This is a genomic window from Nocardioides sp. NPDC000445 (assembly GCF_040300245.1).
Classification (GTDB): Bacteria; Actinomycetota; Actinomycetes; order Propionibacteriales; family Nocardioidaceae; genus Nocardioides.
The window spans coordinates 56,982-109,405 of record NZ_JBEPDH010000022.1 but is presented as its reverse complement, the minus strand read 5'-3'; the positions used below and the strand labels follow the sequence as shown (position 1 = coordinate 109,405).

Here is a 52,424-nt window from a genome sequence, read left to right as displayed (position 1 = left end):
AGGGAGTCGAAGGCGCCCGGGATGGTCTCACCCTTCTCATAGCCCCCATCCAGACGGACACCCGGCCCGGCCGGCGGAGCCCACTCGGTCAGGGTCCCCGGCGCCGGCATGAAGTTGTTGCCGCCGTCCTCAGCGTTGATGCGGTACTCGATGGAGTGGCCGCGGACCTCGGGGTCGTCATAGCCGAGCTCTTCACCGGCCGCGATGCGGAACATCTCCCGGACCAGGTCGAGGCCGGTGACTTCTTCGGAGACGCAGTGTTCGACCTGGAGGCGGGTGTTGACCTCGAGGAAGGAGATGGTGCCGTCGGCGGCGACCAGGAACTCACAGGTCCCGGCGCCGACGTAGCCGGCCTCGCGAAGGATGGCCTTGGAGGACTCATAGAGGCGTTTGTTCTGTTCCTCGGTCAGGAACGGGGCGGGGGCTTCCTCGACCAGTTTCTGGTGGCGGCGCTGCAGGGAGCAGTCCCGGGTGGAGACCACGACCACGTTGCCGTGGGTGTCGGCCAGGCACTGGGTCTCGACGTGGCGGGGTTTGTCGAGGAACTTCTCCACCAGACACTCACCGCGCCCGAACGCGCCGACGGCTTCGCGGACCGCGGACTCGTACAGGTCGGGGATCTCCTCCAGGGTCCGGGCGACCTTGAGGCCGCGGCCACCGCCACCGAAGACGGCCTTGATCGCGACCGGCAGGCCATACTCTTGCGCGAAGGCGACGATCTCGGAGGCGTCCTTGACCGGGTCCTTGAGACCCGGCGCCAACGGCGCCCCGGCCTTCAAAGCGATCTGCTTGGCCTTGGCCTTGTCGCCCAGCGCATCGATGGCCTCGGGGGAGGGCCCGATCCAGGTCAGACCCGCCTCGATCACGGCCTTGGCGAAGTCGGCGTTCTCGGCGAGGAACCCGTAGCCGGGGTGGACCGAGTCCGCACCCGAACGGGCCGCGACGTCGAGGATCTTCTCGATCGAGAGGTACGACTCCGCGGGGGTCGCCCCGCCGAGGGCGTAGGACTCATCGGCCAGCCGCACGAACAGCGCGTCACGGTCCGGGTCGGCATAGATCGCGACCGACCCGATCCCGGCGTCCTTGCATGCACGGATCACTCGAACCGCGATCTCACCGCGGTTGGCGACCAGGACCTTGGTCAATGGCTTGCTCAACGAGAACTCCTCGATCGTGACTGCTTGGACTTCGTCGTAACGATTGTCACACCTCGCTGAGCTGAGCGAGCGAGGAGGTTACTCGACGGTACACGGCATCGTCGACGAGCACGCCCGCATGCCGCAGGGCCAGCACGGCCGCTCCGGCCAGGCCGTCGGTCGCCACGACCGCCCCGGGAGCGACCCGCGCGGCGAAGTCGGGCTGCCGGGCCAGGACGCTCCCGGCTGCGACCAACGGCCCCTCGACATCAGGCGTACGCACCGCCGCCAGCGTCTCCGCCAGCCCCGCGGCCGCCCGATCGAGGATGCCCGCGGCGACCTCGTCACCGGCATCCGCCGCGGTGAAGACGAGCGCGGCGAAGTCCGCCAGCCGCAGCGGCGGCATCGCGTAGAGCGCCGCCGTCGCGGCGACGAGGGTCCCGGTCCGTCCGCCTTGTGGCCGTTCGTCCCGGACGGTGCCGAGCCGGTCGAGCATCAGGCCGGTCAGCGCCGTGGTGGCGCCGCGCCCGTCGAGCGGCGCCAGCCCGGCACGTACGACCTCTCGGCCCAGCCAGAAGCCCGAGCCGACGTCCCCGAGCAGCCAGCCCAGTCCGTCCGAGATCCCCGCGAGCCGGCCGTCCTCGACCCGCACCGCCGACGCCCCCGTGCCAGAGAGCAGCACATAGCCGTCCGGCGCCGCCGTCCCCGAGAAGTACGCAGCCAGCACATCGAAGTCGAAGACCGGCTCCGCCGCGACCAGGTCGGCGAGGACGGCCACGATCGCGGCCCGGTGGCCGGCGTTGCCCGCGCCCGCCACCGCCAGGGCCGCGCCGGCGAGCTGACCGGCATTCGCGGAGGTCACAGCCTGTGTCACCGCCGCCCGGATCGCCGTCGTGGCAGCGTCGACACCGGCCGAGGTCGGGTTGCCGCTGCCGGCCTTGCCGATGCCTGTGCACCGGCCGTCTGAGGTGACCACGACGGCGCGAGTGCTGGTGCCTCCCGCGTCGAGTCCCAAGTAGTTGTCATTCATTGACACCGTTTCGTAACAGAAAACCATTGCCAGGCGTACTCTCTCCAAATAGTTTTCGAGCGCAGGCCTCGACATACGGTCGCGGCCGGAGTTTGCTAGGTGGGTGGACTAATTGACCAGAGACGTGTTCGGAGCCTTCGATGAGCAGGTTCGCACACGCCTGTCCGAGCTGCAGTCGATGGCGCAATCCGGTGGCCTCGACGAGGCGGTCGAGGCGATGGTCGGCAGCATCCGCAACGGCGGTGTGCTGCAGGCGTTCGGCACCGGCCACTCGCAGGCGTTCGCGATGGAGATCGCCGGACGGGCCGGTGGTCTGATCCCCACCCACGCCATCGCTCTGCGTGACACGGTCCTCAAGGGCGACCGGCCGGCGAGCGATCTCAAGGGCGGCCTCCTCGAGCGTGACACCAACATCGCCAACGAGCTCTGGGAGCTCCACGAGTTCCACCCGGAGGACGTCTTCCTGATCGCGTCCAACTCCGGTGTCAACGGCTCGATCGTCGGCATCGCGCTGCGGGCGAAGGAGGAGGGCCACACGGTGATCGCGGTGACCAGCCTCGAGCACACCAACGCGGTCACCCCCAAGCACCCCAGCGGCAAGCGCCTGGCCGAGATCGCCGACGTGGTGATCGACAACCTGGCTCCGTTCGGCGATGCCACCGTCCCGGTCGGCGACGGCGGCGTGCTCGCCGGTGCCGTCTCCTCCATCACGGCGGCCTACATCGCCCAGCTCCTGACCCTCGCCACCGCCGCGAGGATCGAGGAGACCGGCGAGACCCCGCCCCTCTATCTCTCCGCCAATATCCCGGGTGGCGATGAGCACAACGATGCGTTGAAGGCTCGCTACGGCGAACGCATCGGAAGCATGGCCTGAACACCCGTAATGAAGAAGTAACGAGGAAACCACCCGAAAGAAGGCAGCACGATGTCCCAGCAGCTTCACCGGCTCGACCGCCGGACCCTTCTGCGCGGCACCCTCGCCGGCGCGGCGCTCGTGTCGTTCTCTGGAGCGCTCGCCGCGTGTGGCGCGCCCGGTAGCGACACCGACAACTCCGGCGGTGGCACCAAGTCCGCGTCGAACCCGTTCGGCATGCCCAAGGACGGCACCGTCGACGCAGTGATCTTCGACGGTGGCTACGGCTACGACTACGTCGAGTTCGCCGCCGGCATCGTCGGCAAGGAGTTCGCTGACGCCGACCTCAAGGTCAGCGCCACCACCAAGATCGCCACGGAGCTGCAGCCGCGCTTCGTCGGCGGCACGCCCCCGGACCTGATCGACAACTCGGGTGCGGACCTGATCGGCTTCAGCTCGATCGCCGCCCAGCTCGAGGAGCTCGACGACGTCTTCGAGGCGGACAGCTACGAGGGCGTCAAGATCGAGGACACCCTCTACCCGAACGTCAAGGTCCCCGGCACCTACAGCGACCGGTTCGTGGCGATCAACTACGTCATGACCCTCTACGGCGTGTGGTACTCCGCCTCGCTCTTCGAGGAGAACGGCTGGACCGCGCCGAAGACCTGGGACGAGGCGCTCGACCTGGGTGCCAAGGCCAAGGCCAAGAAGAAGTACCTCTGGACCTGGGGCAAGGAGGCGGCGACCTACTACCGCACCCTGGTGATCGACTCGGCGGCCAAGGAGGGCGGCGACGAGGTGCGCCTCGGGCTCGAGAACCTCGAGAAGGGCATCTGGTCCCACCAGGTCATCCAGGACATCCTGGGCAAGCTCGGCGAGATGGTCAGCCAGGACATGTTCATCCCGGGCGGCGCCGGCACCCAGTTCACCGCCGCGCAGGCCAAGTGGTCCAACGACCAGCAGGCGCTCCTCTACCCGAGCGGCGGCTGGATCGAGAACGAGATGAAGGACGCCACCAAGGAGGGCTTCGAGATGACCGGCATCCCGGAGTTCGTCCTCAGCGACAGCCCGGCGCTGCCGTACGAGGCCGTCCGTGCCGCGGCCGGCGAGGCGTTCATCGTCCCGAGCAAGGCGAAGAACCCGGCCGGTGGCAAGGAGATCCTGCGCGCCATGCTGTCGAAGGAGGCCGCGACCAACTTCGCCAAGACGAAGCTCGCGCCGACCATCGTCAAGGACACCATCCCTGCTGACGGGTTCGGCTCCGCGGCCCTGAAGTCGCAGAGCGCGATGCTCGACGCCGCTGGTGAGAACACCTTCAACTTCCAGTTCTACGACTACTACGGCACCAACGCCGACGAGCTCGTCGTGTGGAACTCGTTCCTCTCCGGCGACCTCGACGTCAAGGGCCTGACCAAGGCAGTCCAGGGCATCTTCGACAAGGTCGCCGACGACTCATCGATCGAGAAGCTCAAGGTTTCCTGACACCATGCCGGACCCATCAACCACGATGGCCCAGACGGCCGGCGGCCCCTCCGAGGAGAATCCTTGGGGGGCCGCCCCCGGCCGGCGCCGCCGCAAGCTCACCCTCGACCGGGCACTGTTCATGACGGTCTTCCTCGGCCTTCCGGTCGCGGTCTTCGTCATCTTCGTCGTGGTCCCGATCGGGCAGGCCCTCTTCTACTCGCTCACCGACTGGACCGGTTTCTCTCCGGTCATGAACTTCGTCGGCCTGGACAACTACGCCAAGCTGCTCGACGACGACACCTTCCTCAAGGCGCTGCGCAACAACGTACTGCTGACGATCGTGGTGCCGTTCGTGACTCTGGTCGCGGCGCTGGCGATCGCGGTGGTCGTGACCACCGCGGGGCCCAGCACCGGTCAGGTCCGAGGTCTGAACGGGTCCGGTTTCTACCGGGTCGTCTCGTTCTTCCCCTACGCCGTCCCGGCCGTCGTCATCGGTCTCCTCTGGGCTCAGGTCTACGACCCCGCAGCAGGCCTGCTCAACGGCATGCTCACCGGCGTCGGTCTCGACGGGTTCAAGGACTACGCCTGGCTCGGTGAGGTGCGTGCGGCGATGCCGGCCTCCATGTTCGTGATCATCTGGGCGAGCATCGGCTTCTACACCGTGCTCTTCGTGGCCGCCATCAAGGGCGTACCCGCGGAGATCTACGAGGCTGCGCGCATCGACGGTGCCGGTCGCTTCCGCACCGCCATCTCGATCACGCTGCCCTCGATCCGTGACAACGTGCAGACGGCCTACATCTACCTGGGGATCCTCACCCTCGATGCGTACGTCTTCATGGCGGCGCTCGCCCCTGGCGGCGGCCCTGCCAACAGCACGCTCACGATGAGCCAGCACCTGATGAACACCGCCTTCAAGAAGAGCCAGTTCGGCTACGCCACCTCGATGGGCGTGGTGCTCGCCCTGGTCACGCTGCTCTTCGCCGCCCTGGTCTTCGTCGTCTTCCACTTCGCCGGCGGCCGGGACAAGAAAGCCGAGGTACGACGATGAGCGAGCGTAAGCGAGCGAACATTGGATCTTTCATCGGGCCGCGTCCGTATTTCGGCGCTTGCGCTACGGAGGTGGCCCGATGAGTGCCGTCACTCTGGACAAGCCAGCCGCCACCCGCTCCGAAGGCGGGCGACGTACGCCCGGCGACGCACTGGTCGCCGGCACCTCGCACACGATGCTGATCATCTGGTCGGTCATCGTCATCGTGCCCTTCTGCTGGGTGGTGCTCTCCTCGTTCAAGACGTCGAAGGAGATCCTCTCCTCGCCGTTCTCCCTGCCCGCGGAGTGGAACTTCGACAACTACGTCAGCGCCTGGACCAAGGCCGGCATCGGGACGTACTTCTTCAACACCGTCATCGTCGTCGGCACCGCCTTGGTGCTGGTGATGCTGCTGGGGGCGATGTGCGCCTACGTGCTGGCGCGGTTCGAGTTCTTCGGCCGCAGGGTCATCTACTACACGATGCTGGCTGGGCTGACCTTCCCGGTCTTCCTGGTCATCGTGCCGCTGTTCTTCGTGCTCCAGGGCTTCGGGCTGCTCAACACGCTGCCCGGGCTGATCCTGACGTACGTCGCCTACGCGCTGCCGTTCACCGTCTTCTTCCTCTACGCCTTCTTCAAGACGTTGCCCGACGACGTCTACGAGGCCGCGATGATGGACGGTGCGGGCGAGTGGCGCACGTTCTTCCAGATCATGCTGCCGATGGCCGCACCTGGGATGGCCGGGGTGGCGATCTTCAACTTCCTCGGGCTGTGGAACCAGTTCCTGCTGCCGGTGGCGCTCAACACCGACCGGAACAACTACGTGCTCACCCAGGGCATGGCGTCGTTCTCCTCCCAGGCGGGTTACAACGTCGACTTCGGCGCGCTCTTCGCCGGGGTGGTGCTGACCGTGCTTCCGGTGCTGGTCGTCTACCTGATCTTCCAGCGGCGCATCGCTGGGACGGTCTCGACGGGCACGTTCCGCTGAGCCTGATCTGACCCAGATGTGACGCGGATCTCGCGCCCCAGGTTAATAACCGCTAACCTGGGGCGCGTGACCGCTTTTCTCCAGCCCGAGCACGAAGAGTTGCGTGCTGTCGTCCGTGACTTCGCCCAGAAGGAGATCGCGCCCCATGCCTCGCAGTGGGACCGCGACCATCACTTCCCCGTCGACGTGGTCCACAAGATGGGTGATCTGGGCCTGTTCGGCCTGACCGCCCCCGAGGCGTACGGCGGAGGCGAGGGTGACCTCGTCGCGCTCTGCGTCGCGATCGAGGAGCTCGGCCGCGTCGACCAGTCGATCGGGATCACGCTCGAGGCCGCCGTCGGTCTGGGCATCAACCCGATCCTCACCTACGGCACCGACGAGCAGAAGGAGCGCTGGCTCCCCGACCTCGTCGCGGGCAAGAAGCTGGCCGGGTTCGGGCTGACCGAGCCGGGTGCCGGCTCCGACGCCGGCGCGACCGCCACGAAGGCCGTCCTCGACGGCGAGGAGTGGGTCGTCGACGGTGCCAAGCAGTTCATCACCAACTCCGGCTCCTCGATCACCTCGGTCGTCACCGTCACCGCGCGCACCGGGACCCGTGACAACGGCAAGCCCGAGATCAGCACCATCATGATCCCCTCGGGCACACCCGGGTTCACCGCCGAGAAGGCGTACGACAAGCTCGGCTGGCACGCCTCCGACACCCACCCGCTCTCCTTCGACGGCGCCCGGGTGCCGGCCGACCACCTCCTCGGCGAGCGTGGCCGCGGCTACGCCCAGTTCCTCGCCACCCTCGACGACGGCCGCGTCGCGATCGCCGCGCTCGCGGTCGGCTGCATCCAGGCCTGCCTCGACATGGCGCTCGAGTACGCGGGGGAGCGGCAGACCTTCGGCGGCCCGATCGGCCGCAAGCAGGGCGTCGCCTTCCAGATCGCCGACCTCGAGGTCATGCTGCGGGCGTCGCGCCTGCTGACGTACGAGGCCGCCGCCATGAAGTCCGGGCTGGACTCGGGTGCCGTGACGATGAAGGAGTTCAAGCAGGCGGCTGCCGCCGCCAAGCTGTACGCCACCGAGTCGGCCGTCACCGCGACCCGCATCGCCACCCAGGTCTTCGGTGGCTACGGGTTCATGGAGGAGTACCCGGTGGCCCGCTTCTACCGCGACGCGAAGATCCTGGAGATCGGCGAGGGCACCTCCGAGGTGCAGCGCATGCTGCTCGCCAGAGGTCTCGGCCTCCCCGTCGAATAGGGGCGAATCCTACGGCACGCTGAACGAAACCCGCGAAGTAATCAAGAGCCATCTCACCATTGACCGTTTACTGTGGCCACATGGTGTTCGGGGGACAGCTGCTGGGACGGCTGCGTCGCACCCGCGTCTTCGGTGAAGTGATCCGCTTCATGATGGTCGGCGGAATCGCGACAGCAGCCGCTTTCGTGCTGTTCAACGGGCTGGTCCACGGCTTCTTCATGGGCGCCGGACCGATGAACGGACAGCCGATCCCCGCCTACATCATCGCCAATACGGTCGGCATGCTGATCAGCTACGACCTGAGCCGTCGGTGGACGTTCCGCCACCGCGTCTCCGACCACCCCGACGGCGGGTTCACCGCCTATGTCGTGATCAACGCGGTCACGATGCTGCTGCCGATCTGTTGCCTCTACCTCACCCGTAGCGTGATCGGGTGGGACAGCGCGATCGCCGACAACCTCTCGGCGAACGTGGTCGGCGTGCTGCTGGGCCAGATCGCCCGGTTCTTCCTCTTCCGGAAGTTCGTCTTCGGCCGCCCCATCCGCTACACGCAGGTCTACGGCAGCGTCGAGGAGGAGGCGGCAGCGCTCGGCTTCACCGACGACAAGACGATCCTGATCGGGCCGGAGCGTCGGGCGCCGGTCAGCGGTTCCAGAGAGCGGGCCACGCGTGACCGAGCCGGCTGAGCAGGTCGCGTAGCAGCGGCAGGCTCAGCCCGACCACGTTGTGGTGGTCGCCCTCGATCCCGGTGATGAAGGCCCCGCCGAGCCCGTCGATCGTGAACGCGCCGGCGACGTGCAGCGGCTCGCCGGTCGCAACGTACGCCGTGATCTCCTCGTCGCTCACGTCGGCGAAGTGCACCGTCGTGGCAGCCGTCCGCGACACCTGCCGGCCGGTCGCGGTGTCGACCAGGGCATGCCCGGAGACGAGTACGCCGCTGCGCCCCCGCATCTCCCGCCAGCGCTGGGTCGCCTCCTCGGGGTCGTGCGGCTTCCCCAGGGGTTTCCCGTCCAGCTCGAGGACGCTGTCGCACCCCAGCACGAGCGCCCCTTCGGGCACCTCGGGACGGCCGGCGACGGCGTCCCGCTTGAGCTCGGCGAGGCCGAGCGCCAGCTCCGTCGGCGGCAGTCCATCGAGCTTGCTCTCGTCGACACCGGAGACGATCACCACAGGTTCGACGCCTGCGCTGCGGAGCGTCTGCAGCCGGGCGGGGGACTTGGAGGCAAGGACCAGCGTGGTCATGGCTCAACCCTAGGGGTAGCGGTCCTTTACCCCGGAGTCCGTCCCGACTAGGTTTCGCACATCCAACCCATCTCAATGAGGAGAAATCCGAAGTGACGGATTACCCGCCGCCCCCGCCCCAGCAGCCGTACGGTGCTGGCCCCGTGGGCGAAGTTTCGCTGAGCCAGCCGCTCCGCGGTGCGTCGCCCCGCGACGCCATCGTGCGTTTCTTCAAGAAGTACGCCGCCTTCGAGGGCCGCGCCAGCCGGTCCGAGTTCTGGTGGCCCTGGGGCGCTGCTGTGGTCGTCAACATGGCGATCAACCTGCTCCTCGGCGCCGACTCGACCGCCGGTTCCATCATCGGCGGCATCTTCGCGCTCGCCATCTTGGTCCCGTCCCTCTCGGTCGGTGCCCGACGCCTGCACGACACCGGCCGCTCCGGCTGGTGGCAGCTGCTCTGGCTCCTGCCGTGCATCGGCTGGATCGTGCTGATCGTCTTCTGGGCCCTTCCGGAGAAGGCCGAGGGCGACAAGTACAACGTCGCCTGACCGGCGGCTAACCACGAACGGCGATCAGTCTCTAGACTGATCGCCGCTCGGCCGAAGTGGTGGAATTGGCAGACACGCAGCACTTAGGATGCTGTGCTCTAGGGCGTGCGGGTTCAAGTCCCGCCTTCGGCACACAGAGTCCGGGTCCGACCCGGGGCAGGCCAGGGTCGATCCCCATGGACATTGGTCACCGGACCCTCAAGGATGGAAGAACACCACCCCATCCAGGAGAGGGATGAAGTCATGTCGTTCAAGGACAACGCGTCCAACTGGCGCGATGGCGTCCAGAAGGGCGTCGAGGGCGCCAAGCCCGCTGTTGCGGACGCCAAGGTGAAGTCAGCACCTCACCTTGTCACCGGCGGCGAGAAGACCGTCGAGAAGGCCGGCGAGTTCAAGGCTCAGATCGAGGCCAAGAGGGCTGCGATGGCGTCCGCACCCGACGCGGACACGCCGCGCAACCAGGCCCTTTCGGGTCTGCTCCAGGTCGGCGCGGCCGCCACCGACGTCGCCGCCCAGGCGGGCGAGTGGCTGATGGAGACCGGTGCCAAGTGGAGTGCCGGCGCCGGTCCCGTGGTCGTCGAGCCGAAGGAGATCCCGGGGGAGGACGTACCTCCTCCGCCTGACTTCAAGAAGCCCGACGACCAGCAGTAGAGCTACGAGGCGAGGCCGAGGTCGCGGCGGAGCTTGGCGACGTGACCGGTCGCCTTGACGTTGTACTGCGCGACCTCGATCTTGCCCTCCTCGTCGACCACGAACGTCGAGCGGATCACGCCCTCGACGACCTTGCCGTAGAGCTTCTTCTCGCCGTAGGCGTCGTACGCCTTGTGGACCGAGAGGTCCTCGTCGGAGGCCAGGGTGATGGTGAGCCCGTCACGCTCGCGGAACTTCGCGAGCTTGGCGGGCTTGTCCTTGGATACGCCGACGACCTCGTAGCCGGCGGCCTTCAGCGAGTCGATCGAGTCGGTGAAGTCGCAGGCCTGCTTGGTGCAGCCGGGGGTCATCGCGGCGGGGTAGAAGTAGACGATCACCTTGCGGCCGCGGAGGCTGCTGAGCGAGACCTCCGCGCCGGTGTCGTCGGGAAGAGTGAAGTCGGGGGCCACATCGCCCGGCTCGAGACGCGTCATGGAGCCAACCTAGCGAACATTCCCAGGCGAACCGCAGCGGTGGAGCACGCAGTGGACGTACGCCGGTTGCTAAGGTCTGCGCATGTCCAAGGACCAGACTTCCTCGCTCGAGTCCGAGATCGAAGAGATCCGTGAGCGGCTCGCAGGCACCATCGACGAGCTGATCTACCGGGGCAGCCCGAAGACGATCGTTCAGCGCCAGGTGGCGGCCATCAAGGCGGTCTACGTCGACCCGGTCTCCGGTGAGCCGAAGATGGGCAACATCGCGAAGACCGTCGGCGGGGTGGTGGGCACCGTCGTGCTCATGGCCACGCTGCGTAAGATCACCAAGGCCAACTGACCACTCCCCACCGGCAAGGCAACACGGACGTGACCGACAAGACCCCCATCAAGATGCTCCACGACCGGGTGCTGGTCGAGGTCGCGTCCGACGCCGGCGAGCGTCGCTCCTCGGGCGGCATCGTCATCCCGGCGACGGCCGCCATGGGCGCGGCCCGGCGGCTCACCTGGTCACGGGTGGTCGCGGTCGGTCCGCACGCGCGGGCCGTCGAGATCGGTGACCGGGTGCTCTTCGACGCCGATGACAAGCCGGAGGTCGAGGTCGCCGGAGAGGTGTACGTCCTGATGCGGGAGCGCGACGTGCACGCTGTTGCCGCGGAGCGGATCGCTGACGAATCTACCGGCTTGTACCTCTGATTTTAGTGCCGAGTCGGCGCATCCGACCCCTCTGGCTCGCTTCGCTTCGCCAGACACGGGGTCAGATGCGCCGACTCGGCGTCACGAAGGTAGTGCGTTGAACCGATGCGCCATCACGACGATGTTGCTGTCGTAGCTCGAGCCGTTCCAGTCGGTGCAGGTGATGATCACCAGTCGGCCGTCGCCATGGTCCTGCCCGAAGAGCCGCTGGGCCTGCTCGGCCAGCTCCGCTCGGCTGAGCACCTCGACGGAGTCGACCTGGTGCTGGAAGGTCCCGTCCTTGGTGACGATGTCGACCTCCTGCCCCTCCTCGATGTGGTCGAGCTTGTTGAGGCTGCCGCCACCGGTGTGCACGGTGTGGCCGGTGACGACCGTCTGACCCTGCGCTGAGCCGGGCTTGGCGCTGCCGACCCACCAGCCGATCTCGCGCGGGTTGCGCGGCGGGTCGAGTACCTCGCCCTCGAGGCGGATCGGGACGACCGTCGCCTTCGTGTTCAGCCCGGGCAGCTCGAGGCGCTGCGGGGCGCCGGGCGGCACCTCCACGGCGGCGCTGCCGCTGGGCCACAACAGCCCGGCCAGCACCATCGCGACAGCGAGCACGACCAGCGCTGTCCAGAGGCCACCCGCCGCCGCGGCGAGCCGCGGCGGCGAGTCAACAGAGGTGTCAGCCACGCCGCAACATGCGGACGTACGTCGCCACACCGGCGCCCGCGGCCGCGAGGAGCAGCAGGGTGACCAGAGCGATGCGTCCGGCGCTGCCGTCGTCGTAGCTCTCCACACCGGCGGTCACGACGGTCGGGACCGAGGCCGGCGGGTTGGCTGCCTTCGGCGGGTTGTTGACGACCGTCTTCGTGACCGGGCTGTTCGGGCCACAGTGGCTGGTGCCGATGGTCAGGTGCGCCAGGCTGCTGCCGACGAACGCCTCGGCGGCCGGGAGGATCTTGGCGTCGAGCGCGGTCACCGTGATCGCGCCGGGGGACTTGTCCTGAGCGTTGAGGGTGATGTCGAGGACGTTGTCCTTCAGTGGCGCGAGCTGCTCCTCGAGGGAGGTCAGGAGCGTGGCGAGCACCTGCTTCTGGATCACGTCGGTGACCTGGGTGAGGTCGCCGAGCGCCCCGTCGAGGCCCTGGGTGAGCTGGGTGCGGAGACCGGCCATGATCGCGTCGACCACGCCGGACAGGTCGGTGACGACCTTCTGGTTCACGGCGGGCTCGACCGGCAGGTCGACGAGGGTGACCCGGTCACCGCCGGGCATGACCACGTAGGCCGAGGAGTCGGCGATGGTGCTGTCGCCCGAGGCGGTGTCGTCGTCGGCGGTGCAGCTGCTCTGCACGGCGCCGAGGTCGACGTAGAGGCCGGCGCCGTCCAACCCGCCGACCAGCGGGGCCAGGAGCTGCGCGAGCGCGCTGGTGATCTGGTCCTGGACGGGCTTGCCGAGCTCCTGGAGCTGGCTGTCGGCTCCCTGGAAGAGGTCGGACTGGATCACCTTTAGGTTGCTGAAGTCGAGGCTGGCAGCATCGAGCGAGACGTTGTCGCCGCCGCTGAGGCAGTCGCCGGATCCGGCCGCGACCAGGGTCGCGCCGTCGCCGGCGATGCCGGCGCAGGCGGCCGAGGTGGCGTTGCGCTTGGCGACCGCGTCCTGAGCCAGCGTGCCGACGTGGATGGCGTCCTGGCCACCGAGCGCGGTGACGATCGGCTCGTTGGTGCCCTTGGCGGACTCGGTGGAGCCGTCGTTGGTGACGGCATAGGTGCCTGAGTCGGTCGCTCCGGTGCCGGCCAGCTCGAGGCTCAGCGCGGTTGCGGACGCCTGCGACACCGTGGCGGCGCTCGCAGGTGCGGCTGACAAGGCAACCATGGCGGCTGCAGCCGCCACCGCGGCCCCCCGCGCGATGAGTGTTGTGCGCACGTGAATATCCCTCCCTTTGACGTTCGTCACACTCAACGGCGGAGGAGCCTCGTACGTTACGGGCTGGGGTATCGCTTCTGACCTGCGGAATCCGGGTGTCGCGTCAGCTGTCGCAGACCGTGCCGTCCTTGTCGCCGTCGCGGTACCAGGCGTACTCGGCGTCGCGGCCCTTCCGGTAGGGCCCGTAGCCCTTCGCGGTCGCCTTGGCGCAGGTGTCGAAGCGGGGATCCTCACCCGAGTCCGGGGCGGGGTCGCTCGGGGCAGGGTCGCTTGGTGCAGGATCGCTCTGGGCCGGCCCGGCCAGGCGTACGGTGATCTCGGGGCTGTCGCAGCCGGCGGCGATGTCCTCGATCGCGGCCTTCTCCGCACGGTCGACGAAGAGGCTCCAGCGGATCTTCACGGCGACCCAGTCGGCGACGTACGTGCAGTGGTAGCTCGTGGCGTCGGGCATCCAGTCGGCCGGGTCCTGGTCGCCCTTGCTGCGGTTGGTCGCGGCGGTGACGGCGATGAGGGCGCGCGGGTCACCGAGGTCGTTCGCGTACGCCTCCCGCTGCTCGTCCGTCCACGCGTTGGCGCCGGACTCCCAGCCCTCCTTGAGCGCGACCATGTGGTCGATGTCGAGGCCGCCGGGGCGCTTGACGGTGACCCCGTCGTACGTGGAGAGCCATACGCCCCTGGAGACGTCGCACCTGCCGCGGGCCTTCTTCTTCGACTCCTCGAGGAGCACCTCGGTGCGGGCGTCCTGGCAGTCGCCGTCGGCGTCGACCCAGTGATTGAACTTCTCCCTCTCGTAGCCGGAGGTGACCTCCTTGGCGACGGGGAGCTTCGCGATGGCCTCGGTCAGCGGAAGGCTGACCTCCTCGCCGCTGTCGGCGCCGTATCCGGCTTGGACGGCGGTGTCCGGCTGGGAGACCTCGGCGCAGCCGGAGCAGAGGAGTACGACGGCGAGCAGGGTCGCCAGCGGGCGCAGCATGGGGTGACTCCAGAGAGATGGGGGAAGAGCTCTGGGGAGCATCGGGGGCGGCCCAACCTTGTCGGATCCCACGGCGGGCGGCACGCAGGCGCGCCGCCCAGAACCTGCACCCGTTCCGACAAGACGAGCGCGTCCCGGGCCGAGGCTGGAGCCTTGGCCCGGGACGCGGGTGTCGCAGGTTCTACGACGGTCCTACCGGGGAGTCCTGATCAGCGGATCAGGCGTGCGACCGGCGCAGCAGGAACCACCGTGTGGCGGCAGCAGCGGCGACGAGCAGCACGAGCGCGCCTGCGGCGAACCCGCCCTTGGCGGCCGGGGACGAGAGCAGGTTGAGCTCGGCGTTGGCCGGGGCGTTGTCGGGCTTGGCCTGGACGCTCGTGTCCGGGTCGGACTTGTCGCCGGAGACGACGACGTCGACGTTCTTCTTGTCACCGCTGGCCGCAGCCTTCTCCTCGGAGGCGGTGAGGCCGTTGGTGCCGCAGGTGCTGGTGCCGATGGCGACCTTGGCAGCGGTCGGGGCGCCGACCTTCTTCACGGCGTCGAGGACGTTGATGTCCAGAGCGGACACCTCGAGCGACTTGGCGGTCTTGTCCTGCTTGTTCAGGGTGAGCTTGACCAGGTCGGTCTCGAGGCCCTTGAGCAGCACGGCGAGCTGCTCCTTGATGTGCTCGATCAGGTCGACGCGGATCGAGACGTCCAGGCCGGCGAGCCCGTCCCTGGTCTTCAGGCCCGACTGGAGCAGCGTGTCGACGCGGCCGAGGACAGCGTCGGTCACCGGGGAGAGGTCGGGGACGACCGTCGTGTTCTTCTTCGGGTTCGCCGGCAGGTCGGCGACCTTGATGTCGCCCTTGCCGGGGACGTTGACGGTGACGGCGGCGTTCTTGAGCTGGGTCTTGCCCTTGAACGTGGAGCCCTGCGCCATGCAGGTGCTCTCCGCGGCGTCGAGGTCGACGCCGACCGAGAGGCCGCCGACCTTGGTGAGCACGCCGGAGACGACGGTCTGGACCAGGTCGTTGACCGGGCCGAGCTTGACGTGGACGTCCTTGCTCTCGTCGTTGAGCAGGTAGTCGGTGGTGGCGCCCAGCTTCTGGAGGTCGAGCTCGGCGAGGTTCACCGTGACGGCCTCGCCCGGCTTCACGCAGCTGGAGCCGTCGCCGATGGCGACGAGGGTCGCGCCCTTGCCGGCCAGGGCCGAGCAGGCGCCGGAGTAGACGGTGCCGTTCTGGAGGGCGGCGGCCGCGTCCTGGGCGAAGACGCCGACCGAGAGCAGCTGCTGCTCGCCCGCGAGGAGCGGAAGAGCGGGCTTGTTGGTGCCCGAGTTGACGGTCTTCTTGCCGTTGTAGGTGGCGGTGTAGCGACCGGTGTCGACCTTGACCTTGTCAGACACGTTGACGGTCAGAGCGACCGACGAGGCCTTGGCCTGGGGCTTCTCCGCCGCAGTCGCCGGGGCCGCGGTCACGGAAAGACCGATCATCGCGGTCGCCGCAGCAAGGGCGGCTCCGCGGACCGAGAGTGGGGAGCGCAAGTGACTTCTCCAATGGTGTTGATAACTGTCGATGACAGGGCACGACGAGTAGAAGTCAGCCTCTGCAGCCCCCCGGTTGCTGTGACTCGCCGTGACGAAGCGGGGAGTTTAGCCACGTCGGATCGCGGGTGCATAGGCGTACGAGACGGCCCGGATGGCCGTGAAATCGGCCGTAACTTCCCCGGCAACACGTCGTCTCCGAGCACCTGGTCGGACCCCTTGTTGATCTTCCTCATGATCGCTACCCGAACGTCTGAGACACCTGGGCAAGTTGTGGTCGTCACGTTGCGCTCTCCGGTTCGGGAACAATGCGCTGTAGGCATCTCCACAACCCGATCTGGCGCGAGTTTGTTAGGGTTACCTAACCAAAGCCTTGCCGACTTTCTGACAGTGTGTCAGGATCTTTGCCGGACCGCCGATCGCTGCCGCCCGACCCTGACTGGAGCCATATGTCCGCCCTCCTCGCCGACGAGATGCACGACGCTCCACTCTCCGCGCTGATGCGCGAGGGCTCCCGGATCCAGCACACGGCTGCCGAGAGCTCCTCCTTCATGGAGGAGCTGCTGGCCGGCCGGGTCAACGAGCAGGGGTACGCCGACTATCTGCTGCGCCTGCGCAAGGTCTACGTCGCGCTCGAGACGGTCGGCCGCGACCTGGCCGCCACGGATGCCGTCGCCGAAGCCGTCCATGACGTCGCCCTGGAGCGCCTGGCCTCGATCGATGCCGACCTGGCCGTGTGGGCGCCCGGTGTCGACGGTGACGCCGTGGAGTCGGCGGCCGTCGATGCGTACGTCGCTCGGATCGAGGCCACCCGCGCCTGGGGCGGTCTCTACGCCGCCCACCACTACACGCGCTACCTCGGTGATCTCTCCGGTGGCCAGGCGATCGGCCGGCTGCTCGACCGGTTCTTCGAGCTCGACGGCGAGGGAGTGGCGTTCTACGAGTTCGCCGAGATCCCCAAGCCGAAGCCCTACAAGGACGGCTACCGCGCCCGACTCGACGCGCTGCCCCTCGGCCCCGCGGAGAAGATCCGCATCGTCGAGGAGGTCCAGGTCGCCTTCGGCCTCAACCAGGCCCTCTTCGAGGAGCTCGGCGCTCGCCTCGACCGCTATCGCAGGTGAACTAGGGTTCGTCCTCGTGCCCCGTATCGCCGCCGAGAACGTCCCCGAGCACCGCAGGCTGGTGCGCGAACGGATCTTCGCGGCGTTCGCGGAGCTGATGGCCGAGGGCAGCTACGACGCCATCAGCATGTCGAAGCTGGCGCAGCGGGCGGAGATCGGACGCACCGCGATCTACCACCACTTCAAGGACCGCGACGCGGTGATGGTCGCGTTCGCGACCCACGAGACCTCGGAGTACGTCGCGTCCCTCCAGGCTCAGCTCGCCGCGAGCGAGCAGCCAGCCGAACGGCTGCGGATCTACGTACGCAACCACCTCACCCTCGGCGAGAAGTTCCACATGGGCTTCGGCCCCCAGGTCTACGGCGGGCTCCCCGAGGAGGCCCGCCAGGAGATCCGTGAGCACGTCGTCGCCGTCGAACAGGTCCTCGCCGAGATCCTCGAGCAGGGCGCCGAGGAGGGCGTCTTCGCCGTCTCCGACATCGACGCCACCCTCGCCCTCGTCCACGCCGTGCTGGGCACCCGCAATCTTCCGGCTGAGCGGATCGAGGAGTTCGTCCTCCGCGCCGTCGGTGCCCTGTGAGTCGCGCGCGCAGGTAGGTCGGCTAGCCCTGCGGCAGGCCGACGCTGTTCCTCTGGAAGTCGATCAGCCGTTCGTTCTCGTAGGTGATGCGGTCGGCAGTGCCCTCGAGGTCGCGGAACATCTCCTTCAGGGTGCGGATCCCCTCGGGCGACTGGCGCGCGATGAGCCCTGTCAGCTCGAGAGCGACCGCCTCGGCTTCGTCGGCAGGAGCCGTACGCAGGGCCAGGCCCGTCGCGACCGCCTCGTCCGCCCCGACCGGGCGCCCGGTGTAGATCAGCTCCTTGGCGCGGGAGAGGCCGACGAGCTGAGTCAGTCGGGCCGGGCCGACCGGAACGCCCAGCCGGGCGCCGGCCCAGGCGAGCTTCAGGTTGTCCCCGGCCACACGCAGGTCGCAGCCGGCGATGATCTCGGCGCCGGCGCCCACGCAGTTGCCGACGCATACAGCGATCGTCGGCACGGGCACCTGCTCGACGAGCCGGTAGAGCTCGGCGAACGCCTCCATCCGGGCGACTCCGCCTCCCGCGTCCAGCGATTCGGTGACGTCCGCGCCTGCACAGAAGGCATCGGGAGATGTCGTCGAGAGCACGACCGCGCGAACCTCGCCGTCATCGGACAGTTCTGTCAACGCGTCGTTGAACAGGCGGAGCGTCGGGGTGTCGAGGGCGTTTCGCTTCTCGGGACGGTTGAGCCGGAGGACCTCGACGTCTCCGCGCCGCTCTCGCACGAGGCTGGTCATGGCCGGTCCACGAAGATGTCGTACTCCAGGTCGCCGGTTCCGCCGTACGTGGAGAAGTCCGTGACTCCAGCGTCCCGAAGCACGTCCACGTCCAGGAACGAGTTGCCGGTGCACTCGCGCGAAGGGCGCCCCAGGATCTCCACCGCGGCGTCGGCGACGATCTCGGGCGTACGCGACCTCTCCACCGCTGCGTCGCCGCCGAGGAGGTTCTGCACCGCGGCCGTGGCGATGAGGGTCTCCGGCCACAGGCAGTTGGCGGCGATACCGTGCTCGGCGTACTCCGCCGCCCAGCTCAGCGTCAGCAGACTCATTCCGTACTTGGCCAGGGTGTAGGCCGGGTGTGCGCCGAGCCACTGCGGCGCGAGGTTGATCGGCGGCGAGAGCGACAGGATGTGCGGGTTGGCCGATGCGCGCAGGTGGGGAAGCGACTTGCTGGTGAGCAGGTACGTCCCGCGCAGCTGGATCTGCGTCATCAGGTCGAAGCGCTTCATCGGCAGGTCTTCGGTGCCGTCGAGCGCGATCGCGGAGGCGTTGTTGAGCACGATGTCGATGCCGCCGAACCGCTCGACGGTCTGTGTGACGGCGTTCTCCACCGAGGCCTCGTCACGGACGTCGCCGACCACCGCCAGCGCCTGCCCGCCCGCTTCCTCGATCTCAGCGGCCGCCGTGTGAACGGTGCCGGGGAGGCGTGGGTCGGGTGTGTCCGTCTTCGCCAGCAGCGTGACGTTGGCTCCCAGTTTGGCCGCGGCGATGCCCACGGCCAGGCCGATGCCGCGGCTGCCGCCCGACATGATGATGGTGCGTCCAGTAAGGCTCATGCCCGGGGACGTTACAGATCCTCTGCGGCTGTGACAATGCTGTAAATAACACATCGTCTGCGGGTGCGGGATTCATGTAAGATCCGCAGCGATGTCACCGACCCATGCCGATGCGAGCGTCCTTCGCCCTGTGTCCGCCCGTTCGGCGCTCCTGGGCCTCCTCATGAGCGCCGAGGTGCCGACGTTGTCCGCCCGCGAGCTCGTCGCGGGAGGCCGTCTGGTCGGCTTCTCGGAGACGACGGTCCGGGTCGCGCTCTCCCGCATGGTCGCCGCCGACGACCTGGTCCGAACTGCGGAGGGGCGATACCGGCTCTCCGAGAGGTTGAGCCACCGCCAGCGCCGGCAGGAGGCGGCGATCCACGTGCAGACCGGCGCCTGGGACGGTGACTGGGACATGGTCGTGGTGACCGCCACCGGCCGCTCTGCCGCCGACAGGGCGAGCCTCCGGGCGACGCTCACCGACCTCCGTCTGGCCGAGCTGCGTGAGGGCGTGTGGGTACGCCCGGCGAACCTCGACCTCGAGTGGTCCGATGAGCTCGCCGGTCTGTGCGAACGGCTGACGATGCGGCCCACGACCGACCCCGCGGAGCTTGCCGGCCGGCTGTGGGACCTGGCCGGCTGGGCCGACCGGGCCCGCGAGCTGCTGGCGGCCACCGACACCGACGACCCCGTGCTGCGGTTCACCGCCTGCGCCACCTCCGTATGCCACCTGCTCGCGGATCCCGTCCTGCCCGACGAGCTGCTCCCCGCAGACTGGCCGGGTGCCGCGCTGCGCAAGGCGCACCTCGACTACAAGGACTGGCTGATCGACACTCGCCGGGCGCTGACCGAGCGCATCTCCTGAGCGTACGAGCGTGCCGGATGTCGCGGTGGCGTGGTATCCAGCGGGATACGATCCACAGGTCGAGGTACGCCACGGATGGTCGTCCGCCGGCGAAACGTCAGGGATTGCGGGGGAGACGTGAACACTTCTGAGGCCTTGCTCGCTCATTCGTCAGATGGCCGCACCTTCGTGTACGTCGGGCAGGAGACCTTTGCCGTCGTTCCGGGCGACATCGTGGTTCTGACCACGGAGGACGGCGGGATGGTGCTCGGTCAGGTTCTGGACTGCAACGACCCGGCCGTGCTGGATGACGGTGGGTCCGGCATCCTGCTCGGTCCGCTCGACGAGACCGGCGCACCGCGGCCGGAGCGCCGTCAGCCGTTTCGCAACGCCCGGCTCTCCGAGCCCAGCGCACGGCACCTCGAGCGACTGCAGGAGATCTCCGGTGCCACGCTGGAGCTCGGCACGTGGAGGTCCGCCGGCCACGAGGTCCCCGCTCTGCTGAGGCCTGGGGCCTTCAACCGGCATACCTTTCTGTGCGGCCAGAGCGGCTCCGGCAAGACCTATGCGCTCGGAGCGATGCTGGAGCGGCTGATCTTGAACACCGAGCTCCGGGTCGTCGTGCTCGACCCCAACGCCGACTTCGTCAGCCTCGGCGAACCGCGTGCCGACGCGCCGGCGGCAGTTGCCGATCGTCTGTCCGCGACGGCCGTACGTGTTCTGGGCGCAGACACGACCGGCTATGAGCCGCTCAGGCTGCGCTTCTCCACGATGTCGCGCCGAGCCCAGGCGGCGTTGCTCGAGCTCGATCCGATGCGCGATCGCGAGGAGTACAACCTCTTGATCCACCGCATGGACGAGATGGCCTCGTCCGACTTGCAGCAGGTGATCCGCAAGCTCTTGGTGGGCGCCCCGGACGAGCGCGCGCTCGGTCAGCGGATCGAGAACCTCGGCCTCGACCGCTGGGAGGTCTGGGCCGGCGAACTGCCGTCCGCCGCCGAGATCGTGTCCTCGGGGAGCCGAGCGACGGTGCTCGACCTGAGTGGTTTCGAGGATCCGCACGAGCCGATGGCGGTCAGCCTCGACCTCCTCGAGCGCTTGTGGGCGGAACGCACCAGCCGGGTTCCCACCTTGATCGTGATCGACGAGGCCCACAACCTGTGTCCGGCGGACGCTTCAGGTGCGTTGCAGCAGGCGCTGGTGGACCGCATCGTGCAGATCGCGGCCGAGGGCCGGAAGTACGGGCTGTGGCTGGTGCTCTCGACCCAGCGGCCCGACAAGATTCATCAGCAGGTCGTATCGCAGTGCGACAACCTCGTGCTCATGCGGATGAACTCGCCCGGCGACGTCGCCGCCGTTGCTCACCTCTTCGGCTTCGCGCCCTCGGCCATGCTGCGTACCTCGCCGTTCTTCCAGCAGGGCGAGGCGCTCTTCGCCGGGCGCTTCGTGGCAACTCCGTCGTTCTTCCGGATGGGTGCGCGATTCACGAAGGAGGGAGGCACGGACGTGGCGGTTCCCGTCGCCGCTCCGTGACTCACCTGATCGGTTCGCCGACCAGCTGCCAGCCCGCCGCAGACGTACGCTGCTGCCAGAAGTCCCGGTAGCGACCTCCGGCCGCGAGCAGGTCGGCGTGGCTGCCGCGCTCGGCGATCCGGCCGCCGTCGAGGACGAGGATCTGGTCGGCAGCGGTCACCGTCTGGAGCCGGTGGGCGATGACGATGACGGTGCGGTCGGCGGCCAAGGCGGTCAGCGCCTCCTGCACCGCCGCCTCGTTCTCGGCGTCGAGAGCCGCGGTGGCCTCGTCGAGGAGGACCACGGAGGCGTCCTTGAGGAGCGCACGGCAGATCGCGACCCGCTGGCGTTCGCCGCCGGACAGCGTGGAGCCGGCCTCACCGACGCGGGTGTCCCAGCCGTGCGGAAGGCGGGCGACGATGTCGTCGACGCGGGCCAGCCGCGCGGCCTCGTCCAGTCTGGCCGGGTCGGCGTCGGGAGCGGCGAGCAGGACGTTGTCCCGCAGGGTGCCCTCGAAGAGGTAGACGTCCTGGAAGACGATGGACACCTCGGCCATCAGCGCTTCGGTCCCCAGATCGCGAACGTCGACACCACCGACCCGCACCGACCCGGAGGTGACGTCGTGGAACCGGGCGGCCAGCCGGAGCAGGGTCGACTTCCCGGATCCGGAGGGCCCGACGATCGCGGTGAGCGAGCGGGCCGGGGCGGTGAAGGACACCCCGTCCAGCACCGGGGTGGAGCCGTCGTAGGAGAAGGAGACGTCGTTCATCTCCACCGCGCCGTCACGCGGGGTGCCGGGGACGGACGGCTCGGGGAGGGGGGCGGTCTCGAGCAGGTCCAGGATCCGGCGCAGGGACCCCTGGGCGATCCGCAGGGCGCTGGACAGCTCGCCGAGGTCGACCATCGACTCCACGAACCGCACGCTGAGCACCAGCAGACCTATCGCGGTCGCGGCGGCGAGGGTGCCGCCGAGGACGAGGTGGACCGAGAGCGCGACCACCACGGTGAGCAGCGCCTGGACGGCAAGCAGCTGGAGTCCGCGACCACCGAAGCCGGTCACCAGCATCCGCCGGCTGGCCGCCCGCTGGGCGGCGAAGGCGTCCTCGACCAGCTCGTTGCCGTGGACGGTGCGGCCGAAGACCCGCAGCGCCTGCTGGTTGAGCGCGAACTCCACGACCCGCGCCGAGCCGTTGGCCATCGCGGCGTCGTAGCCGGCCTCGGAGCGCCCGATGATCACGCTCAGCAGGCGGGTCGCGGCGAAGACCAGGACCACGCCGGCCAGCAGCGCCACCCCGAGCCGCCACTCCAGGACCAGCAGTGCGGCGACCACGGTGACCGGGCTGATCACGGCCGAGGTCATCGGCCGGAGCAGGTGGCCGGGGATCGAGGAGATGTCGGCCGCGCCCTTGGACGCCATCCGGCCGACCATCCCGGTGCGGTCGGCGTCGTACCACCCCAGCGGCAGCCGGGCGACGTGCTCCCCGAGCCGGGCCAGGGTGCGGTCGAGGAGGTCGCAGGCCAGGTCGTAGCCGGCCAGGTCGGCGAGGGCGAGCAGGACGTGGTGGGCGACCAGCAGCCCGATCAGCCCCACCGCCCAGGTCGTCACCCCGTTCCAGTCCTGGGCGAAGAGGGCGACCAGCAGCGGCACCAGCGCCGCGAAGGCGAGCCCCTGGAGGATCCCGGTCGCGACGAAGGTGGCGACCACTCGCAGCAGCCGCCGGCGGCCGTCGTGGTCGAGGAGGGTGCTGAGCATGCGTACGACGGAGATCATCGGGCCACCTCGGTGGTCTGGGTGTGGACGGGTTCCAGGTGGGCACGCTGGTCGGCCTGCCACAGCCGCGCGTAGAGGCCGTCGGCGGCGAGCAGCTCGCCATGCGTGCCGGACTCGGCGACCAGGCCGGAGTCGAGGACGACGATCCGGTCGGCGCCGGTGATCGTGGAGAGCCGGTGGGCGATGACGAGCAGGGTACGTCCGGCGACCAGCCGGGAGAGCGCCTGCTGAACCTGCGCCTCCGACTCCGGGTCGGCCGCCGCGGTGGCTTCGTCGAGGACCAGGACCGGGGTGTCGGCCAGGATCGCCCGGGCGATCGCGACCCGCTGCCGCTCGCCTCCGGACAGCAGTGCGTCCTCGCCGACCACCGAGTCCAGTCCGCGCGGCAGGGCGTCGAGACGGTCCAGGATCTGCGCCGCGGCCGCGGCGTGACGTACGTCCTGGTCGGAGGCGTCGGGGCGCGCCAGCCGGATGTTGTCGCGGACGCTGGTACGCAGCAGGGAGGTCTCCTGGAAGACGAACGAGACCCGCTCGTAGAGCTGCTCGCTGGTCAGGGTGCGCAGGTCGCAGCCGCCGAGGGTGATCGACCCGAGAGTGGGATCCGCGAAACGGGGGAGGAGCCTCGCCAGGGTCGACTTGCCCGACCCCGACGGGCCGACGAGCGCGGTCACCGTGCCGGGTTCGAGGGTCAGCGAGATCCCGTCGAGCACGAGCCTGCCGCCCGGCGTGTAGGCGAAGCCGACCCCGCGCAGCTCGACGCGGCCGCCCTCCGGACTCGCGACGGTCGTCGGCGCCGGGAGCTCCGGGGTGTCCAACAGCTCCTGGATCCGCCGCGCGGCACCGGTCGCCTCGCGCAGCTCGCGACCGGCGTACCCGGCCACGGTCACCGGTGCCGTCATCGTCAGTCCCAGCACCAGGAACGGGACCAGGTCGATCGCGGCGAGGTGGCCGCCGCGCACCAGCAGCGAGCCGACGACGGCGACGAGCGCGAGGGCGAGCACCGGGGTCAGGGCGAGCTCCATCACCAGCATCCCGAGCGCGGAGTGCCGCATCCAGTCGCGGTTGAACCCGCCGAAACGACCCGCGACCTCGGTGAACCGGCGGTGCGTACGGCCCTCCCGGCCGAAGGTCTTGACCACCGTGATCCCGTTGACCAGCTCCACCGCGGCCGAGCCGAGCTCGGCCAGCCCGCGGTCGTACGTCTGGTAGAGCTCGGCCGCGCCGCGCATCGAGATCCGCAGGCCGATGATGCCGGCGACGAGCGGGACGCAGGTGACCAGCGCCATCGTGACGTCGACCGAGAGCAGGTACGCCGCCACGGTGAGCGGGAGCGTGATGGCGGCGGTCAGCTCCATCGCCGAGTGCGCGACCAGGTGGTGCAGCGCGGCCACGTCGTCCTGGACCGCCTTCTTCACCTGCCCCGAAGAGCGCTCGGTGAACCAGGCCAACGGCACCCGGCCGAGCCGGGCGACGAGGCTCCGCCGCAGCAGCACCGAGAGGTCCAGGTCTGCGGCGTGGGAGAGCCAGGAGGCGGTCAGGATCGTCGCCAGCCGTACGCCGAGCGCGGCCAGGCTCACCTGGACGACCAGCCAGGCGCGGTCGGCGTCGACGCTGCCGCCGCCGGTGGCCGGTAACAGGATCCGGGCCAGCTCGACGATGCCGATCATCGGCACCAGCCCGGCGACCGTGGAGACCACGGTCAGAGCAATACAGGCGAGAAGGCGGCCGCGTACGGGCCGGAGGATGTCGCTCAGTGGCGAGGCCATCAGGGCATGTCCTTGTCCAGTGGAAAGGTCGAGGTCCGAGAAGCCTGATCAGGCTGGCCGACGGCCACCTCGGCGCTCCACGAACTCATCCGCGCCTAGAATCAGGAATCATTCTCATTTTGACATGATGGGTCGTCGGGAGGAAGTCGCCACGCCCAGGATCCGGAGTGGTCGAGATCGGGCAGAAGGCGGCGCCCGGTCGGACGCATTGGCGGGCATGTAGATGGTTACCGTGCTGGGTGCCGACGGAGCCGTCTGGGTGACTTCGTCCGTGGCTTTCTCAGAGCTGTGAGGTTCAGGGCCGGTCGCAGGCAGTGACACCACGATGCGTGCCGCCGGTGCCGTGGCCTCGGGGCTGCTCCGGGGTCGCGGTCATATTTTCGAGCGGCGAATGATCCTGAACCGCATTCCGTACGCGTCGGGCGTCGAGAGCCTGAAATGCAAGAAACTCCTGACCGAAACCGCTGGTCAGGAGCCTTGTTTGGTACGCCATGTAGGACTTGAACCTACAACCCGCTGATAAATCCGAGCCACCGTGTACGGCGACATGTTGAGCCGTGGGGAGTGGTCCTGCATGGTTCGGTTCATTGTGGTTGGTGCGGGGTGTCGAGCGGCATTCCTTACGCGATTCCTTACGCGTCTGATGCCCTGGTCCCGGGCGGCTCCCGGCCTCATCCTCGGCCTGCTAGCTCTCAAGCGGGCTGGTAGCGAGTTGGCAGGAGTAATCGCTAAGTCTTCCCGAGATTGGGCCCCATCGGCGGGGGTTCGGGGCTTGCCCCTGACGTACGAATGCCTACGCCTTGTCGACTCGGCGACGGCTGGAGAGCGTGCGCCGAGGCTGCCTCCGCCCTCGTCCTCAGCCAAAGAACTCGGTCACGGAGGTGGTGGAAGGGAGATACCGAACTTGTCGAGTGTGTCGAGTCCCAAGTAGAGGATCAGGAAGATGACGCCGGCAACGAGACACACCATCCGAGCGCGGTCCATGGCCTCGACCTCGTGCCAGAGGTGCCAGATGAGCCAGGCGACGAAGACGAGCCCGACGAGGGCGGCGATGGGGAGGGCGATTGGGATGAAGCTGACGATCTGGTCGACGGCGGTTGCCACGGGCGGCAGGGTATCGGCATGAGGGCTGGTCGCGGGGTTTCGACCTGCTGCGCCTCGAGGTGAGTTGAGCGTTGGTCTACGGACTGGGCGCTCTTCTTCATTTGCGCGGCACGTCGCGGGACCGGCCGCCAGGCCGCACACCCCGGAGGCCGCGCACGCGGCCGAAGGCCGCCTTGAGTCAGTAGAGAAGTTCTCACGAATCCTCGGCGACGCTGTTGTCGTCCGGCTCTGCGTCGTTGGCCTCCTGGTCGTCGATTGCGACCACAGCGCGGTCGACCCACCGGGCGAACAGACTCCATGCCGCAAGCGTCTCGAGCGCCTCCTGCTCGGTCAGATCGTCGGCACCGACATGATTCAGCGGGTTCCGGATTCCGGAGAAGAGCCCCTGGCCAAGGTGGATCGCGCCGACGTGCCGATCACGGAACAGATCGGGATTCGCTCGGTCGCAGAGCCGCAGTCTTGAACGGCCGGGGTCGGGGGGGCGGCGTTCCGAATGCGGCCGCGACGAGTCTTGACTCGCCTAGATCGGGTCGTTCGGCCTTCTTCTTCAGTTTCGTGTTCACGTTGATTCCCGCAGCCCACACCGCGGCGTCATGGTTGCCGCTCTCCCAATGCGGCTGGGCCGCCTGCCATACCCACGGATGCAGTCTGTCTGCTGAAAGGGCCGGACCTACGTCGGTGAGCCCGAGTTTCTCGCGGACTTCGAATCCTTCTTCGAGCTCGAAGATGAGCTTGCGGACGCCGGGTTCGTCTGGTTGCCAGCGCCGAAAGCGTCGCTCGTCTGCTTCCCAGATAGCTTCAGATATGAACTGCACGCGGTGCTTGAGCTTGCTCCGCTCCTCCTTGCTCCCGAGGAACTTGGTCTTCGGATCGCGGCGGGACTGTCGGTCCTCCTCGGGAACCGGCACTCGCTCGTGCAATGACAACCACAATTGGCACTGCGCCAGTGCCCACGCTGTATCCACCATGTGGAGTCTTCCGCCAAGCGCCTAGTGGACAGGGCGAGCCTCGCGTGAGGCTCCCCTCAACTGGGGATCATGCAAAGCCGCTGCTGGTGGCCTCGTGTCAGATCCGAGCGGCGTCGTGCTCGGGGTGCGGCACGAGTGAGGGTCGTTTGCCCAACGGTTGGCCGTTGTAGAAAGTTCTGTCGGACGAGCGGGACGTACACCAACCTGGGTACGCTGGCGTCGATGCTGATCGAGTCAGCGTGTGGGGCGGATAGAGGGTCGGCGTGTGCGTGTGAAGAGTGCCAAGCAAGCCAAGCAAGCGGCGGTCGACGAGAAGAAGCGGGCAGCATCTGAAGACCGCGCTCTGGATCTTGGCGTAGGGAATCTGGTCGCGATTGCCGCCTCGGTCCTCGTTGGCGGCTGCGTAGCGGCGGCGACGGTCGTCGGAGTCGTGTCGAGTAGTACCACCGGGACTGGTTTCAACCCTCCGACCGTGTCATACAAGGTTGTCGACCTGACGGTGGATGATCTCGGCTATGTCCCGGTCGAGCTGGAGTCGAACGCGACGCCCCCGAGGAGTTGGGCTTGCTCGCCGCCGACGGCGTCCGGGGAGCGCAAGTGTTTCGTGCCGATCGGCAACCATGAATCGCTCACGACTCAGGACGTCCAGAAGATCGTTGACGATCAACTCAATGACTTTCGCCGGGAGTCCGATGCGGCTGCGAAGACTCGACCGATTGTGGTGAAGGTCCCCTCAGATGAGGGCCTAGATTGGAAGTTCTGGCTACCTTACGGATTGGCGGTGGTGACGTTCATCTGGGCGGTCTTCACCCAGCGCGACCACGTCCGTGCGGGGTACAAGATGGTTCGGGGTCGGCTGGCCTCGCTCTTGTCGCGCCTCCGGTCGCGCCTCCGTCCTTCGCAAAGCACGCCTGAGTCCTGATCTGTTCGGCGAAGGGGAGGGTTCTCGCCATACGAAGGTGGCGGTGATCCGGTACTCGTCGCTCAGAGCCCCGAAAACGGCCAGATCGACCAGGGCGAGGAGACGGGCTCGTGAGCGACATTCCTTACGCACCGGGTATCGACGGACTGAAATGCAAGAAACTCCCGACCGAAACCGCTGGTCAGGAGCCTTGTTTGGTACGCCATGTAGGACTTGAACCTACAACCCGCTGATTAAGAGTCAGCTGCTCTACCAATTGAGCTAATGGCGCATGTCTTGGAGCCCGTCAGGCGCGCTCGGCGACGAGAAGAACATTAGCAGCGGGCTCGGATACGCCCCAAATCGAGGACGTCGTCAGCGGAGCTCCAGGACGGCTTGGGCGGCGTTGTGGCCGCCGAGGCCGGAGACGGCGCCGCCGCGGCGGGCGCCGGAGCCGCAGAGCAGGATGCTGCCGACGTCGGTGGCGACGCCCCAGCGGGCGGCGGGGGTGGTCAGGTCCGCGTCGTCGGGCGCCCAGGGCCAGGCGAGGTCGCCGTGGAAGATGTGGCCGCCGGGCATGGCCAGGTCGGCCTCGATCTCCTGGGGGATCTTGGCCTCGATGCACGGCTCGCCGTCCGCGGTCCGCGCGACGACGGAGGAGATCGGGTCGAGCAGGTGACGGTCGAGGGAGGCGATGGCGCGCTCGACGGCCTGCTTCTTGCGCTCCAAGCGCGTGGCCGGGTCCTCGAAGAGGGTCGCGGGAGCGTGCAGGCCGAAGTAGGTGAGGGTCTGGGTGCCGGGTGGGACGTCGCCGAGGATGGAGGGGTCGGTCAGCGAGTGGCAGTAGACCTCGCCCGGCATCTCGGTCGGCACCGATCCGGAGGCGGCCTCGGCGTAGGCCTTCTCGAGCTCGGAGTAGGACTCGCCGAGGTGGAGGGTGCCGGCGAAGGCGACCTTCGGATCCTCGCCGGAGCGCAGCCGGGGGAGGCGCTCGAGGAGCATGTTGATCTTGAGTTGGGCACCCACCGGCTTGTCCGCGGCGGCGGGGGTGCGGCCGAGGAGGCCGTCGAGGACGTACGGAGCCAGCCCGGAGAGCACGTAGTCGGCCGCCACGGTGTGGAACCCGGAGGCGTCGGTCCAGGTGACCTCGGCCCCCTCGCCGACGGCACCGCCGCGGATCGAGGTGACGGTCGCGCCGGTGAGGACCTGCGCCCCACCTGCGTACGCCGCCTTGGCGATCGCCCCGGTGACCGCGCCCATGCCGCCGATCGGGACCCGCCACTCGCCGGTCCCGTTGCCGATCAGGTGGTAGAGGAAGCAGCGATTCTGGATCAGGCTCGCCTCGCCGAGGCCGGCGAAGGTGCCGATCAGGGCGTCGGTGGCGACCACGCCGCGGACCAGGTCGTTGGCGAAGCGGCGCTCGATCGCTTCTCCGAGCGGCTGCTCGACGATGTCGTGCCAGATCGCTGCATCCACCTCCGAGCGGATCGCGGCACAGGTGGGCAGCGGGGAGGTGAGGGTCGGCGCGACGACCTGCGCGAGCTCGCTGACCTCGGAGTAGAAGGACTGCCACGCGGCGTACTCCTCGTCCGACCCGGTCACCGCGCGGAAGCTCGCCGCGGTGGCCTCGCCCTCGGGCGTCTCCACGAGCAGGCCGGTGGCCCGCGAGCCGTCGAGGTAGGGGGAGTACGACGCGGTCTGCCGCGACGCGAGCTCGATGTCGAGCCCGAGATCGGTGCGGATCTGCTCGGGCAGCAGCGAGACCAGGTAGGAGTAGCGCGAGAGCCGGGTCGGGAAGCCCTCGAACGCCTGGGCCGAGATCGCCGCGCCGCCGACGTGGTCGAGCCGCTCGAGCACCAGGACCGAGAGGCCCTCCCGACTCAGATAGGCCGCGGCGGTGAGGCCGTTGTGACCGCCGCCGGCCACCACTACGTCGTACTTCTCCTGTGCCATGGCCCCGATCCTAGGAGGTGGCCAGAGCGGCGTTGGCCCGTTCGGTGAGGGTGGCCAGGACCCGAGCGGTCACGACCAGGTCCTCGGCCGGGATGTCGGAGAAGAACGTCCTGGTCAGCGGCTGGGTCCGCGCGGTGATCTGCTGCTGGAGACGGTCGCCCTCCTCGGTCAGGGTGAGGCCGTCGGCGATCAGGCCGCGGTCGATCGCGGCGTCGAGATGCGACTCGACCTCGGCCGCGGAGACCTTGATGTTGTCGGCCGTCGACGCGACCAGATCGGCACGGTTGGCATCGCCTTGGCGCAGGTAGTTGAGCAGGAGCGACTGCTCGAAGGTCAGGTCGTAGTCGTCGAGCACGTTGAGGAGGTTCTTGCGCACGGCGAAGTAGGCGACGCCCAGGTTGGCGCCGGTGAGCGGAGGAGTGGCAACGGTCATGATCAGTCTCCAGATGTGGGATCGGTGTCGATGGGGGCGGCGAGCATCGCCTCGAGCGCTGCTTGCGCCTCGGCGGCACGACGGCTGTTGCGGCCGCCGAGCGGTGCGGTGAGCTGGTCGAGCAGCCGACCGGTCAACGCGATCGCCTCGCGGGTCACCTCGGTGCCCTCGGGCGTGATGACGAGGCGTACGGCTCGGGTGTCCTTGGCGTCGCGGACACGCTCGATCCAGCCCCTCGTCTCGAGCTGGCGGGCGAGCTTGGAGACGTACATCGGCTCGAGGCCGGTGAGGTCGGCAAGCTGCTTCTGGGTCGGGGCCTCGGAGGCGCGGAGGCCGTGGAGGGAGGCGATGAGCGAGTACTGCGCATGGGTGAGCCCCAGCGGCGCGAGCGCTCTGTCCATCGACACCCGCAGACGCATGGCCAGGCGCCACACGACGTATCCGATCGTCTGCTTCCTCATGCAAGAAACCGTACATGTTGATCATAAACATGTATAGCAATTAAGAATGTCCGTGGTGCCTGGCAGGATCGGAACCATGGCTGAGCGTCCTGAGGTCCCCGAGGCGATGGTGACGCGGCTGAGGGAGATCCTCGCCGCCTTCCCGAAGTGCCTCGAGGACGACGCCTGGGTGGGGGTGCGCTGGCGGGTCGGCCAGGAGACGGTCGCGCACGTCTTCGGCGGCGAGGACCAGCTCTTCCGGATCGTCTTCCGGGGTGAGCCCGACGAGGTGGTGGCCTTCGAGCACCTCGGCCACCCCTATTTCAAGGCGGGCTGGGGTGGCAACGTGGTCGGGATGATCCTCGACGACGACACCGACTGGGACGAGGTCGCCGAGCTCCTGACCGACTCCTACTGCATCCAGGCGCCGGCCAAGCTGGCCGGTCTCGTCGAGCGTCCGTCGGTGACGACGGAGTAGGTCCGCTCACCTTGGGCGGGCGGCGTACGCCCGATCAACCAGCTTTGGCTGGTCACGCCCTGGTTTCTCGTGGCGCCCGTGATTCCGGTGCTCGTCTGCCACCTTGTGGCGTGGAGGTGACTGCGAAGAGTTGCAGCCCGGATTGGGACTTTAGACCCTAGGCCGACCGGCCAGACTCCGGCATGTTACCTTGGCAAATCCAAGGGAACAGTTTCCCTTCCATGGCAACAAATTTCATAAGGAGTGCGTGTGCGTCGCATGGCCATGCTGATCCTCGGGGGAGCCGTTGCGGCGGCCGGGGTTGGCTGCGGTTCGGACGGTTCCATCGACTACGGGTTCTACAGCAACAACCACGGCGAGAACCCCGCGATGGAGAAGAAGGTGATCACCGTCGACAGCACCGAGAGGATCGAGCAGAACCAGCAGCTCGGGTTGACGGCTGAGGGAACCATCAAGGGCGAAGCACCCGGAATCCTGTTGAGGGTGATCGTGCAGGACGTCTTCGAGACGTCCTGCACGGACGGCACCGAGACCCCGCCGGGGTCGCGCGTGATGGCCGTCGAGATCCAGGTCGTCAACGCCGGGTCGAGGGTCTTCAATGACAGCCCGGCCACCGGCACGACGGTCATCGATGCCTCGGGCAAGAAGTACAAGAGCCTGCCCAGCACGGTGACGGTCGACGGCGGCGAGGTGTTCCCGAACCCGTTCGGTCTGCAGCCGCGTGACCAGCGGACGGCCCTGGTGCCGTTCGTCGTCCCGGTCGGGGTGAACATCAAGCAGGTGGGGTTCCAGATCGACAAGGGCGGCGAGAGCGGCCTGTGGCGGGTTCCGTAAGCCAGAACCCCTAAATCTGGTCCAGCAATCTGGATTCAGCATCAGCCTCCAGGCAACCTTCTGGCGGCATTACGCGTCACCATCTCTGTGGTGATGAGACGATGAGTCTTCTCGGACGTAATGCTGCGTGGTCAAACAGGAGGTGTGGTGCGGGTCCGGGTCCTAGGTGCCGTCGAGCTGGTATGTGACGACGGCACGGTGCAGAAGCTGTCGCGCACGCGGCGGACTCTGCTTGCCCTGCTGGCGGCCGCGCGCGGAGCGCCGGTCTCCTCGGACCTCCTGGTCGACGAGCTGTGGAGAGGTTCACCCCCGGCAACGGGGGTGAACCTGCTTCACCAGCGCGTCCGTGACCTGCGCCGGGCGCTCGGCGAGGATCGCCGCCATCTGCAGAGCCGGGCGAACGGCTACGCGCTGGTCGGCGCGGACATCGACCAGGCCCGCTTCGAGGAGCTGGTCGAGCAGGGCCGTACCTCGGCCGAGGCCGGAGACCACGAGCGGGCCAGCATGCTCTTCGACGCTGCTCTGGAACTGTGGACCGGGGGCGCGTACGGCTCGGTCGGTGAGTCTCCGATGATCGCGACCGAGGCCGCTCGGCTCGAGGAGCTGCGGCTCGTCGCCGTCGAGTCCCGGGCCGCCGCTGACCTGGCGCTCGGCCGGCAGGCCGCGGTCGTGGCCGACCTGGGACCGATCGTCCGGGCCAACCCGCTCCGGGAGGGCCTGTGGCTGCTGCTGATGACGGCGCTGTGGCATTCCGGCCGCACGGCGGAGGCCCTGGACGCCTACCAGCGTCTCTTCCGTGTCCTCCGCGACGAGCTCGGGGTCGAGCCCTCCAAGGACGTACGCGACCTGCAGCTGCGGATCATCGAGGGAGAGGACCCGGAGCCGGCGCCGGCACGGACGTACGAGGAGATCGTGCCGCGCCAGCTGCCGCCGGTCGTCGCCGCCTTCGCCGGACGCGAGGACCAACTGACGACGCTCGACGAGCTGGTGGCGAAGGAGGACGGCGGGGCCGTCGTGATCTCGGCGATCGCGGGCACGGCCGGGATCGGCAAGACGACGCTGGCGCTCTACTGGGCGCACCGGACCGCTCCCCGCTTCCCGGACGGCCAGGTGTTCGTGAACCTGCGCGGCTTCGACCCGTGTGACGCGCTCGACCCGCTGGACGCGCTCGGGGTGCTGCTCGAGGCGTTCGGGGTGGAGCGGTCCCGCCAGCCCCAGGACATCGACGGCCGGGCGGGGCTGCTGCGCAGCAAGCTCTCCGGCAAGCGGGTGCTGCTCGTGCTCGACAACGCCCGCGACAGCGAGCAGGTACGCAGCCTGATCCCCGGTAGCCCGGGCTGTGTGACCCTGGTGACCAGCCGAAACAGGCTCTCCGGCCTGGTCGCGGAGGCCGGTGCGAGTCCGATGGAGCTGGGCCTGCTCGATGACGCCGAGGCCTATGAGCTGCTGGCCGGGCGGCTCGGCGAGGACCGTCTCCTGGCCGAGCCCGAGGCCGTCGAGCGGATCATCGAGCTGTGCGCCTCGTTGCCGCTGACGCTCTCGGTCGTGGCCGCCCGGGCGGCGATCCGGCCGGCGTACTCCCTCGCCGACCTGGCCGACGAGCTCGGCGAGTCCCGCCTGGACGGGTTCGGCGGCGGACGCGGTGACCTCCGGGCGACCTTCTCGTGGTCGGTCCGGCATCTGTCCGATGCCGCGGCCCGTCTGTTCCGGCTGATCGGCCTGCATCCCGGGCCGACGCTCACCTGCGTGGCCGCGGCCAGCCTGGGCGGGATCTCCCGCGTGCGGGCCCGCCGCCTGCTCGACGAGCTCACCGAAGCCAACCTGCTGACCGAGGTCGCGCCCGGCCGGTTCGTGCTGCACGACCTGCTCCGGGAGTACGCCGCCGACCTCGCCACCGGCGAGCCCGCGGAGGTCCGCGAGGCGGCCGAGCTGCGGATGATCGACCACTACGTCTTCAGCGCTCGGGCGGTGCACAGCGCCTACGACCCGCACCAGCGCCACCTCGACGCGCAGGAGCCGATGCGCGACGGGGTCACCCCCGAGGTCGTCGGCGACAGCGTCGAGGCGCTGGCCTGGATCGGCACCCAGCTGCCGGTGATCTCCCGGGTGATCGACGTCGCCGTCGCCCGGGGACTCGCACCCGACCGGATCGTGCTGCTCGTCGGTGCCCTCGAGCGTCTGCTCGACCTCCAGGGACGCTGGATCGAGCTGGCCGCGCTGGCCGAGGCCGCGCTCCCGGGCGTGCGCCGCAGCGTCTCGCAGGGCGGCGACCCCGCCGGGCTCGGCGTCATGCACCGCGCCGCCGGGGCGGCCTGCGGGCGCCTGGGGCGCGTCGAGGATGCCCTCGACCACCTCGGCCGGGCCCTCGATCTGGCGATGGAGTCCGCCGATCTGGTGGGCGAGGGAAAGACTCTGCACCGGCTGGCCACCGTGGCCACGGCCTCCGGCGATCATGCCGGGGCTGCTGCGTACGCGGCTCGGGCGGCGGAGGTGTTCGCTCGCGCGGGCGACCCGATCCGGGCGGCCTGGACGACCGGGCGGCTGGGCCTCTACGAGGCCCTCGACGGTGCGTACGAGTCCGGGCTCCGTCACTGCGAGACGGCGCTCGAGGAGCTGCGCCGGGTGGCGCCCGGCTACCGCAGCGAGGGCAACGTCATCGCCACCATCGGCTGGATCCATCAGCAGCTCGGCTCCGTCGACGAGGCGGCCGGTCACTTCGAAGAGGCCGTGACCAAGCTCCGTGCCGCCGGCGACCTGCCGGGTCTGGCCGACGCGCTCGGCCACCTGGCCGACGCCCGCGCAGCTCTCGGCAAGGACGAGGACGCCCGCTGCGCGAGGGTCGAGTCCGCCTCGATCCTCGCGCAGCTGGGCTGACCGCTCCGGTTACGCCGTGGGCAGCTTGTAGTCGGCGTACTCCTCGCGCAGAGTCTTCTTCGAGAACTTCCCGACCGAGGTCTTGGGCACCTCGTCGATGAAGACCACGTCGTCGGGCACCTGCCACTTGCCCAGGTTCTCGGCCAGGTAGCCGAGCAGCTCCTCCTTGGTCACCGACTCGCCGTCCTTGACCACCGCGAAGGCCAGCGGCCGCTCGCCCCACTTCGGGTGCGGCACCGCCACGACGGCCGCCTCGGCGATGCTCGGGTGGCCCATGATGAGGTTCTCGATCGCGACGGTCGAGATCCACTCGCCACCCGACTTCACCAGGTCCTTGGTGCGGTCGACGATGCGTACGTAGCCCAGCGGGTCGATCGCGGCGATGTCACCGGTGCGCAGCCAGCCGTCGGGCGAGAACGACGTCGGTGCGTCGACCTTGTAGTAGCCCGACGCGATCCACGGGCCGCGGCACTCCAGCTCGCCGGTCGTCTCGCCGTCCCACGGAAGCTCATCGGTGGTCCCGGGCTCCACGATGCGGAGCTCGACGCCGACGGCCGGGATGCCAGGCGACGTACGGTAGTCGGCCTTCTCCTCCTCGGAGAGGTCCGTGATCTCGGCGCGCTCGTTGAACACGCTGCCGAGCGGCGACATCTCGGTCATGCCCCAGGCCTGGGTGATCGGCAGGCCGATCGCCTCGCGCCAGGCCTCGGAGAGCGACTTCGGCACCGCGGAGCCGCCGCAGATGACCACCCGCAGCGAGGAGAGGTCGGCGTCCTTCAGCAGCGGGACCATGCCCATCCAGATCGTCGGTACGCCGGCCGCGATCGTCACCTTCTCGGCCTCGAGGAGCTTGATGATGCCGGGAGGCGAGAGGTCGGGCCCGGGCAGGATCAGGTTGGCACCGGCCAGCAGGGAGGAGTGGGCGAAGCCCCAGCCGTTGGCGTGGAAGAAGGGCACCACCGGAAGCACGCGGTCGCGGTCGTTGGTGCCGAAGAGGGTGCCGGCCAGGGAGGCCAGCGCGTGCAGGTACTGCGAGCGGTGGGTGTAGACGACGCCCTTCGGGTTGCCGGTGGTGCCGGAGGTGTAGCAGATCCCGGCAGCGGTGCGCTCGTCGGTGACCCGGCCCTCGATCGCCGCCTCCTCGGCGTCGGCCATCAGCTCCTCGTAGGAGACGACCCGCGGGTCGTCGGGGAGCGGGGTCGGCGCCCCGTCGTCCATCACCACGACGTGCTTGAGCGTGGTCAGCTGGGGGAGAAGCGGAGCCAGCAGACCGAGCAGCGACCGGTCCACGAAGACGGCCTCGTCCTCGGCGTGGTTGAACGTGTAGACGAGCTGTTCCGGGAAATAGCGGATGTTGCCGGTGTGCAGCACCCGGCCGGTGCAGGGGACGGAGTAGTAGAGCGCGAGGTGGCGCAGGGTGTTCCACGCGAAGCTCGCAACCCGGCCGTCCTCGGAGATGCCGAGCCGGTCGAGGACGGTGGCCTGCTTGCGTACCTCCACGGCCAGGTCCTTGAACGTGTTGCGCTCCAGACCGGTGGCGGTCTTGGTGACGATCTCCCGCGTCGGGAAGACGCGCTCGGCGCGCCGGATGATCGTGTCGATGGTCAACGGTGCGTCCTGGATCAGTCCTTGCATGCTGCACATCGTGACCCAACGTGGCGTGCGTCACAACGTCTTCCGCGAACTTCTTGCCGGGCGATGGCGCCGACCTGTGGCGCGCGGGATGCCCAGCGGTCAGAATCGTCTGCGTGAGCACTCTCTTCGTCGCGGCCGGTGGTGGGGGTGATGCGCTCGGCGTGCTCCTGGCGCGTCGGGTACTCGAGCCCGAGATGGACGACGGCGACGTCCTCGTGTCGACCTGCGCCTGGGAGCGGCTCCGCATCGACCCGGTGCCCGGCCCACGCTCGCGCGGCGACTTCATCGGTCTCCGCCTGGTCGATGGCGTCCGAGCGGAGATATCGACCACGACGGACACCCTCCCGCCGGGCCGGTCCGTGCTGCCGCGGCTTGCCGGCGACGTCGACGCGCGCCTCTTCCTGCACGACCTCGCGGACGGTGCGGTCGGACTCGCCGAGCAGTTCCAGCATCTCGCTCGGGCGCTCGGCGCCGACTCGCTCACCGTCGTCGACGTCGGTGGCGATGTGGTCGCCCGGGGAGACGAGCCCGGCCTGCTGAGTCCGTTGGCCGACTCGCTCACGCTGGCCGCGGCGTTGCGCACGGGCCTGCCGGTGCGGCTCGCCGTCGTCGGCCCCGGTGTGGACGGGGAGCTCCCGGCGGAGCAGGTGATCGCCATCCTCGGTGGGCTCGGTGGGATCCATGCGGGAACGCTGGGGACGGCGGATGTGGACCGGGTCGGCGACTCACTCGGCTGGCATCCCACCGAGGCGACGACGCTGGCCGCGGCAGCCGCGCGCGGCCTTCGGGGCGCCGTGGAGATGAGACGAGGACAGATTCCCGTCCCGGTGAGCGAGGCGAGTGCGACCGTGTGGCGCCTCGATGCCGTCGTGACGTACGACTTCCCGCTCGCCGAGGCGCTGATCAACACCCGCTCGCTGGGGAGCGCCGAGACGATCATCCGGGGCATCACCACCGTCGACGAGCTCGAGTACGAGCGGCGACGGGCCCGGGAGCGTCGCGAGATCCCGTCGCGAACCGTGACTGCTGCCGACATCGCTCATGCGAGCCTGGCTCGAGGCGCCTCGCACATCACCACTCGCCGCCTTCTGGAGGCGACGAGCGGGGACGTACCGAGCTACGAGTCGGCACGCTTCGACGGGCTCGGGCTGTGGGCCCTGGAGGCTCTCGCTCGGGGTTGAGCCCCGGGTCGAATCCCGTCAGACGACCGCCTCGGAGGTGGTGAGGGCCAGAGCCGGGGTGGAGGCGGCGCGCGGCCAGACCTCGGCGAGGATCTCGACCCCGCGCCGGACGAGCTCGGGACGCGGCGTGATCGCCAGCCGCAGATGGCGCTCGTAGGCGCCGTCGACCCCGAACCGCGGCCCGGCGGTGACGAGCAGTCCGTGGGGCCTGGCGGCGAGGGTGAGCTGGGAGCTGACCGGCGCGGGCAGGCCGACCCAGGCGGAGAGGCCGCCGTCGATACGCGGCGGCAGCTCCCAGTCGGGAAGGTGCTCGCGCATCGCGTGGTAGAGCGCGGCGCGGCCGGCGGCGAGCTGCGCGGCGCGCTCCTCGAGGATCTCGGGCAGATGCCGGAACAGGATCGTGGTGACGAGCTGCTCCCAGATCGGGGTGCCGAGGTCGGTGGCCGAGCGTCCGCTGGCGATCTGGGTCAGCAGCACCGGATCGGCGCGGATCCAGCCGACCCGCAGCCCGCCCCACAGCATCTTGCTCGCCGAGCCGATGTGGACGACGCGGGCCTGGTGCTCGCCGGCCATCGCGGCCAGCGGTGGGAACGTGTGCGGGCGGTCGATGTTCAGCTCGGCGGTGGTGTCGTCGGCCACCAGGAGGGTGTCGACCTTCGCAGCGGCGTGCAGCAGCCGGAGCCGGTCCTCGGTCGACATCGAGCGAGACGTCGGGTTGTGGAAGTCGGGCATGACGTACGCCATCACGGGGGTGGTCCGGGCGATCGCCGCCTCCATCGCGGGCATGTCCCAGCCGGCGTCGGTGGTCACCGGGCTCGTGATGATCCGGGCTCCAGCGAGGCTCAGGGCGTCGTACGCGTTGGGGTAGGACGGGCTCTCGGCGTAGGCCCGGTCGCCGCGGTGGATCACGGTGCGGGCGAGCAGGGCGATCGCGCTCTGGCCGCCGGTGGTCACCATGATCTGGTCGGGGTCGGTCGGCAGGCCGCGATCGGTGTAGCGCGCCGCGATCTCCGCGCGAAGCTCCTCGATGCCCCACAGCGTGTAGCCGGGGCCGGTCATGTGGTCGGCCAGCCGCCGGGTCGCCTCGACCGCGGCCTCCGGGAGCCGCCGGGTGGCGGGCAGAGTGGCCCTGACCAGGTCGATCTCGCCGCCCTCGGTGAACGAGTCGGGCGCGGTGGGTGGGAGCTTCGTCGTCGTACCCGACCCCTGGACGCTCAGTGCGTACCCGTGCTCACGCAGGCGCCGGTAGGCCGCCGTGATCGTGGTGCGGCTCAGGATCAGCCGCTCGGAGAGCTCGCGTTCGGAGGGGAGACGTACGTCGGCGGAGAGCCGTCCGTCGATCAGCAGCAGCTGGATCCGTTCGGCGAGGTTCTCGTACGCCGGGCCCTCCCCTTGCCACTGACCGAGCAGGCCAGCGAGCGCAGTGGCACCGATTCTTCCGCGAGGCATGAGGCCACCTTACCGTGATTGGCTTCTTTACCTTCGATTGGACCCGTGATTGGCTTTGCAATCGTGAAGGATCTCTCTGTGAAGTCGCTCTCCTGGTTGATAACTGGACTCTTCCTCTACGGCATCGCACTTGCCATGCTCCTGCGGGCCTCGCTCGGCGTCGGGCCGTGGAACGTGCTGACCTCGGGTCTGGTCGAGGTCACCGGCATCTCGTTCGGCCTGATGACCAATCTGATCGGGCTCGGCGTGCTGCTGATATGGATCCCGCTGCGCCAGCGGCCCGGGATCGGGACGGTGCTCAACGTGCTCCTGGTCGGCACCTCGGCCGACATCGGCCTGTGGCTCATCCCGCCCGTCTCCGGCGTGTTCGTCCAGATCGCGATGTTCGCGGGCGGTCTGTCGCTGCTGGCCGCGGCGACCGGCATCTACATCGCGCCGGGCCTCGGCCCTGGCCCGCGCGACGGCCTGATGACCGGCCTGCACCAGCGGACCGGTGCCCCCGTCTGGCTCTGCCGTGCGGGCGTCGAGATCACCGTGCTGGCGATCGGCTGGCTGCTCGGCGGACTGGTCGGCATCGGCACCGTCGCCGAGGCGCTGCTCATCGGTCCGATGGTGCACCGCACCCTGCCGTTCTTCCGGACCCTGTACGCCGGGCGGGCGGCCGCTGCGGCGCTCAGCGCCGAAACACGCGCGAGTGCATGACTTAACCCATGCGAACAGCCTTCGGGTCGAAGGCAAGGATGTCGTAGCTCATGGCGCGAGAGCGTAGTTGCGACATCGACCGCGCAAAGTGGCTTCGCCCGATGGCTGGCTCAGGCTGCTGGTGCCAGGGCGGCGTTCGGTCTCCTGGTGCGGTGTTCTGTGCCAAAGTTCCGTCATGGCTCAGGATCGGACCGCGTCGCGGCTGCTTGGCTGGAGCACGCTGGTGCTGCTCCTTGCGGCTGCGACTTCTTTCGTCGTTCCGGTCACGCTGTTCGCCTTCGCGTCGGCCGACGAAGGCGTTGCGGTCACCGATGCGCCTGTGACGGTTGATGCACCAGCCCATCGCACGTGGGGCATCTACACCAACGACGCCGACAACTCGGGTTACAGCGCATTCTGCTCGGTCAACGACAGTGCGGGCCGGCCGGTCGAGGTCCGCGATCCTGGGGCCACGGTTTCGGCGTCAGAGACCGAGATGCTCGACCACGAGTTCACCACCCCCGAGGACGGGACGTTCACGGTCGAGTGCCATGCGGACAACGCATCGGTGCGAGTCGGCCCTGTAGGCAACCTGCCATCGGTTCTCATCGGTACCTTGAGCGCGGCGGGCCTGGGCCTTACGGGAATTGCTCTGGGCGTCATGTGGCTGACGAGAAGGGGCTCGGTCGACACGCCAGCGCCCGCAACCTAAAGGTCGACCCGTTTCGCACTCATACCCGATACGCGGCTGCATTCGAGTTACCTGGCAAGACCCATGCAGAAGTGGCTGATACTCGATGTATGACGACGTCGCTGCTTGCCCCGAGGTGCATCCGATCGCGTCGAGACGCGCGGGGCGACGCATCCGGCGGCACGACTGCCACGCCGATCCTGGACTGGGCCTCGCCCGAGATCGTGACCATGTGTCCGGTCGATCCCGACCTCATCAACGCCCGCGAGTTCCTCATAGAGGTCCACGCCCACATCGCGCGGACGATCCGGCCTGTTTATGCGATGGATGATCGCCAGCCGGCATCGGTGACGGTGAGGCGGGGTCGCGGCTCTTGCAGCCAGCGACTCGCCGTTCTCGAGGCTGTTGCGCGTCGAGCTGGGATCGCCACGCGTGTGAGGGGCATCGCCGTGGACGGCTCTTTCTGGTACCCGCGGTTCCCGCGCCTGAAGTGGCTTGCACCGGACCGGGTGATCCTTGCATGGCCAGAGTTCATGATCGATGGGCACTGGACGCAGGTCGGCGAGTTGTACGGATCAATCGAGGAGATGTCCGCCTGTGGCCTCGGGTTCACCAACGCAGACGGCGAGACGCTCTTCGATGCTATCGCCCGCACTGCGATCGATTGGGACGGCCGAAGCGGCATTGAGTCATGTGACCTCTCTGCGGTCGTGAAGGAGGACCTCGGCTACTTCGACTCACGCGACGACCTGTTCGGCGCCCGCGGACAGACCCTTGCCTGGCTCCCGCGATGCCTGGCCGACCAAGCCATGGGCCGCCGGTCTGCGTCCGCGGCCCTTCGGCTTTGAGTCTCGGATCGGAAGGCCGGTCATGCGGCGGATCCCTCGGACATCGCCACCCGGTACCCCAAACTCATAAACGAGACCATCAAGGTCGCCCTGGTCGGCTTCACGCCCCATGACCTTCGACACACCGCCGCATCGTTGGCCGTTGGAGCCGGAGCCAACGTAAAAGCTGTGCAACGAATCTTGGGCCGCGCATCGGCCGCGACGACTCTTGATGTCTACGCCGGCCTCCTCGCCGATGACCTCGACGCCGTGGCCGGCGCGGTGGATGAGCTCTTCGCCGGGCTCGTGGACGGCGTGGTCGAAGTCATGGCTGGGGAACTGGTGGACGAAGTCGCCGACTACGTGACCGATCACGGTGTGCCCGAAGTGCGCCCTCAGGACCCCGAAAAACGGTGCCGAAGGGCGACACGCCGAAGGTCGTGAAGATGTCGGGCCAGGTATTTTTCTGGCGCCCCCGACAGGATTCGAACCTGTGACCGTCGGATTAGAAGGCCGATGCTCTATCCAGCTGAGCTACGGAGGCGTGGCCTGTGTGAGCACCCCGCTGGAAGGGGGTTTGCGCAGGCCGCGCACGATCTTACCGGTGCCCGTATCCCCTGTGTGCATCGGAATCCGAAACGCTGGCCGGAGTGTTACCAAGGTGTGGGGGGTATTTGGGTGCACTGTCCCCGCACTGTCGACGTGAGTGTCCGATTGGCGGACCACGAGGGTTCGAGACTGGGCCCGATCATCGGTAAGGTCCCCGGACATGACTATGGAGTCCATGTGCACCTCGTGCGGTGCAGCCGTCACCGGTATGCGCTTCTGCACAGGTTGTGGGACCCCCGTCAGAAGCGCTCATCAGCCGCCGTCGCAGGGTGCACCGGAGCCGGTCGCACCGCCGCGACTGCCGCAGCGGGGTGCCGATCCTGAGCAGGGTGGTCTGTCGTTGCCGAGGCGTGGGCAGGGAAGTGCTGCGCCCGCGCCCGAGGCCGACACGGAGCCGGCCCCGTTGCCGCTCGAGCAGGTCAGGCGTACGCCGGGGGCCTCGATGGCGCCCCAGCTGAGCATGACCGCGCCCAGCGGTGAGCAGCCGGCCTTCGGTGGTGGCATGGCGCCGCCGCCGGCAGGTTCGGACGGTGGTGGCCTGTTCGGGCTGGCGGCGCGTACGCCGAAGTTCGAGCCGGAGCTCGCCTCCCAGTCGCAGTCGCTCTTCCTGCCCAAGCGCAAGCGCGTCGCGGAAGAGCCTGAGCCCGAGCCGGCCCCGGAGCCGGATCCTGAGCCCGAGGCACCGGTGGCCGCACCGGCGCCGCTGCCGGATCTCCCGACGCGGCCGGCAGCACAGGACCGCGCGGCCGAGCCGCCCGCCCCGGCGCCCGCCCCCACCCCCGCGCCCGAGCCGCAGATGCCGGAACCGCAGGTGCCGCAGACCCCGGAGCCCATGGCCGCTCCTCCGCTGCCCGAGCGTCCGGCCGCTGCGTACCACCAGAGCGGGGAGCACCCGACCTTCGTCGAGCCCGCGCCGCAGTTCGGTGGCCAGGCCCCCGAGTCGGCCTACGAGACGACCCACGAGGCGATGCCGCCGGTCGAGCGACGCCAGCCCGAGCCGGTCCGTCCGGACGAGACCCAGGTCGCGATGAGTCCCCGGTTCGACGCCGTCGACGAGGAGGCCTCCGGAGGCACCCGTCCGCGCGACGAGTTCGAGCAGTTCGCACCGCCGCAGCCGCAGTTCGACGCCCCGGCACCCGAGTCGCGCTACGACGACGGCCAGCCCGATCTCGGTCAGCCCGACCAGGGCGAGCAGGTCCCGACGTACGGTGACCCTGCCTACGCCCCGCTCGCACCGCAGCTGGAGCCGGACCAGGGCCAGTGGTCGCCCGGCTACGACCAGCCCTACGGACAGCCGTACGGACAGGGCGCCGACCAGGGCTTCGACCAGGCGTACGAGCAGTCCTACGGCCAGCCGCAGGACCGGTCCCAGGACGACTTCGGCCAGCCGTACGGTGACCCCTACGGCCAGAGCCCCTACACCGACGCCACCCTCGTCGGGCAGCCGCCGGTCGGCGGCGGGCCCAACACCCCGGCGCCGCCGCCGATGGCGCCACAGGGCTACGACCCGTACGGGAACGGCTACGACGCCCGCTACGAGCCGCAGCGCGGTCAGGGCGGCCAGGGCAAGGGCCCTGGTGGTCTCGATCTGAAGCGCTGGGGCCTGATCGTCCTCGCGCTGGCCGTCGTGGTCGCGATCATCGCCTTCGTCATCGGTCTGACCAGGAACGACGACGCCAACGCGAAGACCGGCTCCACCACGGATGCCACCACGACCGAGGGCGGTGCCGCGGCCGAGGCGAAGAAGATCGACGACCTCATCAAGACCTCGGCCAAGGACAAGGCGGCCATCGGTGCTGCTCAGGCCGATCTCGAGGCCTGCGAGAACATCGACGAGGCGATTCAGACCTTCCAGGACGCCGCCGCCTCCCGTGAGAAGCTGGCGGCGGATGTCGCCAAGATCGACACCGCCGTCCTCCCGGGGTCGCGGAAGCTCGTCAAGAACCTCGAGTCCGCGTGGATGACCTCGCAGAACGCCGACCTCGCCTTCGCGGCCTGGGGCGAGAAGCGCAGGGTCAACGCCGATGGCGAGTGCGTGGGCGGCAAGGGCAAGCTGGAGAAGGCGACGACGCTCAGCCTGGCCAGCCACGACCCGAAGAAGGCGGCCGCCAAGGCGTGGGGGCCGATCGCGGAGGAGTACGGCCTCGAGCCCGTCGAATGGACGAAGCTCTGAGCTCAGCGTGAGCGGAGGTACGCCGCCATCGCCCGTTTGATGGCGGCGGCCGTCCGCGCCTGGAACCGATCCGACTTCAGCAGGCGCGCGTCCTCGGCGTTGCGCATGTTGCCGGTCTCGAGGAGCACCTGCGGCACCGTGGTGAGGTTGAGCCCGGCCAGGTCGTCGCGCTCCACGAACCCGCCCTCACCGAGGTAGGAGGCCAGCGGCATCCCGGTCTTCCGCATCTCGGTGCGGAGCAGCTGGGCGTAGCGTCGCGAGGGCTCGACGACCTCGTCGTTGGTGCCCGACGGCACCGGGATCAGCAGCGAGTAGCCCCGCTCGGAGGCGGCCGCGCCGTCGGCATGGATGTCGATCGCGACGTCGGCCTTCGCGTCGTTGATGATCTTCGCGCGCTCGTCGATGCACGGCCCGACCCCGTCGTTGCTGTCGCGGGTCAGAACCACCTTCGCGCCGGACTGGCGCAGATCGTCCGCGAGCTTCGTGGCCACGGCCCAGGTGAAGTCGGTCTCCGGGTAGCCGTCGTCGGTCGCGGTGCCCGTCGTGTTGCACGGGCTCTGCGAGCGCCCGTTCCACACCGGCTCGTTGATCACTTCGGGCGCGCCCGCGTTGCCGCCGTTGTGCCCCGGGTCGATCCCGACCACGGCTCCGGCGAAGACGTCGTCAGAGCTGCTCGACGCGGGCGCGGACGCCGTCGCTGATGTGGCGGGCTGCTGCCGTGGCGTACTTCCTGGGCTGCAGGCCATCAGGGCCGAGGCAAAGGCGAGGCAGCCGGCCACGGCGATCGCTGACCGAGGTAACTCGGTCAGCACCCGCTTCCCTCGTGGAACTCCACGAGGGAAGCGCGACTCGACTGAGTCACCCTTCGACAGGCTCAGGACATCGCCTCGGTCAGCATTCACCTCACAGATACTGACCCATCCACGCCTCGACGTCGTCGGCCGTACGCGGCAGGCCGGCGGAGAGGTTCACGGAGCCGTCCTTGGTGACGACGATGTCGTCCTCGATGCGGATGCCGATGCCGCGCAGCTCCTCGGGGACGAGCTTGTCCTCCTTCTGGAAGTAGAGGCCCGGCTCGACGGTGAGGACCATGCCCTCTTGCAGCGGTCCCTCGATGTAGGCCTCCTTCGACGCGGAGGCGCAGTCGTGGACGTCGAGGCCGAGCATGTGGGAGACGCCGTGGAGGGTCCAGCGGGAGTAGGTCTTGTTGTCCTCGGAGAGCGCCTCGTCGACCGAGACCGGCAGAAGACCGAGGTCGTCGAGGCCGTGGGCGAGGATCTCCATGGCGGCGAAGTGGCCGGCCCGGAAGGTCACGCCCGGGCGGATCGCCTCGATGCCGGCCTGCTGGGCCTTGTAGACGAGCTCGTAGAGGTTGCGCTGCAACGGCGTGAAGGTCCCGGAGATGGGAAGGGTGCGGGTGATGTCGGCGGTGTAGAGGTTGTGGCCCTCCACGCCCATGTCGAGCAGCACCAGCTCACCGGGGACGATCGGCCCGTCGTTGTCGATCCAGTGCAGCGTGGTGGCGTGGGACCCGCCGCCGACGATCGAGTCGTAGCCGAGGTCGTTGCCCTCCGCGCGGGCGCGGCGGAAGAAGGTGCCCTCGATCCAGCGCTCGCCGTGCTTCAGGACCTGGTCCCACTCGCGCACCGCGTCGGTGAAGCCCCGCACGGTGATGTCGCAGGCCTCCTTGAGCTCGCCGAGCTCCCATTCGTCCTTGATCAGGCGCAGCTCGGAGAGCGCCTTGGCGAACTCCTCGTCGCGGGCGGCCTCGGCCGGGGCGACCAGCTTGTCGACGTCGGCCGAGACACCGCGGAGGACGCGGGTCGGGGTGTTGCCGGCGAGGTCGGACTCGAGCTGGTCGACGTGGCGTACCTCGATGCCCAGCGAGTCGGAGAGCTCACGGGCCGAGGGACGCGCACCGGCCCAGAGCGCGCCGTACTGACGGTCACGGAAGAACTCGTCGGTGTCGCGGCCGCTGCGCGGGCGGGCGTACAGGACCGAGGTGCCATCGGGCTCGATCACGGCGACGGCGTCGGAAGTCTGGTTGCCGGTCAGGTGCACGTGGGCGGTGTCGGCGCGGAAGCGGTAGTCGGTGTCGTTGGCGCGGACCTTGTAGGTGCCGGCCGGGACGACCAGGCGCTCACCCGGGAAGATGCCCGAGAGGCGCTCCCGGCGGGCTGCCGCCCACGGCGTGATCGGATGCTCGGGAACCTCGACCTCGCGGTCGTCCCAGCCCTCCCTCATGAACTTGGACCACGCCTCCGGAACCGTCTGGTCGTGGCTCTCGGTGTGGTCGTCTGCAGGAGTGGGGGCGCCTTTGTCCGTCATACCGGAATCGTACGCCGCGCCGGATCGACAACGCTCGTGAGTTCCCAGGCCACGCGGGTGGCGAGGACGTCTCGATCGGTGTCTGGTCGCACGTGCGGTCCGGCCGCCCGATAGTCTGGCGCGCATGGGGGCGATCCCGAAGGATCCGACGAGAAGCAACCGCACGTTCACCATCGTGGTGGGCGTGCTTGTCGTGCTGACCTCTTTGCCGGTGCTCGGCATCGTTCTGCTCAGCACCAGCGTCGTCAACGACCATCTTGCCCCGACCGGCGCGATCCTGGGAGTGCTCTTCGCGGCCATCCCGGTGGTGCCGCTGGTCTATGCCTTCCTGTGGCTGGACCGCTACGAACCCGAGCCGAAGTCGCTGCTCGCGCTCGGCCTGGGTTGGGGCGCCTTCGTCGCGGTCGCGGCAGCGCTGATCGTGCAGAGCGTCGGGGCGCTGCTCGCCGGGTGGAGCCAGCCGACCCAGCTCGCGATCGTGGCTCCGGTCACCGAGGAGGCGGCCAAGGGGCTGTTCCTCTTCGTGCTGCTGGTCTGGCGCCGCCACCTCCTCGACGGGGTGCTCGACGGGATCGTCTACGCCGGCATGGTCGGCATCGGCTTCGCCTTCACCGAGAACATCCTCTACCTGGGCGGCACCTACAACGGCACGCCCGGCATGGGCGACAGCTCCACGGGACACATCGGTGAGTTCACCGCCGTCTTCGTGATGCGCTGCCTGTTCAGCCCCTTCGCGCACCCGCTCTTCACCGCCTTCACCGGCATCGGTATCGGCATCGCGGTGGTGACGCGCAAGCGCTGGCTGAAGGTCGTGGCGCCGCTGCTGGGCTACGCCATCGCGGTGCTCGCCCACGGCACCTGGAACGGCTCGACACTGCTCTATGACGGGGCCGGGTTCCTGCTGGCGTACGTCGTGGTGATGGTGCCCGCGTTCGTCTCGATGGTGGTCTTCGCGGTGTGGCGGCGAAAGTCCGAGCGCATCGTGCTGACCCGGTCGCTGACCGATGCCGCCCAACGGGGGCTGATTCCCTACACCGACATCGGCTGGGTGGTCGATCTGCGGCGCCGGGAGCAGGCGCGGAAGTTCGCGTCGACCCATGGAGGGGCTCAGGGGGTTGCGGCCATGCGTGAATACCAGCAGGCTGCCATCGAGCTCGGATACTTGCACTGGCGATTCCTGCGCGGCAACCCGCCGCCAGACTTCGCCGCCCGGGGGAGGGCATACGTTGACCGCATCAGTGAGGTACGTCCACACATCGCGTTCCCGAGCGGGCAGGTGATGACCGGATGAACGAAGAACACAGAGACGACGACGCTCCGGAGGCGGCTCCGGAGACCCCGCCTGCTGCCTACGAGGCGCTGACCGCGGGGATGCTCGCGGAGAAGCCGACCACCGAGTTCGAGGCCGCCCGGGCCGAGATCGAGGCGTCCGGCGGCGAGGGCAACCGGATGGTGACCTCGCTCATCCAGCTCCACCGCGCGCTGACCGAGGTGACGCTGCCGCTGGACCTGCCCGGCGCCGACGAGCAGCGGGCTGCCAGGCAGAACATGGTCGAGCAGCTCGAGGACTATGTCATCCCGCGGATGATGACCATCGACGCGCCGCTCCTCGCGGTCGTCGGCGGCTCCACGGGCGCCGGCAAGTCGACGCTGGTCAACTCGCTGGTCGGCACCAAGGTGACCACGCCGGGCCTGCTGCGGCCGACGACCCGCTCGCCGGTGCTCGTGCACCACCCCGAGGACGGCCGCTGGTTCGGCCAGGACCGCCTGCTTCCCGAGCTGGAGCGGGTGAACCACCCGACCAACGACCCCGGCGCGCTGCAGCTGGTGGCCAGCGACCGGCTCCACCCCGGCCTGGCGATCCTGGACGCGCCCGACGTCGACTCGGTCGAGGAGGCCAACCGGGTGCTCGCGGCCGAGCTGCTCGCCGCGGCCGACCTGTGGATCTTCGTCACCTCGGCCGCACGCTACGCCGACCAGGTGCCCTGGGAGTTCCTCCAGCTCGCCGCCAACCGCTCCACCGCGGTGGCCGTGGTGCTCGACCGCACTCCGACCGAGGCCGTCCAGACCGTCGCCGGCCACCTGGCGCGGATGCTCGCCTCGCGCGGGCTCAAGGACTCACCGCTCTTCATCGTCCACGAGGGCGAGGTCTCCGAGCAGGGGCTGCTGCCCGCCGAGCACGTCGCCGAGGTACGCGCCTGGCTCGACATGCTCGCCGACGACGCCACCGCGCGACACCAGGTCGTCACCCAGACCCTCGACGGTGCGGTGCGGGCGCTGACCCTGGAGGTCCACCCGATCGCCGACACAGCGGACGGTCAGGGAGAGGCCGCGCAGCGGCTGCGTACCGATGCGGACATGGCCTACGACGAGGCGCTCAGGTCCATCATGGCGGCGACCGCCGACGGGACGCTGCTGCGCGGCGAGGTGCTCGCGCGCTGGCAGGAGTTCGTCGGCAGCGGCGAGATCCTCAAGGCGCTCGAGACGAAGGTGGGGATGCTTCGCGACAAGATCCTCGGTTCGATCAAGGGCAAGCCGCAGCAGGCCGAACGGGTGACCGCTGCCGTGCAGGGCGGTCTGGAGATGCTGATCCTGGAGCAGTGCGAGGCGGCTGCCGAGAGGGCCGAGGCGGCCTGGCAGATGAGTCCCGCGGGCCGTGGGCTGCTCGCCATCGGCCCTGCCGACCTCGGCCGAGCCTCCCGTGCGCTGCGGCCCAAGGCCGAGCGTGCGGTGCGCGACTGGCAGCAGGACGTGCTCGACATGGTGCGCAGCGAGGGTCAGGACAAGCGTACGACCGCGAAGTTCCTCTCCTACGGGGTCAACGGCCTCGGCGTCGCGCTGATGGTGGTCGTCTTCGCCTCCACCGGCGGGGCGCTCGTCGGTGCCGAGGTGGGCATCGCCGGTGGCACCCTCCTGCTCGGCCAGAAGCTCCTGGAGGCTGTCTTCGGCGACCAGGCCGTGCGCGGGCTCGCGTCCCGGGCGCGCAAGGCGCTGGAGGTACGCATCGTGGGGCTCGTCGACGAGGAGCGTGCGCGCTACACGGGTCAGGTCGACGCGCTGCAGATCGACCATGGTGCACCGGAGCGACTGCGGCACGCTGCGCGGAAGGTCGGCGACGCTCGTTTCGCCAGCCAGCGCGGCGATGACTGAGACTTGTCAGACTGAGCTTTTTCAGGAAGGGAAGGGGGATCCTTGAGCGGTCTGCTCGAAGGTGCAAAGAACCTGGTCAGCCGAGGCGGAGACCTCGGTGATCGGCTGGACGGACTGACGGCTGCGACCGTGGCGGCGACGGGGCGTCTCGACGACGGACTCGTCGAGGACGCGCGCGCCGTGGTCAACAAGGCTCAGGGACGCCTCAAGCTCTCCGCCGACCACACGGTCGTCGGGGTCGCGGGGGCGACCGGGTCGGGCAAGTCGTCCACGTTCAACGCCCTGACCGGGCTGGAGCTCTCCGCCGTCGGTGTCCGGCGGCCGACCACCTCGTGGGCCACCGCCTGCGTGTGGGGTTCGGAGGGCGCTCAGGAGCTCCTCGAGTGGCTGGGTATCCCCGAGCGCCACCAGACCACCCGCGACTCGATGCTCGACACCCGCCGTGAGGGGCACGAGCTCGACGGCGTGGTGCTGCTCGACCTACCCGACCACGACTCCACCGAGGTCTCGCACCATCTCGAGGTCGACCGGCTGGTCGAGCTCGCCGACATGCTGGTGTGGGTGCTCGACCCGCAGAAGTACGCCGACGCGGCCATCCACGACCGCTATCTGCAGCCGCTCCGGACCCACTCCGAGATCATGGTCGTGGTGCTCAACCACATCGACCGCGTTCCCGAGGACCGTCGTGAGGCGATGCTGGGTGACGTACGCCGCCTGCTCGACCAGGACGGGCTGCGCAACGTGCCGGTGATCCCGGTCTCGGCCAAGCTCGGCTGGGGGATCCCCCAGCTCAAGACCGAGATCGCCCAGCGAGCCGCGGCGAAGCGGGCCAACAAGTCCAGGCTCTCCGCCGACATCAAGACCGCCGCCGTGAAGCTCGCCAAGGCGTCCGGTGACGCCAAGCCGCGTTCCCTGGCCAAGCCCCGGGTGGAGGCCCTCGAGGACGCCATCTCCGAGGCCGCCGGGGTGCCGACCGTGGTGGACGCGGTCGAGCGATCCGTACGCACCCGGGCGAGCGCGGCCACGGGCTGGCCGCTGGTCTCCTGGGTCTCCCGGCTGAAGCCCGACCCGTTGAAGCGGCTTCACCTGGCGCTGGGGGAGGAGGCGACCCAGCTGGCCGGGCGCGCCCGGACCTCGCTGCCGCAGACCACCGCCGTCGAGCGCGCGCGAGTCGACACCGAGGTGCGCCAGCTGGCCGACGAGGCCGGCGCCGGGCTCGCCTCGCCGTGGCGCGACGCGATCCGGCGGGCATCGGTATCCCGGATGGACGACCTCGCCGACAGGCTCGACGCCTCGGTCGGCGGAGTCGACCTGAACGCCGAGCGGCTGCCGCTGTGGACCGGGCTGGTCAAGGCGCTCCAATGGCTCCTCATCATCCTCGCCACCGTCGGGCTGGTGTGGTCGGTGGCGCTGCTTCTCTCCGGAGCCGCTCAGATCGGCGACGTGACGCCGTCCGTCGCCGGGGTCGAGCTGCCGTACGTCCTCGTCATCGGGGGTGTCGGGCTCGGGCTGGTGCTGTGGGCCGTGTGCCATCTGCTGGTGATCAGCACCGCTCGACGTCGGGCGCGGGCGGCCGATGCGCGGCTGCGTACGGCGGTCGCCGACGTGTCCCGTGAGCTCGTCGTCGATCCGATCGAGACCGAGCTGGCGGCCTACACCGCCCTGCGGCACGGGGTGGCCAAGGCGCTGCGCTGACCGGTCGGCGGGCCGATCACTGTCCACAGGCACGGTTCGATCCGGGGTTGTCCACAGGCGGACGTACGTCGCCCGGAACTGTCGGTGGTCGAGCGCAGGGTTGTCTCCGAGGCCCGCATCAGGCGGGCGCGAACACGAGGAGACAACGATGAACGACTCGATCATCACCCTGCGCGGCAACGTCGGTGCCGACCCCGTCGTGCGGAACGTCGGTGAGGTCTCGGTCGCGAACTTCCGGATGGCATGCACGCCGCGGAAGCTCAACCGGTCCACCGGAGAGTGGAGCGACGGCGTGACGCAATGGTTCTCGGTGAGTGCCTGGCGTCAGCTGGGGGAGAACGTCGGGCGCTCGCTGCGCAAGGGCGACCCCGTGGTCGTCCAGGGACGGCTGTCCGCCCGCAGCTACGTCAACAAGGACGGGCTCGAGGTCAACACCTTCGAGGTCGAGGCGACCGTCGTCGGCCATGACCTCAACCGCGGCATGTCCAGCATCTCGCGCAATCCGCGCTCGCTGGCCGCGGTAGCCGCCCCCGCCCCCGGACCCCGCGATGACGACCCCGAGCGTGACCCCCTCTCCGACTGGCGGGCGCCGGGTGCGGACCCGTGGGACCAGCAGCCGGCGCCGGCGGACGATGGCGAGGCGGCTGATGAGACGGAGGCGTCTGTGGCGGCCTGAGGTGAGCCGGGCGGTCGCACGGCCCTGTGGCAGGGTGCGCCGGTTGTACCGGCGTGCCTCTCCCTCATTAGGGTGGGCACCATGGCCGACTACATCCTCTCCCTGCGCAATGTGCGCAAGGCCCACGGCGACAAGGTCGTCCTCGACAACGTCACCCTCTCGTTCCTGCACGGTGCCAAGATCGGCGTCGTCGGCCCGAACGGCATGGGTAAGTCCTCGCTGCTCAAGCTGATGGCGGGGCTGGACCACCCGAACAACGGCGACATCGTCCGCGACCAGGACGCGACCGTCGGGATGCTCCAGCAGGAGCCGCCGCTGACCGAGGGCAAGACCGTCCTCGAGAACGTCGAGGAGGCGGTCGGCGAGATCAAGTCGAAGATGAAGCGCCTCGAGGACGCCTACATGGAGATGGGTGACCCCGACGCCGACCAGGACGCCCTGATGGCCGAGACCGGTGAGCTCCAGACCTTCCTGGACAACA

At 69.0% G+C, this 52,424-nt stretch carries 51 protein-coding genes and 3 tRNA genes (1 of these 54 only partly in view); 30 read left to right on the top strand and 24 right to left on the bottom strand.

Annotated elements, in window-relative coordinates; genetic code table 11:
- Together ABT304_RS25435 and ABT304_RS25430 are read right to left on the bottom strand one after the other, a co-directional pair.
- Positions 1 to 1,157: acetyl-CoA carboxylase biotin carboxylase subunit (locus ABT304_RS25435; protein ID WP_350719468.1), on the bottom strand; the 1,157-nt coding region annotated here is incomplete at its 3' end.
- Between the two features lie 46 nt (positions 1,158 to 1,203).
- Positions 1,204 to 2,166: an N-acetylglucosamine kinase gene (locus ABT304_RS25430; protein WP_350719466.1), complete on the bottom strand. Its 963-nt coding sequence runs from the start codon at positions 2,164 to 2,166 to the stop codon at positions 1,204 to 1,206.
- Between the two features lie 112 nt (positions 2,167 to 2,278).
- On the opposite strand from ABT304_RS25430, the gene ABT304_RS25425 reads away from it, so the two are divergent.
- The 6 genes from ABT304_RS25425 (at position 2,279) to ABT304_RS25400 (ending at position 8,429) form a co-directional block, all read left to right on the top strand.
- The gene (locus ABT304_RS25425; protein WP_350719464.1) at positions 2,279 to 3,040 is read left to right on the top strand and encodes a sugar isomerase domain-containing protein; all 762 of its coding nucleotides are present in this window, start codon (positions 2,279 to 2,281) and stop codon (positions 3,038 to 3,040) included.
- Between the two features lie 51 nt (positions 3,041 to 3,091).
- Positions 3,092 to 4,501 (top strand): N-acetylglucosamine/diacetylchitobiose ABC transporter substrate-binding protein, encoded by a 1,410-nt coding sequence (ngcE, locus tag ABT304_RS25420; RefSeq protein ID WP_160025197.1) that lies wholly within the window; start codon positions 3,092 to 3,094, stop codon positions 4,499 to 4,501.
- Positions 4,502 to 4,505: 4 nt separating this feature from the next.
- Positions 4,506 to 5,531, top strand: coding sequence for a carbohydrate ABC transporter permease (locus tag ABT304_RS25415; protein ID WP_160025196.1), 1,026 nt, complete (start codon positions 4,506 to 4,508; stop codon positions 5,529 to 5,531).
- 79 nt (positions 5,532 to 5,610) lie between these two features.
- Positions 5,611 to 6,498: a carbohydrate ABC transporter permease gene (locus ABT304_RS25410; RefSeq protein ID WP_350719462.1), complete on the top strand. Its 888-nt coding sequence runs from the start codon at positions 5,611 to 5,613 to the stop codon at positions 6,496 to 6,498.
- Between the two features lie 66 nt (positions 6,499 to 6,564).
- A complete protein-coding gene (locus ABT304_RS25405) occupies positions 6,565 to 7,743 on the top strand; it encodes an acyl-CoA dehydrogenase family protein (RefSeq protein ID WP_350719461.1) in 1,179 nt (392 codons plus the stop codon).
- An 80-nt stretch (positions 7,744 to 7,823) separates the two neighbouring features.
- Positions 7,824 to 8,429: a GtrA family protein gene (locus ABT304_RS25400; RefSeq protein WP_350719459.1), complete on the top strand. Its 606-nt coding sequence runs from the start codon at positions 7,824 to 7,826 to the stop codon at positions 8,427 to 8,429.
- On the opposite strand, the gene ABT304_RS25395 is transcribed toward ABT304_RS25400, so the two are convergent.
- Positions 8,386 to 8,985: a Maf family protein gene (locus tag ABT304_RS25395; RefSeq protein WP_350719458.1), complete on the bottom strand. Its 600-nt coding sequence runs from the start codon at positions 8,983 to 8,985 to the stop codon at positions 8,386 to 8,388. The two genes, ABT304_RS25400 and ABT304_RS25395, sit on opposite strands and share 44 nt — an antisense overlap.
- Before the next feature lie 143 nt (positions 8,986 to 9,128).
- Here ABT304_RS25395 and ABT304_RS25390 point away from each other — a divergent pair, with 143 nt between their 5' ends.
- The 3 genes from ABT304_RS25390 (at position 9,129) to ABT304_RS25380 (ending at position 10,163) form a co-directional block, all read left to right on the top strand.
- Positions 9,129 to 9,512, top strand: coding sequence for a DUF805 domain-containing protein (locus ABT304_RS25390; RefSeq protein ID WP_350719456.1), 384 nt, complete (start codon positions 9,129 to 9,131; stop codon positions 9,510 to 9,512).
- Between the two features lie 50 nt (positions 9,513 to 9,562).
- Positions 9,563 to 9,644 (top strand) — tRNA-Leu (locus tag ABT304_RS25385).
- 111 nt (positions 9,645 to 9,755) lie between these two features.
- On the top strand, positions 9,756 to 10,163 hold the full coding sequence (locus ABT304_RS25380) for a hypothetical protein (protein ID WP_350719454.1): 408 nt from the start codon (positions 9,756 to 9,758) through the stop codon (positions 10,161 to 10,163).
- Between the two features lie 2 nt (positions 10,164 to 10,165).
- Here ABT304_RS25380 and bcp read toward each other — a convergent pair whose 3' ends face one another.
- Entirely contained in the window at positions 10,166 to 10,636 is a 471-nt protein-coding gene (gene bcp / locus ABT304_RS25375) for a thioredoxin-dependent thiol peroxidase (protein WP_141806014.1), read from the bottom strand.
- Positions 10,637 to 10,718: 82 nt separating this feature from the next.
- Between bcp and ABT304_RS25370 the strand changes: the two genes are divergently transcribed.
- Positions 10,719 to 10,976, top strand: a complete 258-nt coding sequence (locus tag ABT304_RS25370) for a DUF3618 domain-containing protein (RefSeq protein ID WP_160025189.1) — start codon at positions 10,719 to 10,721, stop codon at positions 10,974 to 10,976.
- A 29-nt stretch (positions 10,977 to 11,005) separates the two neighbouring features.
- On the top strand, positions 11,006 to 11,332 hold the full coding sequence (locus ABT304_RS25365) for a GroES family chaperonin (protein ID WP_457165442.1): 327 nt from the start codon (positions 11,006 to 11,008) through the stop codon (positions 11,330 to 11,332).
- Positions 11,333 to 11,413: 81 nt separating this feature from the next.
- Here ABT304_RS25365 and ABT304_RS25360 read toward each other — a convergent pair whose 3' ends face one another.
- The 4 genes from ABT304_RS25360 to ABT304_RS25345 all read right to left on the bottom strand — a co-directional run bounded on the left by ABT304_RS25360 (position 11,414) and on the right by ABT304_RS25345 (position 15,736).
- The gene (locus tag ABT304_RS25360) at positions 11,414 to 12,004 is read right to left on the bottom strand and encodes a class F sortase (RefSeq protein ID WP_350719452.1); all 591 of its coding nucleotides are present in this window, start codon (positions 12,002 to 12,004) and stop codon (positions 11,414 to 11,416) included.
- Positions 11,997 to 13,238 carry a hypothetical protein gene (locus ABT304_RS25355; protein WP_350719450.1) on the bottom strand — a complete coding sequence of 414 codons (1,242 nt, stop codon included), beginning with the start codon at positions 13,236 to 13,238 and terminating at the stop codon, positions 11,997 to 11,999. The genes ABT304_RS25360 and ABT304_RS25355 overlap by 8 nt, the downstream gene beginning before the upstream one ends.
- A 103-nt stretch (positions 13,239 to 13,341) precedes the next feature.
- Positions 13,342 to 14,211: a GmrSD restriction endonuclease domain-containing protein gene (locus tag ABT304_RS25350; protein WP_350719449.1), complete on the bottom strand. Its 870-nt coding sequence runs from the start codon at positions 14,209 to 14,211 to the stop codon at positions 13,342 to 13,344.
- A 217-nt stretch (positions 14,212 to 14,428) separates the two neighbouring features.
- Complete coding sequence (locus ABT304_RS25345) at positions 14,429 to 15,736, bottom strand: hypothetical protein (RefSeq protein ID WP_350719447.1); 1,308 nt, start codon at positions 15,734 to 15,736, stop codon at positions 14,429 to 14,431.
- Positions 15,737 to 16,185: 449 nt separating this feature from the next.
- Here ABT304_RS25345 and ABT304_RS25340 point away from each other — a divergent pair, with 449 nt between their 5' ends.
- Positions 16,186 to 16,857 carry a biliverdin-producing heme oxygenase gene (locus tag ABT304_RS25340; RefSeq protein WP_350719445.1) on the top strand — a complete coding sequence of 224 codons (672 nt, stop codon included), beginning with the start codon at positions 16,186 to 16,188 and terminating at the stop codon, positions 16,855 to 16,857.
- 16 nt (positions 16,858 to 16,873) lie between these two features.
- On the top strand, positions 16,874 to 17,437 hold the full coding sequence (locus ABT304_RS25335; protein WP_350719444.1) for a TetR/AcrR family transcriptional regulator: 564 nt from the start codon (positions 16,874 to 16,876) through the stop codon (positions 17,435 to 17,437).
- A 22-nt stretch (positions 17,438 to 17,459) separates the two neighbouring features.
- Here the strand turns inward: ABT304_RS25335 and ABT304_RS25330 are convergent, their stop codons facing one another.
- Positions 17,460 to 18,173: an enoyl-CoA hydratase/isomerase family protein gene (locus ABT304_RS25330; protein ID WP_350719442.1), complete on the bottom strand. Its 714-nt coding sequence runs from the start codon at positions 18,171 to 18,173 to the stop codon at positions 17,460 to 17,462.
- The gene (locus ABT304_RS25325; protein ID WP_350719441.1) at positions 18,170 to 18,991 is read right to left on the bottom strand and encodes an SDR family oxidoreductase; all 822 of its coding nucleotides are present in this window, start codon (positions 18,989 to 18,991) and stop codon (positions 18,170 to 18,172) included. Before ABT304_RS25325 ends, ABT304_RS25330 begins: the two co-directional genes overlap by 4 nt.
- 91 nt (positions 18,992 to 19,082) lie before the next feature.
- Between ABT304_RS25325 and ABT304_RS25320 the strand changes: the two genes are divergently transcribed.
- Complete coding sequence (locus tag ABT304_RS25320; RefSeq protein ID WP_350719440.1) at positions 19,083 to 19,835, top strand: PaaX family transcriptional regulator C-terminal domain-containing protein; 753 nt, start codon at positions 19,083 to 19,085, stop codon at positions 19,833 to 19,835.
- Positions 19,836 to 19,952: 117 nt separating this feature from the next.
- Entirely contained in the window at positions 19,953 to 21,347 is a 1,395-nt protein-coding gene (locus ABT304_RS25315; protein ID WP_350719439.1) for an ATP-binding protein, read from the top strand.
- Position 21,348: 1 nt separating this feature from the next.
- Here ABT304_RS25315 and ABT304_RS25310 read toward each other — a convergent pair whose 3' ends face one another.
- The 5 genes from ABT304_RS25310 to ABT304_RS25290 form a co-directional block, all read right to left on the bottom strand.
- Complete coding sequence (locus ABT304_RS25310) at positions 21,349 to 23,097, bottom strand: ABC transporter ATP-binding protein (protein WP_350719437.1); 1,749 nt, start codon at positions 23,095 to 23,097, stop codon at positions 21,349 to 21,351.
- Positions 23,094 to 24,863 (bottom strand): ABC transporter ATP-binding protein, encoded by a 1,770-nt coding sequence (locus ABT304_RS25305; protein WP_350719435.1) that lies wholly within the window; start codon positions 24,861 to 24,863, stop codon positions 23,094 to 23,096. The genes ABT304_RS25310 and ABT304_RS25305 overlap by 4 nt, the downstream gene beginning before the upstream one ends.
- An 873-nt stretch (positions 24,864 to 25,736) precedes the next feature.
- Positions 25,737 to 25,967: a hypothetical protein gene (locus tag ABT304_RS25300; protein ID WP_350719434.1), complete on the bottom strand. Its 231-nt coding sequence runs from the start codon at positions 25,965 to 25,967 to the stop codon at positions 25,737 to 25,739.
- Between the two features lie 193 nt (positions 25,968 to 26,160).
- The gene (locus ABT304_RS25295; protein WP_502890434.1) at positions 26,161 to 26,337 is read right to left on the bottom strand and encodes a hypothetical protein; all 177 of its coding nucleotides are present in this window, start codon (positions 26,335 to 26,337) and stop codon (positions 26,161 to 26,163) included.
- A 46-nt stretch (positions 26,338 to 26,383) separates the two neighbouring features.
- A complete protein-coding gene (locus ABT304_RS25290) occupies positions 26,384 to 26,932 on the bottom strand; it encodes a TIGR02391 family protein (protein ID WP_350719432.1) in 549 nt (182 codons plus the stop codon).
- Between the two features lie 268 nt (positions 26,933 to 27,200).
- On the opposite strand from ABT304_RS25290, the gene ABT304_RS25285 reads away from it, so the two are divergent.
- Positions 27,201 to 27,857 (top strand): hypothetical protein, encoded by a 657-nt coding sequence (locus ABT304_RS25285; protein ID WP_350719431.1) that lies wholly within the window; start codon positions 27,201 to 27,203, stop codon positions 27,855 to 27,857.
- 195 nt (positions 27,858 to 28,052) lie between these two features.
- Here ABT304_RS25285 and ABT304_RS25280 read toward each other — a convergent pair.
- The 4 genes from ABT304_RS25280 to ABT304_RS25265 form a co-directional block, all read right to left on the bottom strand.
- Positions 28,053 to 28,128, bottom strand: a tRNA-Lys gene (locus tag ABT304_RS25280).
- A gap of 83 nt (positions 28,129 to 28,211) precedes the next feature.
- Positions 28,212 to 29,789: a phytoene desaturase family protein gene (locus tag ABT304_RS25275; protein ID WP_350719429.1), complete on the bottom strand. Its 1,578-nt coding sequence runs from the start codon at positions 29,787 to 29,789 to the stop codon at positions 28,212 to 28,214.
- Positions 29,790 to 29,799: 10 nt separating this feature from the next.
- Positions 29,800 to 30,222: a winged helix DNA-binding protein gene (locus ABT304_RS25270; RefSeq protein ID WP_350719427.1), complete on the bottom strand. Its 423-nt coding sequence runs from the start codon at positions 30,220 to 30,222 to the stop codon at positions 29,800 to 29,802.
- A gap of 2 nt (positions 30,223 to 30,224) precedes the next feature.
- Complete coding sequence (locus tag ABT304_RS25265) at positions 30,225 to 30,683, bottom strand: MarR family winged helix-turn-helix transcriptional regulator (protein ID WP_350719425.1); 459 nt, start codon at positions 30,681 to 30,683, stop codon at positions 30,225 to 30,227.
- A gap of 76 nt (positions 30,684 to 30,759) precedes the next feature.
- On the opposite strand from ABT304_RS25265, the gene ABT304_RS25260 reads away from it, so the two are divergent.
- The 3 genes from ABT304_RS25260 to ABT304_RS25250 all read left to right on the top strand — a co-directional run bounded on the left by ABT304_RS25260 (position 30,760) and on the right by ABT304_RS25250 (position 34,848).
- Positions 30,760 to 31,140, top strand: coding sequence for an MmcQ/YjbR family DNA-binding protein (locus ABT304_RS25260; protein WP_350719424.1), 381 nt, complete (start codon positions 30,760 to 30,762; stop codon positions 31,138 to 31,140).
- Between the two features lie 249 nt (positions 31,141 to 31,389).
- A complete protein-coding gene (locus ABT304_RS25255; protein WP_350719422.1) occupies positions 31,390 to 31,974 on the top strand; it encodes a hypothetical protein in 585 nt (194 codons plus the stop codon).
- 147 nt (positions 31,975 to 32,121) lie between these two features.
- Positions 32,122 to 34,848 carry an AfsR/SARP family transcriptional regulator gene (locus tag ABT304_RS25250; protein ID WP_350719420.1) on the top strand — a complete coding sequence of 909 codons (2,727 nt, stop codon included), beginning with the start codon at positions 32,122 to 32,124 and terminating at the stop codon, positions 34,846 to 34,848.
- Positions 34,849 to 34,857: 9 nt separating this feature from the next.
- Here the strand turns inward: ABT304_RS25250 and ABT304_RS25245 are convergent, their stop codons facing one another.
- On the bottom strand, positions 34,858 to 36,483 hold the full coding sequence (locus ABT304_RS25245; RefSeq protein ID WP_350719419.1) for a long-chain fatty acid--CoA ligase: 1,626 nt from the start codon (positions 36,481 to 36,483) through the stop codon (positions 34,858 to 34,860).
- Positions 36,484 to 36,596: 113 nt separating this feature from the next.
- Here ABT304_RS25245 and ABT304_RS25240 point away from each other — a divergent pair, with 113 nt between their 5' ends.
- Positions 36,597 to 37,664, top strand: coding sequence for a DUF1152 domain-containing protein (locus ABT304_RS25240; RefSeq protein WP_350719418.1), 1,068 nt, complete (start codon positions 36,597 to 36,599; stop codon positions 37,662 to 37,664).
- Between the two features lie 18 nt (positions 37,665 to 37,682).
- Here the strand turns inward: ABT304_RS25240 and yczR are convergent, their stop codons facing one another.
- On the bottom strand, positions 37,683 to 39,113 hold the full coding sequence (gene yczR / locus ABT304_RS25235) for a MocR-like transcription factor YczR (RefSeq protein ID WP_350719417.1): 1,431 nt from the start codon (positions 39,111 to 39,113) through the stop codon (positions 37,683 to 37,685).
- A gap of 78 nt (positions 39,114 to 39,191) precedes the next feature.
- Here yczR and yczE point away from each other — a divergent pair, with 78 nt between their 5' ends.
- From yczE to ABT304_RS25215, 4 genes are all read left to right on the top strand, one after another.
- Complete coding sequence (gene yczE / locus ABT304_RS25230) at positions 39,192 to 39,815, top strand: membrane protein YczE (RefSeq protein WP_350719415.1); 624 nt, start codon at positions 39,192 to 39,194, stop codon at positions 39,813 to 39,815.
- Between the two features lie 175 nt (positions 39,816 to 39,990).
- A complete protein-coding gene (locus ABT304_RS25225; protein WP_350719413.1) occupies positions 39,991 to 40,506 on the top strand; it encodes a hypothetical protein in 516 nt (171 codons plus the stop codon).
- Between the two features lie 89 nt (positions 40,507 to 40,595).
- Positions 40,596 to 41,333 (top strand): transglutaminase domain-containing protein, encoded by a 738-nt coding sequence (locus ABT304_RS25220; protein ID WP_350719411.1) that lies wholly within the window; start codon positions 40,596 to 40,598, stop codon positions 41,331 to 41,333.
- A 42-nt stretch (positions 41,334 to 41,375) separates the two neighbouring features.
- Positions 41,376 to 41,756, top strand: a complete 381-nt coding sequence (locus ABT304_RS25215; RefSeq protein WP_350719474.1) for a tyrosine-type recombinase/integrase — start codon at positions 41,376 to 41,378, stop codon at positions 41,754 to 41,756.
- A gap of 23 nt (positions 41,757 to 41,779) precedes the next feature.
- On the opposite strand, the gene ABT304_RS25210 is transcribed toward ABT304_RS25215, so the two are convergent.
- Positions 41,780 to 41,856, bottom strand: a tRNA-Arg gene (locus tag ABT304_RS25210).
- 468 nt (positions 41,857 to 42,324) lie between these two features.
- Here ABT304_RS25210 and ABT304_RS25205 point away from each other — a divergent pair.
- A complete protein-coding gene (locus ABT304_RS25205) occupies positions 42,325 to 44,094 on the top strand; it encodes a hypothetical protein (protein WP_350719409.1) in 1,770 nt (589 codons plus the stop codon).
- Between the two features lie 2 nt (positions 44,095 to 44,096).
- On the opposite strand, the gene ABT304_RS25200 is transcribed toward ABT304_RS25205, so the two are convergent.
- Both ABT304_RS25200 and ABT304_RS25195 read right to left on the bottom strand, forming a co-directional pair.
- Entirely contained in the window at positions 44,097 to 44,840 is a 744-nt protein-coding gene (locus ABT304_RS25200) for an N-acetylmuramoyl-L-alanine amidase (RefSeq protein WP_350719407.1), read from the bottom strand.
- A gap of 157 nt (positions 44,841 to 44,997) precedes the next feature.
- Positions 44,998 to 46,422 (bottom strand): aminopeptidase P family protein, encoded by a 1,425-nt coding sequence (locus ABT304_RS25195; protein WP_350719405.1) that lies wholly within the window; start codon positions 46,420 to 46,422, stop codon positions 44,998 to 45,000.
- Positions 46,423 to 46,546: 124 nt separating this feature from the next.
- On the opposite strand from ABT304_RS25195, the gene ABT304_RS25190 reads away from it, so the two are divergent.
- From ABT304_RS25190 to ettA, 5 genes are all read left to right on the top strand, one after another.
- On the top strand, positions 46,547 to 47,713 hold the full coding sequence (locus ABT304_RS25190) for a PrsW family intramembrane metalloprotease (RefSeq protein ID WP_350719403.1): 1,167 nt from the start codon (positions 46,547 to 46,549) through the stop codon (positions 47,711 to 47,713).
- Entirely contained in the window at positions 47,710 to 49,572 is a 1,863-nt protein-coding gene (locus ABT304_RS25185; protein WP_350719401.1) for a GTPase domain-containing protein, read from the top strand. Before ABT304_RS25190 ends, ABT304_RS25185 begins: the two co-directional genes overlap by 4 nt.
- A 42-nt stretch (positions 49,573 to 49,614) precedes the next feature.
- On the top strand, positions 49,615 to 51,267 hold the full coding sequence (locus ABT304_RS25180; protein WP_160025161.1) for a YfjP family GTPase: 1,653 nt from the start codon (positions 49,615 to 49,617) through the stop codon (positions 51,265 to 51,267).
- Between the two features lie 148 nt (positions 51,268 to 51,415).
- Positions 51,416 to 51,943, top strand: a complete 528-nt coding sequence (gene ssb / locus ABT304_RS25175) for a single-stranded DNA-binding protein (protein ID WP_350719399.1) — start codon at positions 51,416 to 51,418, stop codon at positions 51,941 to 51,943.
- 81 nt (positions 51,944 to 52,024) lie between these two features.
- Positions 52,025 to 52,424, top strand: partial view of an energy-dependent translational throttle protein EttA gene (gene ettA, locus ABT304_RS25170; RefSeq protein WP_160025159.1) — the start only. Its footprint extends 1,283 nt past the window's final position; the window shows 400 of its 1,683 coding nt (coding positions 1–400); it begins with the start codon at positions 52,025 to 52,027; the stop codon falls past the right edge of the window.

Bases quoted from the DNA above. Each gene is read 5' to 3' on its own strand.
- ABT304_RS25430 (WP_350719466.1), bottom strand. From the start codon at position 2,166: ATGAATGACAACTACTTGGGACTCGACGCGGGAGGCACCAGCACTCGC.
- ngcE (WP_160025197.1), top strand. From the start codon at position 3,092: ATGTCCCAGCAGCTTCACCGGCTCGACCGCCGGACCCTTCTGCGCGGC.
- ABT304_RS25415 (WP_160025196.1), top strand. From the start codon at position 4,506: ATGCCGGACCCATCAACCACGATGGCCCAGACGGCCGGCGGCCCCTCC.
- ABT304_RS25410 (WP_350719462.1), top strand. From the start codon at position 5,611: ATGAGTGCCGTCACTCTGGACAAGCCAGCCGCCACCCGCTCCGAAGGC.
- ABT304_RS25400 (WP_350719459.1), top strand. From the start codon at position 7,824: ATGGTGTTCGGGGGACAGCTGCTGGGACGGCTGCGTCGCACCCGCGTC.
- ABT304_RS25395 (WP_350719458.1), bottom strand. From the start codon at position 8,985: ATGACCACGCTGGTCCTTGCCTCCAAGTCCCCCGCCCGGCTGCAGACG.
- ABT304_RS25380 (WP_350719454.1), top strand. From the start codon at position 9,756: ATGTCGTTCAAGGACAACGCGTCCAACTGGCGCGATGGCGTCCAGAAG.
- bcp (WP_141806014.1), bottom strand. From the start codon at position 10,636: ATGACGCGTCTCGAGCCGGGCGATGTGGCCCCCGACTTCACTCTTCCC.
- ABT304_RS25370 (WP_160025189.1), top strand. From the start codon at position 10,719: ATGTCCAAGGACCAGACTTCCTCGCTCGAGTCCGAGATCGAAGAGATC.
- ABT304_RS25350 (WP_350719449.1), bottom strand. From the start codon at position 14,211: ATGCTGCGCCCGCTGGCGACCCTGCTCGCCGTCGTACTCCTCTGCTCC.
- ABT304_RS25340 (WP_350719445.1), top strand. From the start codon at position 16,186: ATGTCCGCCCTCCTCGCCGACGAGATGCACGACGCTCCACTCTCCGCG.
- ABT304_RS25330 (WP_350719442.1), bottom strand. From the start codon at position 18,173: ATGACCAGCCTCGTGCGAGAGCGGCGCGGAGACGTCGAGGTCCTCCGG.
- ABT304_RS25325 (WP_350719441.1), bottom strand. From the start codon at position 18,991: ATGAGCCTTACTGGACGCACCATCATCATGTCGGGCGGCAGCCGCGGC.
- ABT304_RS25320 (WP_350719440.1), top strand. From the start codon at position 19,083: ATGTCACCGACCCATGCCGATGCGAGCGTCCTTCGCCCTGTGTCCGCC.
- ABT304_RS25310 (WP_350719437.1), bottom strand. From the start codon at position 23,097: ATGATCTCCGTCGTACGCATGCTCAGCACCCTCCTCGACCACGACGGC.
- ABT304_RS25305 (WP_350719435.1), bottom strand. From the start codon at position 24,863: ATGGCCTCGCCACTGAGCGACATCCTCCGGCCCGTACGCGGCCGCCTT.
- ABT304_RS25275 (WP_350719429.1), bottom strand. From the start codon at position 29,789: ATGGCACAGGAGAAGTACGACGTAGTGGTGGCCGGCGGCGGTCACAAC.
- ABT304_RS25270 (WP_350719427.1), bottom strand. From the start codon at position 30,222: ATGACCGTTGCCACTCCTCCGCTCACCGGCGCCAACCTGGGCGTCGCC.
- ABT304_RS25265 (WP_350719425.1), bottom strand. From the start codon at position 30,683: ATGAGGAAGCAGACGATCGGATACGTCGTGTGGCGCCTGGCCATGCGT.
- ABT304_RS25260 (WP_350719424.1), top strand. From the start codon at position 30,760: ATGGCTGAGCGTCCTGAGGTCCCCGAGGCGATGGTGACGCGGCTGAGG.
- ABT304_RS25245 (WP_350719419.1), bottom strand. From the start codon at position 36,483: ATGCAAGGACTGATCCAGGACGCACCGTTGACCATCGACACGATCATC.
- yczR (WP_350719417.1), bottom strand. From the start codon at position 39,113: ATGCCTCGCGGAAGAATCGGTGCCACTGCGCTCGCTGGCCTGCTCGGT.
- ABT304_RS25225 (WP_350719413.1), top strand. From the start codon at position 39,991: ATGGCTCAGGATCGGACCGCGTCGCGGCTGCTTGGCTGGAGCACGCTG.
- ABT304_RS25220 (WP_350719411.1), top strand. From the start codon at position 40,596: ATGACGACGTCGCTGCTTGCCCCGAGGTGCATCCGATCGCGTCGAGAC.
- ABT304_RS25200 (WP_350719407.1), bottom strand. From the start codon at position 44,840: ATGGCCTGCAGCCCAGGAAGTACGCCACGGCAGCAGCCCGCCACATCA.
- ABT304_RS25195 (WP_350719405.1), bottom strand. From the start codon at position 46,422: ATGACGGACAAAGGCGCCCCCACTCCTGCAGACGACCACACCGAGAGC.
- ABT304_RS25190 (WP_350719403.1), top strand. From the start codon at position 46,547: ATGGGGGCGATCCCGAAGGATCCGACGAGAAGCAACCGCACGTTCACC.
- ABT304_RS25185 (WP_350719401.1), top strand. From the start codon at position 47,710: ATGAACGAAGAACACAGAGACGACGACGCTCCGGAGGCGGCTCCGGAG.
- ssb (WP_350719399.1), top strand. From the start codon at position 51,416: ATGAACGACTCGATCATCACCCTGCGCGGCAACGTCGGTGCCGACCCC.